This window comes from Pseudomonas sp. Marseille-Q8238, assembly GCF_965111915.1.
The window spans coordinates 1,369,202-1,424,885 of record NZ_CBCOPI010000001.1 but is presented as its reverse complement, the minus strand read 5'-3'; the positions used below and the strand labels follow the sequence as shown (position 1 = coordinate 1,424,885).

Here is a 55,684-nt window from a genome sequence, read left to right as displayed (position 1 = left end):
CGCCGTGATGGCAAGGTGGAAAGCCGCCTGATCGATTTCCAACTGCCGATCGCCGTGATCCCCAACCTGGCCATCCACCTCAATCGCGACGCCAACCAGGGCTGGGCGATCAATCCGCAGAATGAACTGCCGCCGATCCTTGCCCAGGTGTTCGGTGAGGAACGCGCCGACTTTCGCGCCCTGCTCGCCAACCAGTTGGCCCTGGAGCACGAACTCAATGCCGATGCCGTGCTCGATTACGAGCTGAGCTTCTACGACACCCAGGGTGCCGCCGTGATTGGCCTCAATGGCGATTTCATCGCCGGCGCGCGCCTGGACAACCTGCTGTCCTGCTACGCCGGCCTCGAGGCCCTGCTCGGCAGCAACAGCGACGAAACCTGCATCCTGGTGTGCACCGACCACGAGGAAATCGGCTCCTGCTCCGCCTGTGGCGCCGACGGCCCGTTCCTTGAGCAGGTACTGCAACGCCTGCTGCCCGAGGGCGACGCCCTGGTGCGCATCATCCAGAAATCCCTGTTGGTATCGGCTGACAACGCCCACGGCGTACACCCCAACTACGCCGACAAGCACGACGCCAATCACGGCCCCAAGCTCAATGCCGGCCCGGTGATCAAGGTCAACAGCAACCAGCGCTACGCGACCAACAGCGAAACCGCCGGGTTCTTCCGTCACCTGTGCCTGGCCGAAGAAGTGCCGGTGCAGAGCTTCGTGGTGCGCAGCGACATGGGCTGTGGCTCGACCATCGGCCCGATCACCGCCAGCCGACTCGGCGTGCGCACCGTCGATATCGGCCTGCCGACCTTCGCCATGCATTCGATCCGCGAGCTGGCCGGCAGCCATGACCTGGCGCATCTGGTGAAAGTGCTGAGCGCCTTCTACGCCAGCGCCGAACTGGCCTGAGGAACAACCTGATGACAGTGGCGATCTTCGATCTCGACGAAACCCTGCTGGATGGCCAGTGCACCAGCCTGTGGGCAAGCCATATGGCCGATCTCGGCTGGGTAGACCGCGACTCCTTCGTCGACCGGGAGCAGGCCCTCATGGCCGGTTACCGCAATGGCACGCAGAGCCTGCAGGACTACCTCGCCTTCAGCCTGGCGCCGCTGGTGGGGCGTACAGCAGAGGAGATTGCCTTCGTGGTCGAGCCGTTCGTCGAGGATGTCATCGAACCGCTGCTGCACAGCGCCGCCATGCGCTGCCTGGCGACGCATCGCAGTACGGGCGTACGCGTCCTGCTGATCGGCACACTCCCCGCTTTCCTGGTCGAAGGTATTGCCGCCCGCCTGGGCATCGCTGACGCGCTGGGTATCGAGTTGGAAGAGCGCCACGGCTGCTACAGCGGTCAACCGTTGCATGCCGATGCCCATGCCGCGCTGGTAACGGCTGTGAATAGCTGGCTGGAAGAAACGGGGGAAATCCTCGACCACGCCTACGTCTACTGCGCTGCCCAGGACACGCTCTGGCTGCTGGACCAGGCTGCCCATCCCCATGCCGTCAACCCGGCCCCGGAGCTTCAAGAACAGGCCGAGCAACACGGCTGGCCCATTCTTGAGTGGCGCTGATCCTAAAAAACCAGTCATGACCTCCTGACTGTCAGCCGTTACAACAACCCGCGGGCGTAACAGCCGCAGGCTGGCTCCAAGTCAGAACATCGTGAAAAGGTGTCAGACCAGGCTTTCGTCGATCAGCAACACCACCTTGCCGTTCACCTGATTGCTCGCCAGCGCGGCAAACGCCGCCTCGACATCCTTGGCAGCAAAGCTGCGCTCAAGCTGGGGACGCAGCCGTCCCTCGGCGAACAACGGCCAGACCTGGCGCCCAAGATCGCTGAGCAACTCAGCCTTGAATGAGTCATCCCGGGTGCGCAAGGTCGACCCAATCAGCTGGATGCGTTTGCCCAGCAACAGCGCCATGTTCAGTTGCGCCTTGCTACCCCCCATCAGGCCGATGCTTACCCAGCGCCCATCCCGCCCGAGCAGCTCGAGATTGAGATCGGCATAGCTGGCACCCACCGGATCGAGGATGACATCGAAGGGCGCAAAATCACGCAGGCCGGCCAGGTCGACATCACGAATGGCCCCGCCCAACGCCCCGAGCCCCTCGCAATAAGCCAGACGCTCGGCAGACCCCACGCTGACCCAGCACGGGTTGCCAAAAGCCTTGCACAGCTGGATCGCCGCCGACCCCACGCCACTGGCACCGGCGTGCAGCAGCACTTTTTCGCCTGGCTTCAGCGCGGCCAACTGGAACAGGTTGAGCCAGGCCGTCGCATAGACTTCCGGCAACACTGCCGCCTCGGCCAATGACAACCCTTCGGGAACCGGCAGCGCGTGACGGGCATCGACCACGACCTCCTCAGCCATGCCGCCGCCCGCCAGCAGGCAACAGACCCGGTCGCCCACATTCCAGGCGCTACCCGGGCCTACTTCAGTGATGACGCCCGAGCACTCCAGACCAAGGATGTCACTGGCACCCGGTGGCGGCGGATAAAGCCCGGCACGCTGCAACAGATCGGCACGGTTGAGACCTGCGGCCGCCACACGGATGCGAATCTGCCCGACATCGCATGCCGGGCTAGGCCGTTCACACCATTGCACCTGCCCTTCGACGCCTTGCAATGCCTTCATGCTGCCTCCATAGTGAATACGACACCGGCGTGTAGCGCCGGTCTTTTTTATGCGCTCTCGCCAGACTCGACTGGAACCCAGCGCTCTAAATGACGGCCTAATATGCGTTATCAATTGCCCTCGCGTCGACTTATCCCCATGCAGCGTTTCCTCCCGACTACCGCACTCGCCTTCATTCTTGGCCTGCAGGCCCTGCCAGCACTGGCCAAGACCGCCCCGGACAACTGGGAGTATCTGCAGCCCGACCGCGAGCAGGTGATCGCCAGCCTCAACGTGGTGGAGCTGCTCAAGCGCCATCACTACAACAAGCCGCCACTCGATGACGCGCGCTCGCAGAAGATCTACGCGGGCTATCTGAAGATGCTCGATCCGGCGCGCAGCTATTTCACCGCCAGTGACATCGCCGAATTTGATCGCTGGCGCAACCAGTTCGACGACCTGCTCAAGAGCGGCGATCTCGAACCGGGCTTCACCATCTACAAACGCCAGTTGGTACGTGCACAGGAACGCCTGAACTACGCGGTGAAGCTGCTGCAGAACATCGACCAGTTCGACTTCAGTGTCGACGAAACCCTGCTGGTCGACCGCGAGAAGGCCAACTGGGCCAAGGACACGGCCGAGCTCGACGACCTCTGGCGCAAACGCGTCAAAGATGAAGTCTTGCGCCTCAAGCTCACTGGCAAGGACAACAAGGCCATCCAGGAACTGCTGCTCAAGCGCTACAAGAACCAGCTCAGCCGCCTCGAACAGACCAGTGGCGAGGACGTGTTCCAGGCCTACATCAACGCCTTCACCCAAACGTACGACCCGCACACCAACTACCTGTCGCCCGACAACGCGGAAAACTTCGATATCAACATGAGCCTGTCGCTCGAAGGTATCGGTGCCGTGCTCCAGTCGGACAACGAGTACGTCAAGGTCGTGCGTCTGGTGCCGGCCGGCCCGGCCGAGAAGAGCAAGCAGATCGTCCCTGCCGACAAGATCGTCGGGGTCGCCCAGGGCGACAAGGACATGGTCGACGTGATCGGCTGGCGCCTCGAGGAAGTGGTCAAGCTGATTCGCGGCCCGAAAGGGTCGACGGTACGCCTGGAAGTGATCCCGGCCAGCAACGCGCCGGGCGACCAGACCAGCAAGATCGTCAACATCACCCGTGAAGCGGTGAAGCTCGAAGAACAGGCCGCGCAGAAATCGGTGCTCAAACTCGAGCACGAGGGCCAGGAATACAAACTCGGCATCATCAAGGTTCCGGCCTTCTATCTGGACTTCAAGGCCTTCCGTGCCGGCGACCCGGACTACAAGAGCACCACGCGTGACGTGCGCCGCCTGCTCACCGAACTGCAGAAGGAAAAGGTCGACGGCGTCGTCCTCGATCTGCGTGACAACGGCGGTGGCTCGCTGCAGGAAGCTACCGAGCTGACCGGCCTGTTCATCGACAAAGGGCCGACCGTACTGGTGCGCAACAGCGACGGCCGCGTCGACGTACTCGCCGACGAAGAAAAAGGCGCCTTCTATACCGGCCCGCTGGCGGTATTGGTCGATCGCCTCTCCGCCTCGGCATCCGAGATCTTCGCCGGCGCCATGCAGGACTATCACCGCGCCCTGATCCTCGGCGGCCAGACCTTCGGCAAAGGCACTGTGCAGACCATCCAGGAACTCAACCATGGCGAGCTCAAGCTGACCCTGGCCAAGTTCTACCGGGTTTCCGGGCAAAGCACCCAGCACCAGGGCGTTCTACCGGACATCGCCTACCCGAACGTGGTCGACACCAAGGAAATCGGTGAAAGCGCCCTGCCCGAGGCCATGCCCTGGGACAGCATCAAGCCGGCCATTCGCCCCGCTGCCGATCCGTTCAAACCGTTCCTGGCCGAACTCAAGGCACGCCACGAAGCACGTACGGCGGGCAATCCCGACTTCGTCTTCGTTCGTGATCGCCTGGCCCTCGCCCAGGAGCTGATGAAGGAAACCACCATCAGCCTCAACGAGCAGACCCGTCGCGCCCAGCGTGCCGATATCGAAGCGCGCCAGTTGGCCCTGGAAAATGCCAAGCGCAAAGCCAAGGGTGAAGAACTGCTCAAGGAGATCAAGGAAGAAGACGAAAGCGCCCTGCCCGTCGAGCCGGAAAAAACCAAACCGGAAGACGACGCCTACCTGGCGGAAAGCGGACGCATCCTCCTCGACTACCTGGGCCTTCGCGGGCAAGTAGCCAAACACTGATCGGGCGTCATCAAAGAGTCATCGTTCTGTCGTGAAATAAGGGCCGGTAGCGATACCGGCCCTTATTTTTTGCCCAGTCGAGACCCGCCATGACCGTCACCGAGCAGTTGAGCGCCCTGGACCAGATCCTCGCTCACGGCGACTTGCACACCCTGTTCCAACCCATTGTCTCGCTCTCCGAGCGGCGCATACTGGGCTATGAGGCCCTGACCCGCGGCCCGTCCAACAGCCCCTTGCACTCGCCCATTGCCCTGTTCAGCGTAGCGCGCAAAGTCGGACGGCTCAGCGAGCTGGAACTGGCCAGCCGCAAGAGTGCCTTTCGCCGTTTTCGCGACCTGCACCTGACCGGCAAGCTGTTTCTCAACGTCTCGCCGGAGTCGCTGCTGGAAACCAATCACCAGCCCGGCCGTACCCTCAAGCTGCTGCAGGACTTCGGCATCGCCCCCGAGCGCGTGGTAATCGAACTGACCGAGCAAACGCCCATAGACGACTTCACCCTGCTCGACACCGCGCTGCACCACTACCGCGCCATGGGCTTCTCCATTGCCCTGGATGACCTCGGCGCCGGCTACTCCAGCCTGCGCCTGTGGTCCGAACTGCGCCCCGACTACGTAAAGATCGACCGCCACTTCATCGATGGCATCCACCAGGATGCGGTCAAGCGCGAGTTCGTCGGCTCCATTCTGAAGATGGCCAAAGCCTCACGGGCCGAGGTCATCGCCGAAGGTATAGAGTTGGTCGAAGAACTGGCCGTGCTCAGCGAGATGGGTGTGGACCTGCTGCAGGGCTACCTGCTCGCCCGCCCCCAGGAACAACCCTCGCGTGACGGCAACAAGCTACTGCCGCAGCCGGACAGCCTGGTCAGCAACCTCCATGAAGACAGCGGCGACCTCAGCGCGCTGCTCGCCGAACAGCAAGCCATGAGCCAACACACAGCCACGGCAGAAGTGCTGGAAGCCTTCCGCGCCCAGGCCAACCTCAACTCCCTCGCCGTGCTCGACGACCATCAGCAGCCGATCGGCATCGTCCATCGCCATTCGCTGTCCGACGCCCTGCTCAAACCCTTCGGCACTGAGTTGTTCGCGCGCAAGCCGATCACCCGCCTGATGAGCACGGACTTTCTCGCCGTCGACATCAGCCAGTCGCTGCAGCAGGTCAGCCGTCTGCTGACCAGCCGTGCTCGGCAACGGATCGAAGAGGATTTCATCATTACCCAGCACGGCGTCTACCGTGGCCTGGGCCGCGTGATTGACGTACTCAAGCTGATCACCGAGGTGAAGATTCAGCAGGCACGGCATGCCAACCCGCTGACCCTGCTGCCCGGCAACGTGCCCATCCAGCAATGCCTGACACGCCTGCTGCAACAGGGCCGGGATGCCGCCGTATGCTACGTGGATATCGACAGCTTCAAGCCATTCAACGACATCTACGGCTATGCCCGTGGCGATGAGGTGCTGCTGTGCCTGGCCCAGTGCCTGAACGAACGCGTCGATCCCAACCGCGACTTCGTCGGCCATATCGGCGGTGACGATTTCATGCTGGTCTTGAGTTCGCCGGACTGGCGCAAGCGGGTACAGCTTCTGCTGGAAGACTTCCAGAGCCAGTGCCGGCGCTTTTATCTGGAAGAGCATCTGCAGGCAGGCTGCTTCGTCGCGCTCAACCGCAAGGGTCGCCGCGAGGAGTTCCCCCTGCTCTCGCTATCGGTAGGCGTGGTGCAATTGCAGGCCAGCACTGGCCAAGGTCTGGATGCCAGCCAATTGGCCGGCCTGGCCTCGGAGGCCAAACGCCGGGCCAAGGCGATACCCGGCTATAGCATGCATGTACTGGAGAGCTTGTCAGATTAGGCCAAGCTCGCCCGAACGCCGCTCGAATTGCGCAGCCAAGCTGCTATCGGCGGCCAATCCCGGCCCACCATCGCGGTACAGCCTGGCCAGGCGATGGGCCGCCAGCGGATGACCCGCATTGCTGGCGAGCGTCCACCAGCGCACCGCCTCCACGGCATCTGGCGCTTGCTGGGTATCGCCGTTCAGGCACAGCAGCCCCAACTGATACGCCGCCTTGCCATCGCCCCCTGTGGCCGCCAGGCGCAACAGACGCTTGCCCTCTTCCCTGGCACCAAAGCCCTGCCCACGAAACAACAGCAAATGCCCGTAGAAGCTTTGCGCCGGCACATTGCCTTGCGCCGCCAAGCGCGCGAACTGGCCCTGCATCCAGGTCCACGCACGCGGCTGGCGCACCAGCCAGCGCCACTGGAACAACTGACGAGCCACCCAATAACCGATATGTGCACGCAATCGCCACATGACTCAGGGCTCCTCGGGATAGGTGAATTCGAACACCCGTGCCACTTCGGACGCGTGCCAGGAGGCCGCCGCCGTGCCGTCCGACGGCCCGGAGAAACGTCCCAAGCGTGTCACGCACTCGAAAAACCCGGTACGCGGCAGGCGGCTGGCACTCTGACTGATCACCAGCGCGCTGCGCAGCGGGCGGTCGGCACGGGCATCCAGCGCAGCCAGGTGCTCCAGTGCAGCCGTCAGGGTCTGCATGGCCGGCGTTGGCAGTTGCAGACGCTCGACCAGGGCACGGTAGGTCAGCAGGTGCCGTTGCCGGCGCGCATCTTCCAACGCCGTCAGGAGCGCCTGCCAATGCTGCCGCTGAATGCGTACGCTCAAGAATCCTGCTCCCAGTCACCCACGCCCAGCACACGCGCCAGCGCGCGCCGAATCGCACCATCCGGAGCGCGTTCACCGCTTTCGATCAATCCCAGGTAATGCGGACTGATACCTACAGCCCGTGCCAAATCGGCCTGTGACAGCCCCTGGGCCTCACGCACACTCACCAGTTCAGCGAGCTGACGCGCAGGAGCTGGAGGCGCTGCAACGGCCACTTGCTCGGCACGCCCGGCAGCCTGCAACAGTGCCTGATACTCGGCCCATGGCAATACCGCATACTCTGCCGCGCCATCGCGCATGATCACTTGCACACTCATTACCGCTCTCCGTGAACGCCAGGATCGACTCTCTCGACCCCTCTCGCAGCCGCCATCTTAACAACTGATAGTGGCCTAGAGGGTGACCGGTAACGCGACAGGTCTACAACGAGACGTCTTGCGCGTCGCAAATGCCTGAGTCAGGAAGGGTCGACACGCTCGGCAATGGGCAGGCGCTCGATAGCTGCCACCTCGGCAACCGGTCGCCCATCACGCCAGCGTCGATAGGCATCCAGTTCACCCTGCCAGGTCTTCATGACCCAAGCGAGCACCGCCAGATCATCCAGTAGACCGATACCGGGAATCCAGTCGGGCACCAGATCCAGCGGCGCGATGAAATAAAGCAGGCCGGCCACCACACTCAGCAGCGCCTGTGGGTTGATTGCACGGTACTCACCCCGGAACCAGGCCATGCACAGCCCCTGCAACAGACGCAGATTTTCCCCAAGCTGGGAAAACCCCACCCCTCGTGCGCTGCGCTTGCTGGCAACTGCCAGCAGCAAAGCCGGCAGTCGACCACGGGCCAGAATAGGCTGAGCCAAACGGAAGTAACGCTTCAGATGCCGGGGGATATTCATGAACGATTCTCCGCAAACCGCATGCTTGCTGGCCTGGCATAGGTTATCCACCATACCTGTGGATAACCTTGTGCACAGATTATTGATGAGCCGGGCAAACGCCCACGCCATGGGGCCTCGCTACAGATCGGGCACTTTTTGTTCAGGTTAAAAATTCATTCTAAATCAATCAGTTAAATTGACATACAGAGCCACGTAAGGCGTAACCCCGGAAGAGCTTCTGGTAACCCCGGCAATGTGCATAACCGTAACACCACACCGCTCGCCCATCCCTGAATGAGACCCTGCAGTCAAGTGTCCGTTCGCCAGAAACGACAACGCCCCGACAAGGCGGGGCGTTGCTGGGCCAGCGCTACCTGTTACTTGGCAGCAGCGGCCGGATCCTTGATCGCCAACAGTTCGAGCTCGAATACCAGAACCGAATTCGCCGGAATGGTCGGGCTCGGGCTCTGATCGCCATAGGCCAGCTCGCTCGGGATGTACAGTTTGTATTTCTCGCCAACGTGCATCAGTTGCAGGCCTTCGACCCAACCCGGGATCACACCGCTGACAGGCAGATCGATCGGGCTGCCGCGCTCAACCGAGCTGTCGAAGACGGTGCCATCGGTCAGCTTGCCTTCGTAGTGAACGGTCACCACGTCAGTTGCCTTGGGCTGAGCGCCATCGGCCTTCTTCAGTACTTCGTACTGCAGGCCGGAAGCCGTGGTCGTCACGCCTTCTTTCTTGGCATTTTCTTCGAGGAACTTCTTGCCAGCCTTGGCCGACTCTTCGTTCAGAGCTTGCATGCGCTGCTCGGCACGCTGCTGCAGGAAGGTGAAGGCTTCAACCAGCTCTTCATCCTTGAGTTTCTGCTCTTTCTTACCCAGGGCATCTTCAATGCCTTGAGACATCGCTTTCGGGTCAAGGTCTTCAATACCTTGCTGAGACAGGCTCTTGCCCATGTTCAGACCGATACCATAAGACGCTTTCTGCGCCGGGGTCTTCAGTTCGACCGTGGAAGTGGACGAACTGGAAGTTTGCGAATCACACCCGGCCAGTACCAGGCCCACCAGCGCAACCGCCGCCGCTAAACGATGTTGTTTCATGCTTGATCCTTGTTGGGATGCCCTGAGGCTATCGGTGAAAGCGCGAGCTTATCAGGCTGCGGCGATCAATGGCTACGGCATAGGAGCCGGCCAGACACGATAAGTTCAGGAGTGCCCGGAGGTTTTTCAGCTGGCTGGGCAAGCCTGCAAAAGCATCGGGCAAAAGGCGAGATGTGTCGTGAATGGAGATGCTGCCAAGGGCCCGGGAAAAGGCTGATGGCTTTTCTGCGGGCATTAAAAAAGCGGCCATTGGCCGCTTTCTTGTTGCTTCCGGGTGTTCAGTGGGCCCTGGAAGCTAAATATGGCGCAGCGGACGGGACTCGAACCCGCGACCCCCGGCGTGACAGGCCGGTATTCTAACCGACTGAACTACCGCTGCGCGTAACCTCGCGAGATGGTGGGTGATGACGGGATCGAACCGCCGACCCTCTGCTTGTAAGGCAGATGCTCTCCCGGCTGAGCTAATCACCCTTCACTCTCGAAGTGGGGCGCATTCTAGAGTTCGATCCGAACCTTGGCAAGCTCTTTTTCAAAAAAAATTATCAGCAGTTCCAAAGGCTTAGGAGAATGGGGGTAACTCGTCACTTTCCGCCGGTGAAGACTCGACTGCGACTTGGACATTCTGCCCCGGGAGAGAATAATGCGCGCTTTGCGCAATTGGAGTGTCACCCCTCATGTGGTTCCGCAACCTGCTTGTCTATCGCCTGACCCAGGACGTGCCGTTCGATGCCGAAGCCCTGGAGGCTGCATTGGCCACCAAACTGGCCCGTTCGTGCGCCAGCCAGGAACTGACCACCTACGGGTTCATCGCGCCGTTCGGCAAGGGTGAGGATGCCCCGCTGGTACATGTCAGCGGTGATTTCCTGCTGGTCGCCGCGCGCAAGGAAGAACGCATCCTGCCGGGTAGCGTGGTACGCGACGCCCTGAAGGAAAAGGTCGACGAGATCGAAGCCGAGCAAATGCGCAAGGTCTATAAAAAGGAGCGCGACCAGCTCAAGGATGAAATCATCCAGGCCTTCCTGCCACGCGCCTTCGTACGCCGTTCCGCCACCTTCGCCGCCATTGCACCCAAACTGGGCCTGATCCTGGTCGACTCGGCCAGCGCCAAGCGTGCCGAAGACCTGCTCTCGACCCTGCGCGAAGTGCTCGGCTCGCTGCCAGTACGCCCGCTGACGGTGAAGATGGCACCTACCGCCACCATGACCGATTGGGTCAAATCGCAGAAAGCCGCTCCGGACTTCTTCGTCCTCGACGAATGCGAACTGCGTGACACCGCCGAAGATGGCGGCGTGGTCCGCTGCAAGCGCCAGGACCTGACCAGCGAGGAAATTCAGCTGCACCTGTCTACCGGCAAGCTGGTGACCCAACTGGCCCTGGCCTGGCAGGACAAGCTGTCGTTCATGCTCGACGACAAGCTGGTGATCAAGCGCCTGCGCTTCGAAGACCTGCTGCAGGACCAAGCAGCGCAGGACGGTGGCGAAGACGCCCTCGGCCAACTGGACGCCAGCTTCATGCTGATGATGCTGACCTTCAGCGACTTCCTTCCGGCGCTGTTCGAAGCCCTCGGTGGTGAAGAAATCCCGCAGGGTATCTAATGCCGGCATGACGACTGCCTGGGCCGCGCCTCCGCGCGCACGCCCTGCGCAGTCGCGCTCCCAGAGCAAGGACGACCTTGCCACTCCATAGAGTGATCACCGCGGGACGGCCCCATTACCTGTGCACGCCATGGAGGTGGCCTATGTCCTGGATCATCCTGTTTTTCGCCGGCTTGTTCGAAGTCGCCTGGGCCGTTGGCCTGAAGTACACCGACGGTTTTACCCGCCTCGTTCCAACCCTGCTCACGGTAAGCGCCATGATTGTCAGCCTGACCCTGCTCGGTTTGGCGATGAGGGAGCTGCCTCTGGGGACGGCGTATGCCATCTGGACCGGCGTCGGCGCGGTGGGAACGGTCATCGTCGGAATCATCCTGTTCGGCGAATCCATGGCGCCGTTGCGCCTGCTCAGTGTTGCCCTGATCGTGACCGGCCTTCTGGGGCTGAAACTCAGCACCTGAGTGAATGACATGAAAAAGCCCGCCAATCGGCGGGCCTTTTATTCAAGGCTGGATCAGCGCAAAGTGCCGCGCAGCTGACTTACCTGCTCCTGCAACACCTGCCGCCCGGTTTCCGCCGGCAAGGGCTGCCCGGCAATCAAGGTGACTCGCGACCAGAAGCGGCGGAACAGCCCCTTGGACGGATCGCGGCTGAAGAAGCTCCCCCACAGCCCCTGCAAGGCCATGGGAATCACCGGCACCGGCGTAGTTGCCAGAATGCGCTCCACTCCCGCCTTGAACTCGTCGATCTCACCCGTGGTGGTCAGCTTGCCCTCGGGGAAGATACACACCACTTCACCATCGGCCAGGTACTGGGCAATGCGCGCGAAGGCCTGCTCGAACACTTGCGGGTCTTCGTTGCGTCCGGCAATCGGCACGGTACCGGCCGTGCGGAAGATGAAGTTGAGTACCGGCAGGCGGTAGATCTTGTAGTACATGACGAAACGGATCGGCCGCCGTACCGCACCACCGATCAGCAAGGCATCGACAAACGACACGTGGTTGCATACCAGCACCGCCGCCCCCTCGTCCGGGATGACATCCAGCCCTTCATGGCGCACCCGATACAACGAATGGCTGAGCAGCCAGATGAGGAAGCGCATGGTGAATTCGGGCACGATCTTGAAGATGTAGGTGTTCACCGCGATGTTCATCAGCGAGACCACCAGGAACAACTCAGGGATCGACAGACCGGCAACATTCAACAGCAGCATGGCGACCAGCGCCGCCACCACCATGAACAAGGCGTTGAGGATGTTGTTGGCAGCGATGACCCGCGCCCGCTCATGGGCCACCGTGCGCGACTGGATCAACGCGTACAGCGGCACGATGTAGAAGCCGCCAAAGATGCCGATACCGAGGATGTCCGCCAGCAACCACCAGGCCTGGCCCTGCTCCAGCAACGTCAGCCACGTATAAGGTTCGCTCGCCTGCGGGAAGCCGCCCGCGTGCCACCAGAGCAGGATGCCGAATACGGTCATGCCGATCGAGCCGAACGGTACCAGGCCGATTTCCACCTTGCGTCCGGAGAGCCGTTCGCAGAGTACCGAGCCCAGGGCGATACCCACCGAGAACACGGTGAGGATCAGGGTGATAACGCTCTTGTCCCCGTGCAGCAGCTCCTTGGCAAAAGCCGGCATCTGCGCCAGGTAGATCGAGCCCAAGAACCAGAACCAGGAGTTGCCGAGCAGCGAGCGCGATACCGCAGGGCGCTGCCCCAGCCCCAAGCGCACGGTGCTCCAGGTCTGGCGGAAGATATTCCAGTCCAGCGTCAGCTCGGGCATGGCCGCATGCACCCGTGGGATGCTGCGACTGGCCAGGTAGCCCAGGCAGGCGACCACCATGATCGCGGCAGAAATCATGCCGGCGGAATGGCTGGCAGACATGATCACCCCGGCACCGATGGTTCCGGCGAGAATGGCCAGGAACGTGCCCATCTCCACCAGGGCGTTGCCGCCGACCAGTTCTTCTTCACGCAAGGTCGCGGGCAGGATCGAATACTTCACCGGACCGAACAGCGCCGAGTGCGTACCCATGCAGAACAATGCCAGCAACAGCAACGGCAGACTGTTGAGGAAGAAGCCCACAGCCCCGACCAGCATGATCCCGATTTCAGCCAGCTTGATTGCCCGAATTAGTGCGTCCTTGGCGAACTTCTCGCCGAACTGACCACCGAGCGCGGAAAACAGAAAAAACGGCAGGATGAACAGCATGTGGCAGAGATTGACCAGCAGATTGCCCTTATCGGCATCGAACGCCAGGCCGAACAGCACGACAAAGATCAGTCCCTGCTTGAATACATTGTCATTGAAGGCGCCCAGCAATTGCGTCACGAAGAACGGCAGGAAGCGCCGTGTGCGCAGCAGGGCGAATTGCGATTGTTGGGTCATCGTCCATGTACCTGGCGGTCAGCAGAAGTAGCGGGATTATCCCGCAGTCCGGGGCCGAATCGTGGCCCGTAGTAGACGTGGATTGCAAGACACGGGCAGAAGTCACATGCGCCGCGTCACCTAAATAGGTAATTGACCCAAGACCCACCGCAATAAAAAGAACACCAGCAAACCTCCACCGATAGTCGCCAGCAGGTGCCGCGTCAGCGCGGCGATGACAATGGTCGCCAGGCCGGCCATCAAGTACGCGTTATCCAGAGTCAGCTCAAGGTGCTCGCCACCGGGCAGCAGCATGCCGGGCACGACAATGGCCGTCAGCACGGCAGTCGGCACGTAGTGCAAGGCCTGACGAACCAGCGGCGGGAAACTCAGCGAAGGAAAGGCCAGCAGGCTGTAGCGGATCAGAAAGGTCACCAGCGCCATCGCCCCGATCAACAACCAGATGTTCATCGAGCGCTCTCCACTACTGCGTCCCGTTGCTCCAACCAGACACCCACGACGATTCCCGCCATGGCAGCGGCCAACAGGCCAAGCTTGTACGGCAATGCATGGCAAATCAGGGCGACCGCGCCGGCAACCAGCGCCGCCGCCAGTTGTGGTCGTGTGCGCAATGCAGGCACCACAATACCGATGAAGGTTGCCAGCATGGCGAAGTCCAACCCCCAGGCAGCCAGGCTTGGCATCGCCTGGCCAAACAACACGCCCAGCAGCGAGGAGCCGATCCAGCACAGGTACAAGGCCAGTGCGGCACCGGCGTGATACCACTGACCATCGACACCGCAGCCATGTGCCAGATAGCGTCGCTGCACCAGCGCGAAGGTTTCATCGGTCAGCCCGAACGCCAGCACCACCCGCCAGCGCTGGGCCAGATGAGCGATGTGCGGCTGCAGCGAGGCGCTGTACAGCACATGTCGCACGTTGACGATCAAGGTGGTGAACACGATCACCCATACGCCCGCCCCTGCCACCAACAAGCTGATGGCGATGAACTGTGCGGAACCCGCGTACACCAGTATCGACATGCCCAACGCCTGGGCCAGACTCAAGCCGGCCACACTGGCCAATGTGCCGAAAATCACGCCAAACGGCACTATGCCAACGATCATCGGGATGCTGTCACGAGCCCCCTGAACAAATAACTGCAAACGAGACATACCACTCCTCCGGCTGGCCAATCCAGTGACGCAACCTGACGGCGTATTGAACGATCTTGCTCAGTCAGCGAGGAACACGTCCACCCGCTCCTTGCCCTTGCCAATGTTCTTGCGCTTCAGACGCAACCTTCCCACCTCGCCAGTCGCGCGTGGGTGCGTACCGCCGCAGGCCATCTGCGCGAACTCATCCACTCGCCAAAAGCGCCGCTGGGCGGCCTCATCGGAGAAGTCACAGACTATTGGCCGATCCTCAGCCACCAACCTGGCGGTTTCAGCCTCGATCTCGGTAAACAGCGAGCTGATGTTCTCGTCCAGGTGAAAGTCGATACGCGCCTTGTCCGGCGCGATATGCGCGCCAATACGCTCGATGCCCGGCCTTGATCGGTAGATGAGCTGCAGCACCATTTCAGCCGCGAAATGCAGGCGCATCAGGCGATAACGACGCGCCCAATCGATAACTTGCAGCACGGGCTGTCCGACCTGCAAGCCGTGCCCTTCCGCGAGGCGGTAACGAATGTCCAGGCCGTCCTTGCGCGCCTCCAGCACCGGCAGGTCGTTCAGTGAGCCGGCATCGCTTTCCTGCCCGCCAGAGAAGGCAAAGAAGATCGTCGACTCCAGCCCCACCTCGTTGCCCTCAACCCAGGCAATACTGGTGTTTAGCTGTGTCTGATAGGGGTCTTGCCAGAATAGTTTGTGGGTCATGCCGAGCATCCTGAGCTGATGGCTACAGGCTAGCTGACTCAGGCGCGTGGAATATTGAACGATCTTGCGCAGGCGTTGCGGTATTCACCCGGCCCCACCCCGTAGGCCTGTTTGAACTGACGACTCAGGTGGCTCTGGTCGGCGAAGCCCAGCTGCATGGCCACTGCCAGCGCTGTGCAGCCTTCCCTCAACAATGCCCGGGCCTGCTCCAGACGCCGCTGTTTGAGCCAGGCATGCGGAGGCAAGCCGGTGGCACGGCGGAATACCCGGGCGAAGTGGAAAGGCGAAAGATTGACCTGCGCCGCCAACTGCTCCAGCGAAGGCGGATCAGACAACTGGCTGCCGAGCAGCTCCTTGGCCCGCGCCACAGCCTGCGGTTCACGCCCGGCGGCGGGCAGCTCGGGAATACGCGCATAGCGCTGGAACAGTGCGAGAATCGCCTCGCGCCAGGCCGTCTGCTGCTGCAAGGCACTGGCACCGCTCTCCAACAGAAGATGCAAACCGGTGAAAGCCTGATGCAAGGTCGCATCCTGCAGCACACTGAGGCCGAAAGAAGGCAACCCACGCTGACCCAGCTCAAGCTCATCGAGGACGCCGGTAACCTTGGCGATCTCCGGGTAGAACGCTCGATAGCGCCACCCTTCCTCATGCGCCTTGGAGCCGGTGTGCACCTCATCCGGGTTGATCAGCACCATGCTGCCGACCGGTGCCAGATGTTCGCTTCCACGGTGGTGGAAACGCTGGCAACCGTGCTCGATCATGGTGAACACGAACCCTTCGTGCACATGTGGGGCGAAGCGCTGATCAATGTAGCGCGCGTGCAGCAATTCGACTCCGGCCAGGGCATCCGCCTGCCAGAAACGCGTCTGCTCGCGCGCCCGCGTCATCTTCGATCAGGCGCCAAAGCGCGCCTCGAGCTGCTGCCGGACCTGTGGCCACTCGCGGTCGGTGACGCTAAACATCACGGTATCGTCGAGACGACCGTCGGCCAGTCGTCGATGGTTACGCAACACGCCTTCGCGCTGGGCGCCAATCTTGGCGATCGCAGCTTGCGAGCGCAGGTTGCTCGCTGCCGTTTTCAGTTGCACGCGCACCAGTTGCCACTCCTCGAAGGCGTGGCGCAGCAACAGGTACTTGATCGAGGTGTTGAGTCCGGTGCCGTGCTGGGCCGCATCCAGCCAGGTCCAGCCGATCTCGGCAGCAGGCAGCTGCTTGTTGAAGTCAGCAAACCGGGTGGTGCCGATCACCTTACCCGACAGGCGAATGGTAAAAACCACGGCACGCTGCTCGGCCTGGTCAGCCAGCGCAGCGCGGTACCAATCCGGACGCAGTGGACCATCCATGTATTGCAGCTGCTCGCGGTTGGCCTCAGCCAGGGCCAGCAGGTCCGGCAGATCAGCTTCAGCGAGCGGCTCGAGGCGCAAGGCTCCCTGCTGCAGGACGGTAGATTGCGGCTCGAACATCGATAAACTCCGAAAAAAACTGATTATACGGCCAACAATGGGAGTAGTGGCGCAACAGACGCTCAAACGCTTTGCGACCATGGTCGGCCTGACGCGCGACGATACGCGTGCGAGACTACTCCAATGGCTGCCTAACAGGCGGTGATGATTGGTTCTGCCGGGTGTTCGACAACACCTACCCTTGGAGTCTGCATGTTTCTTTCCGGCGGGCTGATCGCCCTGGTCGCCCTGATCTACATGGCCACCCTCTTCGCCATCGCCTTCTATGGCGACCGTCGACGTGCACCGCTGCCGCCACGGGCGCGCGCCTGGATCTACAGCCTGTCGCTGGCCGTTTACTGCACCAGCTGGACCTTCTTCGGCGCCGTGGGCCAGGCGGCCGGCCAGTTGTGGTCATTTCTGCCCATCTACCTCGGACCGATTCTGCTGCTGTTGTTCGCCCCCTGGGTGCTGCAGAAGATGGTGATGATCAGTAAACAGGAGAACATCACCTCCATTGCCGACTTCATTGCCGCCCGTTATGGCAAATCACAGTCACTGGCCGTTGTCGTCGCGCTGATCTGCCTGGTCGGCATACTCCCGTACATCGCGCTGCAACTGAAAGGCATCGTGCTCGGCGTCAACCTGCTGATCGGCGCCACGCCCGGCGTCAGCAGTGGCCAGGACACCGCGTTGATCGTCTCGCTGGCCCTGGCCCTGTTCACCGTGCTGTTCGGCACGCGCAACCTCGATGTCACCGAACACCACCGCGGCATGGTTCTGGCCATCGCCTTCGAGTCGCTGGTCAAGCTGCTGGCCTTCATGGCTGTCGGCATATTCGTCACCTGGGGCCTTTATGACGGCTTCAGCGACTTGCACCGACAGGCCATACAGGCGCCTGAACTGCAGGAGTTCTGGGCGGAAGCAGTGAATTGGCCGGCCATGCTGGTGCAGACCGGCCTGGCCATGGCGGCCATCGTCTGCCTGCCGCGCCAGTTCCACGTCACCGTGGTGGAGAACAACGACCCGAAAGACCTGCGCCTCGCGCGCTGGGTGTTCCCAGCCTATCTATTACTGGCCTCCCTGTTCGTCATCCCCATTGCCTTGGCCGGTCAGCTACTGCTCCCCGCAGGCGTGCAACCGGACTCCTTCGTCATCAACCTGCCACTGGCCGAAGCGCATCCCTCGCTGGCGCTACTGGCCTTCATCGGCGGCGCCTCAGCGGCCACCGGCATGGTGATCGTGGCCTCGGTCGCCCTGTCGACCATGATCTCCAACGACATGCTGCTGCCTGCGCTGCTGCGCCGGCAAAGCGCCGAGCGCCCGTTCGAGGCCTTCCGCCACTGGATGCTCAGCGCCCGCCGGGTCAGCATCGTCGTGATCCTGCTGCTGGCATATGTGTGCTACCGCCTGCTAGGCCCCAACGCCAGCCTGGCCACCATCGGCCAATTGTCGTTCGCCGCCATCGGCCAACTGGTGCCGGCCATGTTCGGCGCCCTGATGTGGAAGCAAGCCAACCGCCGCGGCGTGTTCGCCGGGCTCGCCGCTGGCTGCACACTGTGGTTCTACACCCTGGTATTGCCCCTGGTCGCTGGCGGCCTGCGCTGGTCGCTGGATAGCTTCCCGCTGCTGCCAGAGCTGCTGTATTACCCCGTCGGCATCGAGATCGACCCACTGACCCGCGGCGTGTTGCTGTCGTTGTTCGGCAACTTCCTGCTATTCGCCTGGGTGTCCTGGTTCTCCCGCACCCGAGTCTCCGAACATTGGCAGGCCGGGCGTTTCATCGGCCAGGAAATCGCCGCCCGCGAAGGCAACCGCAACCCGTTGGCCGTCCAAGTCGCCGACCTGATGGAACTGGCGGCACGCTTCGTCGGCGAGGATCGCGCCCGACAAAGCTTCGTGCGCTTCTCCTACCAGCAGGACAAGCCCTTCACCCCCAACCAGAACGCCGACAACGAGTGGATCGCCCACACCGAGCGCCTGCTCGCCGGTGTGCTCGGCGCCTCCAGCACCCGCGCCGTGGTGCGCGCGGCCATCGAAGGCCGCGATATGCAGGTCGAGGATGTGGTGCGCATCGTCGACGAAGCCTCCGAGGTGCTGCAGTTCAACCGCGCCCTGCTGCAGGGCGCCATCGAGAACATCACCCAGGGCATCAGCGTGGTCGACCAGTCGTTGCGCCTGGTTGCCTGGAACCACCGCTACCTGGAGCTGTTCGGCTATCCCGAAGGCTTGATCAGTGTTGGCCGGCCAATCGCCGACATCATCCGCTATAACGCCGAGCGCGGCCTGTGCGGCCCCGGCGATGTCGACGGCCATGTGGCCAAGCGCCTGTACTGGATGCGCCAGGGCAAGCAGCACACCTCCGAGCGCCTGTTTCCCAATGGCCGGGTCATCGAGCTGATCGGCAACCCCATGCCCGGCGGCGGCTTCGTCATGAGCTTCACCGACATCACCGCCTTCCGCGAAGCCGAACAAGCGCTAAAGGATGCCAACGAAGGCCTGGAACAGCGCGTAGACGAACGTACCCGCGAGCTGTCGCAACTGAACCAGGCCCTGGGCGAAGCCAAGGGCACGGCCGAAGCCGCCAACCAATCGAAGACCCGCTTCCTCGCCGCCGTCAGCCATGACCTGATGCAGCCTCTGAATGCCGCCCGCCTGTTCTCCGCCGCCCTCTCCCACCAAGCCGAGGCATTGCCCAACGAGGCGCAGGAGCTGGTTCGCCACCTGGACAGCTCGCTGCGCTCCGCCGAAGACCTTATCACCGATCTGCTGGATATCTCGCGCCTGGAAAATGGCCGCATCACCCCCGACCTAAGTGCCTTCCCGCTGAGCACCCTGTTCGAGGCCCTGGGCGCTGAGTTCAAGGCACTGGCCCAAGAGCAGCGGGTCGACTTCCGTCTCCTTTCGAGCGACCTGCGCATCGAGAGCGACCCCAAACTGCTGCGTCGGGTGCTGCAGAACTTCCTGACCAATGCCTTCCGTTACGCCAAGGGGCACGTACTGCTCGGTGTGCGCCGCGAGGGACGCAACCTGCGCCTGGAAGTCTGGGACCGCGGCCCCGGCATCCCCGAAGACAAGCGCAAGGTGATCTTCGAAGAGTTCAAACGCCTGGACAGCCACCAGACCCGCGCCGAAAAGGGCCTGGGGTTGGGCCTGGCGATTGCCGACGGCTTGTGCCGGGTACTCGGCCATCGCCTGGAGGTCCGTTCGTGGCCCGGCAAGGGCAGCGTGTTCAGCGTCAGCGTACCACTCGCCCGCCACCCAGCCGTCAGCGCCCCGCGCCTGGTCAGCGAAACCAACGGCCATGTTCTCAGTGGCGCCCAGGTGCTGTGCATCGACAACGAGGACAGCATCCTCACCGGCATGCACAGCCTGCTCTCGCGCTGGGGCTGCCAGGTGTGGACCGCGCGCAATCGCCTGGAGTGCGAGCACCTGCTGGACGAAGACGTCCGCCCGCAACTGGCGCTGATCGACTACCACCTGGATGAAGGCGACACCGGCACCGAACTGATGGCCTGGCTGCGCACACGCATGGGCGAGCCCTTGCCCGGCGTGGTGATCAGCGCTGACGGGCGCCCGGAATTGATCGCCGCCGTGCATGCCGCCGGCCTCGACTACCTGGCCAAACCGGTCAAACCGGCTGCCTTGCGTGCCTTGATCAGCCGCCATCTGAGTTTGAGCTGACCACTTCAAGATCAAATTATTCGATTGTTTGTCGGGATTTTTTGCGCTTTTAATTCAATAAACCAAGATAGATCATGCCTGCCATACCCCGGCGTCACCGCGCCCTCAGAGGACCACGAGCATGATCGACATTCGCCCCTTCGACTCCCTCGGCCACGAGGACCATGGCTGGCTGAATGCACGCCACCATTTCTCCTTCGCCAACTATCGCGACCCGCAGCGCGACCACTGGGGTCAACTGCGCGTGTGGAACGACGATGAAATCGCCGCAAACAGCGGCTTTCCGCCCCACCCGCATCGCGACATGGAAATCATCACCTATATCCGTGAAGGTGCGATCAGCCACCGCGACAACCTGGGAAACCAGGGCCGCACCGAGGCGGGTGACGTCCAGGTCATGAGCGCCGGGACTGGCATCGCCCACTCCGAATACAACCAGGAAGACGTGACCTGCCGGCTCTTCCAGATCTGGATCATTCCGGACCAGGATGGTCAGGCACCTTCGTGGGGTACCAAGCCATTCCCCAAAGGCGAACGCGCCGGCCAGTTCGTGGTGCTCGCCAGCGGCCATGAAGCAGATAGCGATGCCCTGCGTATCCGTGCCGATGCCCGTCTGGTAGCGGCGACTCTGCAGGCCGGGCAGACGGCCGAGTATCCATTGGGGCGGCTACGCAAGGCCTATCTGGTCGCGGCCAAGGGAGCGATTGAGGTCAACGGCGTACCGGCTGCCGAACGCGACGGCGTAGCCATTGCCGAGGAAGAGCTCGTGCGCGTGACTGCGCTGCAGGACAGCGAAGTGATCCTGGTCGACGTGGCCTAGGGCGCGTTGGCATGGATGGCTGGAGCGAGGCAATAGCGGACAATCAACGTTTGCGTTTTCATGACGCGCCGATTGGCGGGCTGAAGCAGAGCGCCGCCCGGCCTACCCTACAGAGCCTGAACTCCACGTAGGATGGGCTTCAGCCCACCAGTTGCGATATCCGCAATTGCCTCAGAGAGGGCCGCTCGAAGGGCCAGACTTGAAGTACATTTCCATCTGGTTCATTGAGTCAGATCGAAACATCAACAGCCTCCAAGGAAAGCGCAAGACATTGATCACCACAGGGCCGCTCAGGCCCTGCGCTTCCTACGCCAACTCGCTTACTCATTACCCTCGTCGAGCAAGGGCAAGCCTGCCGCACGCTCCAGGACGTCGGTGGGCAGGCTCTTGCTGGCGCGAGCGCCCAGCAGCTTGAGGTTCTCTACTCGGCCAACCAGGTTGCCGCGTCCGTCCACCAGTTTGTTGCGTGCCGCGGCATACGCCTTGTCCAGCTGCTGCAGGCGGCTGCCCACCTCATCGAGATCTCCGATAAAAGCCACGAACTTGTCGTACAACTGCCCGGCGCGTTCGGCGATCTCGCGGGCGTTCTGGCTTTGCCGCTCCTGGCGCCAAAGGCTGTCGATCACCCGCAGCGTGGCCAGCAACGTGGTCGGGCTTACGATCACCACATGCTGCTCGAAAGCCTCCTGAAACAGATTCTGATCAGCCTGCAAGGCAGCGGCGAAAGCCGCCTCTATCGGCACAAAAAGCAGCACAAAGTCCAGACTGTGCAGCCCATCCAGGCGTTTGTAGTCCTTGCCGGACAAGCCCTTGAGGTGGCTGCGCAGGGACAGTAGATGCTGCTTGAGCGCCTGCTGACGGATCACCTCATCATCAGCCGCGATGTATTGCTGGTAAGCAGTAAGGCTGACCTTGGCGTCGATGATCACTTGCTTGTCGCCTGGCAGCTGGATCAGCACGTCCGGCTGGAAACGCTCGCCGTCGGCACCCTTGAGGCTGATCTGCGTTTCGTACTCCCGCCCCTTCTCCAGGCCGGCATGCTCGAGCACCCGTTCCAGCACCAGTTCGCCCCAGTTACCCTGGGTCTTCTGGCCCTTGAGGGCACGGGTCAGGTTGGTCGCCTCGTCACCCAGGCGCTGGTTGAGCAATTGCAGGCGCTCCAGCTCCTTGGCAAGGGAGAAGCGCTCGCGCGCCTCGCTCTGATAGCTCTCCTCGACACGTTTTTCGAACGACTGGATGCGCTCCTTGAGCGGGTCGAGCAACTGGCCAAGCCGCTGCTGGCTGGTTTCGGCGAAACGCTGTTCGCGCTCATCGAATATCTTGCCGGCCAGTTCAGCGAACTGCGCGCGCAGCTCATCGCGCGCACCTTGCAGGTCGCTCAGGCGCTGCTGATGATTTTCCTGCTGCTCGCGCAATTCGGCCTTCAGGCCGGCACCTTGTGCCTCCAGGCGGCGCAATTCATTTTCCTTCTGCTCACGCTCGCGGCCCCAGACCTGCGCCGCCTCGCGAGATGCTTCGCGCTCAACGGCAAGCAGTTCGCTTTCCCGGCGCAGTGCTGCCAGATCTGCCTGCTGGCGCGCGCTGTCCTGCTGCAATTCGCGCAACTCATCCAGGCTGTTATCAAGCTGTACAGCGAGACCGTCCTGAGCCAGGCGGGAAGTATTCAGCCGCTCCTCAAGCAGTTGCCGCTCCGCACCCTGCACGGCCAATTTGCGTTGCAATTGCCACGCCAGAACAGCCAGGGGCACTGCCGCCACCAGCAAGCCAAGCAACAGGGAGGAAAGGTCGAAGGTAAAAGGCAAGGGCACGGCAGAAACTCGCTATCAGCTACGCAGTAGCCCGGCAGTATACCCAGCCGAGGCGTGATTCGCGGAAGCGAGCGCAGCCATGCAAACCTGGGGCGATCAGACGGGCGGACGCAGCTCTTCGAGTAACCGGGTCGCATCCTGCGAGCCCTGCCCGGCGGCCAGCTCCAACCAGTGAAGCGCCTGAGGCAGCTCACGCTGGCGTGGCTGGCTATACAGGCGCCCCAACTCGAGTTGCGCCCGCAGGTCACCGCAGCGAGCAGCCTGGCGCAGCAGCTCCAGACCGATACGTCGATCACGGGCATTGCCACAATCGCGACAGAGGATCTGCCCCAGTCGGCTTTGTGCCTCCACCACGCCCTGACGGGCTGGCAACTTGAGCATGCGCCCGGCAAAACGCTTGATGCTGGCACTGCGCCCCAGACGCGGGCGATCCAACAACCAGAACGCCATGCGCATCGGCAGGCGGCCGCCATCATTAGCAGGAGTTTGAGCGGCAGCAGACAAAACGCGAGACTTCATGAGAACGGCTGGTAGCGACGAAGGCGCGCCACTCTACTCTCTTTTTTTCGCAGGTAAAGGCTTGCCAAAAGCGGGCGAATCGGCTCTGAAACCTATACTCAGGACAATCCACAAAACCTGTGGATAACTCCGTGGACAACTTGATGAAAACTTCTCTCACCACCCATGGCGTGGGGGCTGGGGTCAAACTGGTGCTTTTTTCACCATCAAAAAAAGTCCTTATTTTTCATTGACTTGCAAAATCATGACGATTTATCAAGTGCTTACGAGACTTTGTGACAGCAACTTGACAAGGTGCATCACTATTGTGCACAAGTCTCCACGCCGTTCGTCGCCTGTGCTGTTTCTGGGCGTACAGGCCGCGCACTGTCTAGCCTTGGGCATCCCGCATCATGCGGGCACCCAATTACTGCTTGATTCAGAAGTCATGCACGCACGTTGCCCCTGCAGGTCAGTCCAGCGTCTGGTCATCGCGCAGCAATATGAATAGACGCCCCTTGTCGCTCTCGCGGTAATCCTCGACGAAATACATCACCACTTCGCCTGCACCCGACATGGTCGCGATGTAGTCGCCGACCGACGCTTGGAAATAAGCCGCAGAACCAGGTTTGGCCTCGCACTCGAGGTAGGCCGTGACGAACAGATCCGGATCGCTGTCACCGAAGAAGTCTTCACGCTCCTGAGCATCCCAATCAGCGGGCGCGACGAAGGGGCCGGCAAGCAATACCTTGGCGTCGCCCAGATCAATCTCCTCTGCATCCAGGTCGCTTTCGTCAGGGCGATACACGGTGCAATCCAGTGCCTGAGGATTATCGAGAACGGCCTGGCGATGTTGCGGATCGATCTGGGACATGGACACTCCAGTGGTAAGGGCAATGTAGCGCGCAATAAAGGGCGCCACCTTCTGCGCATCGGCAGCGCCCGTCAATGGGCACAGAAAAGGCCAGATGCTCTAGGTGTATTCATCAGGTATCACAGGGCGAAGTTCGATGTTCTTGCCTGGTTCGCATCAGCCGCTCCCTCAGGCCGGCAAAGGTAACTCGCCATTGATCAGGAACAGCTCCCGCGAGAAACGATGTGGCACATCGAAGCTCTGGGTCCGCTTGAACGCTACATAATCGCCGGTGGTTTCACACAGCCAGGGCGTCAGGTTACGTGGCCGCCGCTCGCTCAACGCCTGCGGCGTGAACAAAGCGACATTGCAGCCCTGCTGAGGGCAACGTGCCGAGAGATATTCAAACGCTCCGATACCGGCAGCACGCATATCGCTGCCAAGCTGCTGGGTCGCCCGGTAATCACGTCGGTCAGTCAACTGAGCCTGATACGCCACGAAAGGTGATGCCTGTAAGCGAATGCCACGCTCGACCTGATAGCGCGCCTCGAACGAAGAGTGCTCGGAAAGGATGCGTCCGCTCGGCGGTGGCGTGAGCATGCCACTCCACAGGACGAAGCGATAATAGGCCGTCTCAGCCATCGCAGTTTCCAGACGGCATGCCGCGTAAAACAGACTCGGCTCATGACGACGCCCAAAGCGCGAGCCCCAGCGCAGCGGCGGATAGCGAAATGGCGTGTGTAACAGGTAATGCAAGGGCTCATCACTGGGCGGCAACGGCGGCTTGCTGGACTCCAGCAACTGCTCGAGCAGCGCCTGCTCTTCCAAGGTATCGACCAAGTGCAGCGTCGCTACCTGCACCTGGCTCTCCACCAGACGCACCAGGCGCCCTCGCAACGGCGTGATCTGCTGTTCCCCCGAGCAAGCTTGCCAGATACCCATACGTTACTCACTCAGGTCGGCACGTAGCCCATTGTCGAAATCCCAGCCATGTTCGCTACCGCTATACCTTCCCGCGAATGGCATCAAGGTACTCCACTACCCGCACCAACCCCTGAATCTGCCCCATCTGCGCCAACGGCACACCTGCGAGATGATGGTTTTCCGAACGCAGGAAATGGCGCATATCACCGAGATTTCCACCGAACAAGGCATACAGCCCGCGATAGACGCGAATCAGCAACAGGGCGAGCTCTCCCGTCTTGCTCTGCGGACGCAACCCACCGCTCTCTCCCCAGCGACTGATAGCGGACCGGTTAACCCCGACGATACCGGCGAGCTCCTGCTGGGTCAGCCCCAACTGCTCACGCGTATTGAGCAAGGCCTTTAGCAGCACGGCGTCGGCGTCGACATCAGGCTTGGTTAAGGCAGTCATCAGATCACCCTACGTCTGTTTACAACAAATTCAGGATTTAATATCCCAAACAGAACAAATAAAAGAAAGAGAGTTCCTGACGATCAGACCAATGGAGCATCTGCAGGGGTAAGCCATACATGGCTCCATCTCCATACATAGGGGGCTTCACCCATTTCGGCCCACTAGAATCAGCGAGCCGTGAGCAAGGCTGACTGCGACCGCAAAGATTGTTCTGCAAGAACGAAAAAGCCCCTGAAATCACTTGTGATTTCAGGGGCTTAGCGAATATTCGATATGGCGGGAAGATAGGGATTCGAACCCTAGGTGCACTTGCGTACACAACGGATTTCGAATCCGTCCCGTTCGGCCACTCCGGCATCTTCCCACGGCGGGGCGCATGATAGCAGCTCAGCGTCGTCAGGCGAACCCCATTTCTTTATTTTTTCGCGTGCTTTCAGGCGCTTGCGTCATGACCGGGCACCAATCCCAGGTCAATACCATTCCCTTCCCCCAACAAAAAAGAGGAGCAACAGCTCCTCTTTCCTTATTCCTCGATTGCTATTCCGTCAGACGGGTCAGCGCTTCGCGATACTTGTCCGCGGTCTTCTGTGCGACATCGGCAGGTACGGCCGGAGCTGGCGGCTGTTTGTTCCAACCTGTGGACTCCAGCCAATCGCGCACGAACTGCTTGTCGAAACTTGGCGGATTGCTGCCTTCAACGTAACTATCTGCAGGCCAGAAGCGGCTTGAGTCCGGTGTCAGCGCCTCATCCATCAGGGTCAGCGTGCCGTTCTCATCCAGACCGAACTCGAACTTGGTATCAGCAATGATGATGCCGCGAGTCGCAGCATATTCGACGGCAGCGCTGTACAGGGCAATCGCCGTATCACGCACCTTCGCCGCCAGTTCGGCGCCAATGATGGCTTCACACTGAGCGAATGAGATGTTCTCGTCATGGTCGCCGACAGCAGCCTTGGTCGACGGGGTGAAGATCGGCTGAGGCAGTTTGGCAGCCTCTTTCAGCCCTGCCGGCAACTGGATACCGCAGACCGTGCCGCTTTTCTGGTATTCCTTCCAGCCGGAACCGACGATATAGCCCCGCACGATTGCCTCGACGGCTACCGGTTTGAGGCGCTTGGCAACAACTGCCCGTCCTTCTACCAGCGACCACTCAGCGGCCGGCACCACGTCTTCCGGCTTGTCGCCGGTAAAGTGGTTCGGCACCAGACCCGCCAGTTTCTCGAACCAGAAATTGGAGATCGCCGTGAGGATCTTGCCCTTCTCGGGGATCGGCTCATTGAGGATCACGTCAAAGGCCGACAGGCGGTCCGTGGCGACCATCAGCATGCGCTGGTCGTCGATTTCATAGAGGTCACGGACCTTGCCCGAGTAGATCTTTTTCAGGCTCAGCGAGCGGGGGGTAGTCATGTCGGAATTTCCGCCTCGATCAAAACGAAACAGGCGAAACCCACCGGGTTTCGCCTATCGATTAACTGCGCAACCGACCCCTTGAGATCGGCCAGCTCGGTATTAGCCCAGGTTTTCCTGGATCTGCGACAGCACACGACGGGCGACATCTTCTGGCGCCGAGGTGTTGATGTCCTTCTCCACGGAAACCTGTACATCGCCACTGGCGCTGTTGGTCAGGCGCACCTGATAGCGCTCGGCACGGGCATCGATTTCTTCCTGGCTCGGCTTGCTGCTGAACAGGCGACTGAAGAAACCACGCTCGTCATCTTTCTGCCGAGCCCCTTCTGCCAGGTTGACGTAATACACGCCCAGGCTGCGGTTGATATCGTCGACCCGCAGGTCAGCCAATTCCAGCGCGCGACCAACACTCGACCAGGCACGGTCGAAATCGGTGCTCAGGTGCAGAACCGGGTTGCCGTTACCGTCGCGCGACAGGGTGACACGGCTCGGCGCGTCATAATCACGTGCCGCGAGCAGGGATACGGAGCCGTGTTCGGCGCTGCTGCTCAGGTCAGCCAGCATGCCATCGAGCAACGAGGCTTCCAGAGAGGCATTACCGGTACGCGCCGGGAAAGGCACATCGGCAGTATCGCCCGCCTTGCGCTCAGCACTGACCACGAAGACTTCACTGGTATTGCGCACAACACCCGGCTCGATGCGCACATGCACACGCACGTCGTTGGCACTGTCGCTCAGCAAGCTGCCAAGACGACGCGCCATGGAGGGAGCCAGCTCCTTGGCCGCTTGCCATTCCGTGCTGAACTCGCCTGTTTGCGGGCGCTCATCGGTGATGCGGAAACCATTGTTGGCAAAATACTCGCGCGCAACCGGCCAGACTTCTGCTGGCGCACGTTGAGCCACCAACCAGCGCGAATCGCCACTTTTCTGCAGGCTGAATTCACTGGCGCCTGCCTCGACCGACATGGGCTGCGGACGGGGCACCTCGAACTTGCCGGGAACCTCGTTGGTGTCAGCCACGTTGTTCGGGATCGGCAGCAACGGATCGATGCGTTTGCCGTCAATGTCCGGCGGCATCTGCATGGTCGCAGCTTGCCGCGCCGACAGGTAATCGGTACCACGGTCACGGAAATAACCGTTGTCACCCCACAGCCAACCACAACCACTGGTGCTGGTGATAATCACGGCAAGGGCAGACAGTCCGGCCAATCGCTTCATGCGTAATGCTTCCTCGGTTAAACCAGTACGCCGGACTGGCGCAGGGCCTGACGCAGCGGTTCATGACAACGCGGGCTGAGCCAGGTCAGGGGCAGACGGATGCCGTCGAGCATCAGGCCCATTTCGTTCAGCGCCCACTTCACCGGAATCGGGTTGGATTCGATGAATAGATTCTTGTGCAGCGGCATCAGACGCTCATTGATCGCCCGTGCGGTTTCGGCATCGCCGGCCATGGCAGCAGCGCACAGCTCAGCCATCGCACGCGGCGCGACGTTGGCAGTCACCGAGATATTGCCCTTGCCGCCGATCAGCATCAGTTCGACAGCTGTGGCGTCGTCACCGGAGTAGACGAGAAAATCCTTGCTCACGCGGTCGAGCACTTCCTGGCCACGTTGCAGGTCACCGGTGGCTTCCTTGATACCGATGATATTGGCAATCTTGGACAGGCGCTCGACGGTCTCCGGGAGCATGTCGCAAACGGTGCGGCCCGGTACGTTGTAGAGGATCTGCGGGATGGCGACAGCCTCGGCGATATGGCGGAAGTGCTGGTACAGGCCTTCCTGGGTCGGCTTGTTGTAGTACGGCGTCACCAGCAGGCAGGCATCGGCGCCGACGCTCTTGGCGTTCTGTGTCAGTTCGACGGCTTCACGTGTGCTGTTGGCACCCGTGCCAGCAATCACTGGGATGCGGCCATTGACCTGATCAACCACGCGGCGGATGACCTCGACATGCTCGTGGACATCCAGGGTAGCGGACTCACCCGTAGTGCCGACGGCGACGATGGCGTTGGTGCCCTCTTGCAGGTGGAAGTCCACCAGCTTGCTCAAGGCGTCCCAATCCAGACCACCCTGCGCGTCCATGGGCGTGACCAGTGCCACCATACTGCCCGAAATCATGCAACCGCTCCTGCTGGAAAAAGAGAGCCGTAATGGTACTGACGCCACCAGGGTTGCACAAGCGAAGGACTGCACCGCCGACGCGTTAACCTAAATGGCGCGCCGGCCTCGACAGACGCAGGCTCGGCATTCCCCTGCGCGGTGCTTTTCGCTACCCTTCCGTCTTTGTTCGGCACGTTACGTGTCGATCACTCATCGCTTTAGGAATGCTGCATGTCCACCCCTTCGGTTCGCGAACAATTCCTCGTCATCAGTGCACTCGGCGCCAACCCCATGGAGCTGACCAGCATTCTGTGCCGGAGCAGCCAGGAGAGTCGCTGCGCCATCGTCAGCACGCGCCTGACCCGGCATGGCGAGTACAGCGCCCTGATCCTGCAGGTCAGTGGCAGCTGGGATGCCTTGGCGCGCCTGGAAGCGATACTCCCGGCCCTGGCCAAGAAGCACAGCTTCAGCATCAACATGACCCGCAGCGCGGCTCTCGATATCCGTCCGCAGGCACTTCCTTACGTAGCCTACGTGAGCTGCGCCTATCGCCCGGACATCCTCAACGAGCTGTGCCAGTTTTTCAGCGACCACCGTGTGGAGCTGGAGAACATCACTTGCGACACCTATCAGGCTCCGCAGACCGGCGGCACATTGCTCAACGCCACCCTGACCGTGACGCTGCCAGCCGGTACGCAGATCAGTTGGCTGCGCGACCAGTTCCTCGATTTCGCCGACGCCCTGAACCTCGATGCACTGATCGAGCCCTGGCGCCCACAGAACCCATAAAGGAAGACCCATGGCAGTTAGCCTCGACCAACCGGTTGCCGACTTCACCGCCCCAGCCACCAGCGGCCAGCACGTCTCACTGTCTGCCCTGAAAGGGCAACAAGTAGTGATCTACTTCTACCCGAAGGACAGCACCCCGGGCTGTACCACCGAAGGCCAGGACTTCCGCGACCAGCACGACGCCTTTCTCGCCGCCAACACCCAGGTGTTCGGCGTCTCCATGGATAGCCTGAAGAAGCACGAGAACTTCAAGACCAAGCAGGGCTTCCCCTTCGAACTGATCAGCGACGAAGCACACGCCCTGTGCGAGCAGTTCGGTGTGTATCAGTTGAAGAAAAACTACGGCAAGGAATACATGGGCATCGTGCGCAGCACCTTTCTCATCGACAGCAACGGCGTACTGCGCAAAGAATGGCGCGGCGTGAAGGTTGCCGGCCATGTGGATGCCGTACTCGCCGCCGCACAAGCCCTGCACAAAGGCTGAGCAGCGCAATAAAAAAGGGCCGTATGGACGGCCCTTTTCAGTAGTAAGCAATTCTCACCCCTTGCGCAGCCAGTAGCGGAACACGCCCTCCGCCTCCTCTTCCTGTAACAACTCATGACCTGCCAACCGGGCAAAGGCACGAAAGTCACGCTGCGAACCGGCATCGGTTGCCGTCACCTTGAGCACCGCCCCACTGGGCAGGCGGTTCAACTCCAGCTTGGCCTTGAGCAGCGGCAGCGGGCAATTCAAACCACTGGCATCCAGCTCGGCATCACAGACAACAGCATCATTCATCGGTACGCTCCAAACAGGCGGCAAGCATACCCACGCCGCACAACCCTGGCCAGCCGACGGGCCAGACAGCTACAGTACCCCCTTGTCCAACACGAGCCCCGTGCATGAATCTTCTGCGCCCCTCCCTGCTCGCCATCGCCTGCCTGCTCGCCCAGCCGGTTTCCGCCGATGACCTTCCCTCGCTGGGCGATGCCAGCTCCTCGATCGTCTCGCCGGAACAGGAACACCAGCTTGGCCGTGCCTGGCTGAGCATGCTGCGCGGACAGGTCGCACAGCTGTCCGACCCCCTGCTCAAGGACTACGTCGAGAGCAGCGTTTACCGCCTGGCGGAATCCAGCCAGCTGCAGGACCGCCGCCTGGAGTTCGTCCTGCTCAAGAGCCCGCAACTCAACGCCTTCGCCGCCCCAGGTGGGATCGTCGGCGTCAACGGCGGCCTGTTCCTCTACGCCCAGACCGAAGCCGAATACGCCTCGGTGCTGGCCCACGAGCTGGCTCACTTGTCGCAACGCCACTTCGCCCGCGGCATTGAAGCCCAACAACGCATGCAGATGCCCATGATGGCCGCCATGCTCGCCGGCATCATTGCCGCAGCAGCCGGCGCCGGGGATGCCGGTATCGCCGCCATCATGTCGACCCAGGCTGCCGCCATTCAGGAACAACGGCGCTTCTCCCGCCAGAATGAACAGGAAGCCGACCGTATTGGCCTGATCAACCTGGAAAAGGCCGGATATGACCCGCGCGCCATGCCCAGCATGTTCGAGCGCCTGATGCGCCAATACCGCTACGACGCCAAACCGCCAGAATTCCTGCTGACACACCCGGTGTCCGAGTCGCGCATCGCCGACACCCGCAACCGCGCCGAACAGTACAAGGCGGGCGGTGTCGAAGACAGCCTGCGCTACCAACTGCTGCGCGCCCGCGTGCAACTGACCTTTGAGGAAACCCCCGGGATTGCCGCCAAGCGTTTTCGCGCCATGCTCGACGAAAATCCAAAGCTGGACGCCGCACGGTATGGCCTGGCCATTGCCCAGATCAAAGGCGGGCAGCTCGCCGAGGCGCGTAGTGAACTGCAGGAACTGCTCAACAAGTCACCCAATGACCAGACCTACAACCTGGCGATGATCGACCTTGACCTTGCCAACAATCGCTTGAGCGATGCCCGCCAACGCGCCGAGAAGCTGCTCACCCTGTACCCCAACAGCTACCCACTGGAACAGGCGCGAGTCGACGTACTGCTCAAACAGAATCAACCGAAAGACGCCGAGCAGGCACTGGAGAAACTGGTCAAGGCCCGCCCGAACGATCCGGACATCTGGTATCAGGTCGCCGAAGTGCGTGGTCTGGCTGGCAATATTATCGGTCTACACCAGGCGCGGGCCGAGTTCTTCGCGCTGGTCGGCGACTATGATCAGGCGCTGTCACAACTGGACCTGGCCAAGCGCCGAGCCAGCAGCAATTTCCCCCTGGCATCGCGCATCGACGCACGGCAGAAGGTCCTGGCTGAAGAAAAACGCGCCATCGACAAGATGATGCGCTAGCGCCTCGACCTCGTTGCCATACAAAAAAGCCCCGCATTGCGGGGCTTTTTCAACACACTCGCACCTCAGGCATTACCAGCGAGCTTCAACCTGGCAGCTTGCGTGAAGTCCAGCATACGCTTGAGAGGCTTCATCGCCCGCGGGATCAAGGCCGGCTCGACGAGAATTTCGTTACTGCCCTCGCGCAAGCATTGCAGGGTGCGCTGCAGGGTATTCATCGCCATCCACGGGCATAGCGCACAGCTGCGACAAGCCGCGCCGTTGCCCGCAGTCGGCGCCTCGATGAACTCCTTGTCCGGGCAAAGCTGCTGCATCTTGTAGAAAATGCCGCGATCGGTCGCGACGATGAACATCTTGTTCGGCAGCGCCTGCGCTGCCTTGATCAACTGACTGGTAGACCCAACGGCATCCGCCAGATCGATCACCGCCTCCGGCGATTCAGGGTGCACCAGCACTGCGGCCTCTGGATACAGGGCTTTCATGTCCTGCAACTGCTTGGCCTTGAACTCCTCATGGACGATGCACGCACCGTCCCACAGCAACATGTCAGCCCCCGTCTCACGCTGAATGTAACGCCCCAGGTGCTGGTCCGGCGCCCAAAGAATCTTCTCGCCGTTATCCATCAGACTTTCGACGATTTCCAGCGCACAACTGGATGTCACCACCCAGTCGGCTCGTGCCTTCACCGCTGCCGATGTGTTGGCATAAACCACTACGGTGCGCTCCGGGTACTGGTCACAGAACGCCGAAAACTCATCCACCGGGCAACCCAGATCGAGCGAACAGGTCGACTCCAGGGTCGGCATCAGCACACGTTTTTCCGGATTCAGGATCTTCGCGGTCTCGCCCATGAACTTGACGCCAGCCACAACGACCGTCTGCGCCGAATGCTGATTACCAAAGCGAGCCATTTCCAGCGAGTCGGACACACAGCCGCCTGTCTCCTCGGCAAGTGCCTGAATCACAGGGTCGCAGTAATAGTGCGCGACCAGGACGGCATTCTGCTTCTTCAGCTCCGCAGCGATCTCACTGCGATAGAAGGCTTCCTGCTCAGGGGTCAGCGGGACAGGCTGCTTGGCATCGAGATGGGCCTGTACCAACAGGCGTTCGGAAATCTGGGTCATGGCATCAGGCTCTGAATATGCTTTCAGTGAAGGCGATTATACGCGCCAACAGCTGCCTCCGGGCACTCTGAACGCCAGCACGGCCATCGCCTTCGGGCGATGTTCGACCATCTCGCCGGATTCCGCATGAGCGACCATCTGTATTCAGGGTACCGGAGCAGACCGCACCCTTTAAGACGGCCATGCAAAATACCTGCAATAGGCCCTGAAACGAAAAAGCCCGCCTCCTTTCGGATACGGGCTTTTCGCTTGATTTGATGGTGGGTCGTGTAGGATTCGAACCTACGACCAATTGGTTAAAAGCCAACTGCTCTACCAACTGAGCTAACGACCCAACGCGGAGCGCATGATACTGATTTAACTCACAAAATCAACACCCCGCAGATTTTTTATCGATACCGGGTTGGATCGACCACTCCCGCCACCGCAAAACCGGCTGCACGTAAACGACAGCTATCACACCGGCCACACGCCCTTCCCTCGTCATCCGCCTGATAGCAAGACACCGTCACCCCATAATCGACACCGTGCTGCATGCCGACCTCGATGATCTGCGCTTTGCTCAGATTCTGCAGGGGCGCCTGGATACGAAAACCAGTGCCCTCCACCCCTTCTCGTGTCGCAAGATTGGCAACACGCTCGAACGCCTCGATAAAGGCCGGGCGGCAATCTGGATAACCCGAATAATCCACCGCATTCACGCCAATGAAAATATCGTGGGCTCCGAGTACTTCCGCCCAGCCCAGCGCCAAGGCAAGGAATACCGTGTTGCGCGCTGGCACGTAGGTTACTGGAATCCCAGCACCCGGACTTTCCGGCACAGCGATGCTGCTATCGGTCAATGCTGAGCCACCCATGCCATTCAGGTCGAGCCCAACCACCTTGTGCTCGATTACACCGAGCTGACGCGCCACCCGCTCTGCGGCCTTTAGCTCCGCACGATGACGCTGACCATAGTCGAAACTCATGCTGTAGCAGACAAAGCCCGCCGCTTTGGCCTGTGCCAGGATGGTCGCCGAATCCAGGCCACCGGAGAGCAACACCACTGCCTTCTTGTCAGTCATGTTCAATGCCCCGGCTCGTCATTCCACAGAATCTTGTGCAGCTGCAATTGGAAGCGAACCGGCAGATTGTCGGTGATGATCCAATCCGCCAATGCCTGCGCACTGACCTGCTGGTGACTGGGCGAGAACAGCACCTCACCCGCACGCTGGTCGAGCCGGTACTCAATCAGCTTCGAAACGGCCCAGTCGTAATCCTCACGCGAGCAGATGACGAACTTCACCTGGTCGTTGCGGGTCAAGTGCGCCATATTGCTGTAGAGGTTGCGCGACACTTCGGCCGAGCCCGGCGTCTTGAGGTCGACCACACGACTGACGCGCACGTCGGTGCCGGCGATATCCAATGCACCACTGGTTTCCAGAGACACCTCGTAACCAGCATCGCACAGGCGCTCGAGCAAGGGGATACAGTTCGGCTGAGCCAGTGGCTCGCCACCAGTGACACAGACATAACGTGGCTTGTAGCGGGCAATCTGCTCGCAAATAGCGTCCAGGCTGATGAGCTCGCCGCCACTGAAGGCATAAGCGGTATCGCAGTACTGGCAACGCAGTGGGCAGCCGGTCAGGCGAACGAATACCGTGGGCAAACCACTGGTACGCGCTTCGCCCTGCAGCGAGTAGAAAATCTCGGTAATGCGCAGGGTTTGCATAGGGCACCGGGCGTGACGGCTAAACAGGCCATCCGCCTCCGTTGCGAAAAAGGAGCGCGATTCTAACGAAAAACCCGCGGCAGGCGCGGGTTTTCTGAGAAGCGGTCAATCTGTCAGGGCAAGCGCTGCAGGTCGCGCTGGGCCAACTGCGCCGCTGACGAGCCTGGGAACTGCGAGATCAGCTGACGCAGAATCCCCTTAGCCTTGTCGGTGTTACCAAGACGCTGCTCGACATCCGCCAGCTTGAACAGCGAATCAGGCACTTTGGCATGGGTCGGATAGGTCACGCTGACACTGGCAAACGCCTTGCCGGCAGCCTGCAGATCGCCATTGGCAAGATTGACCTCACCCAGCCAGTACTGCGCATTACCTGCATACGGGCTATTAGGGTACCTGCGCAGGAACGCCGTGAAGGCCTGGCTAGCCTTGTCGAAATCCTTCGCCTTGATCAGATCAAAAGCAGCGTCGTAATAGAGCTTTTCCTTCGCGGGATCGGAAGGTTCATTACTGGCTGCCGGCGCTTGTTGAGCAGGGGCAGCAGGAGTGCCGCTGGCGTTGATCGCGCCATCGGCTGGAGAATTCTGGGTAGAAGTAGCGGCACCGCCAGCCAGACGGCTGTCAATATCCTGATAACGCGCCAGGCTTTCTTGCTTGAGGCGCTGAATTTCGTTCTGTTGCTCTTCAACCATGCCGCGCAGCTGAGCGATTTCTGTCTGCATCTGCTGCAACTGCATGAACAACTCGCCCTGTGCCGAGGTCGGAGCCGAAGCTCCGCCCCCAGCATAGGCGCCATTCGTGCCATAACCCGCTGGTGGGTAGCTACTACTGCCGTAACCGGCGCCGCCATCCACCACAGGAACCTCAGCCACTGCCGCTAGCGGCAGAGTGAGAGCCAACGAAATTACTGCACGAAGGCACTTACGCATGACGAATTACTTACGCAGTTCGACGCGACGGTTCTGAGCCCAGGACTGCTCGTCGCTGCCAGTGGCAACCGGACGCTCTTTACCGTAGGAAACCAGTTCCAGCTGAGCCGGGGAAACGCCCTGCAGAACCAGGTAGCGTTGAACGGCTTTCGCACGACGCTCGCCCAGAGCCATGTTGTACTCGCGTGTGCCGCGCTCGTCAGTGTGGCCTTCCAGAACGACGCGAGCGCCATTGCCTTTCAGGTCTTTGGCGTGAACGTCCAGAGCGCGCATGGCTTCTGGCTTCAGGTCGGAGCTGTCGTATTCGAAGTAGAAGGTGGTGATGGCGCGCAGAGCGGCTTCTTCGCTCAGGGAACCGTCAACACCGCTACCGCCGGCGTTGTAACCAGCGTTAGGATCGATAGCGCCTTCGCCAGAGTTGTCGCCGCCTTTGGACGAGCAACCAACAGCAACGGCCAGAGCCAGACTCAGTGCAGCAAACTTGCCAAATTTCAGCATTTCCATGATGTAACTCCTAATGAAACCCCAGGTGTGTTTTAAAGCAAAACGTGTTGGTACCACATCAGTTCAGGTAGGGAGACCAAGAAGGCTCCCGAACATCGCCCTGTGCTGTGGGAATCGGGAGCCTGACGCGTCCATTGGTTGAGACGAGCATCAGCACGCCCCGGCCCTGCTGGCGGGTGGCGTAGATTAGCATGGTGCCATTGGGCGCAACAGTGGGCGAATCATCGAGACTGGTTTCCGAAAGTATCCGCAGGCGACTGGTTACCAGGTCCTGTGCAGCCACTTTGAAGTTGGTGAAGCCATCCTGACGATGGATCATTACCAGCGTCTTCTCATCCGCCGACAATTTGGGGTTGGCGTTGTAGTTACCAGTGAAGGTCACACGCTCAACTGCACCCGACGCAATGTTCAGTTTGTAGATCTGCGGCTTGCCTGCACGGTCGGAGGTGAAGTAGATGGTTTGGCCATCCTTACCCCAGAACGGTTCGGTATCGATCGCATAGTGATTCGTCACACGCTGCAACTGACGAGTACCCAGATCCATTACATAGATTTCCGGATTGCCGTCCTTGGACAGCACGAACGCCAGACGATTACCGTCCGGCGACCAGGCCGGGGCGCCGTTGAGGCCTTCGAAATTGGTGATCTGCTCACGACGCCCCGTATCGATGTGCTGAATGAAGATACGCGGACGACGCTGCTCAAACGATACGTAGGCAATACGACGGCCATCCGGCGCATAGCGCGGAGACAGGATAGGCTCACGAGACTGCAACAGCGTCACACCTCGTGCGCCGTCATAGTCTGAACGCTGCAAGGTATAGCGGGTGTTATCCACCGAAAAACGCTCAGCCGTGACATAGAGCATCTTGGTAGAAAACGAGCCTTTGATGCCGGTGAGCTTCTCGAAAGACTGATCGGCAACGTGGTGAGCCATGTCACGCAACTGATCGAGCCCACCACCCACAGTACCGGTGACAATCTGCTGCTCGGTGGCCACGTTGAACAAGGCGTACTGCACCTGCAGACGTCCGCCAGCCGGTACGATACTGCCCACCAGCACATACTGCGCATTCAATGCCTTCCAATCGCGGTAGATGATCTCGCTGGCCTGGGTAGGCAAGCTGATCATGTTCTGCCGCGAAATCGGTTCATACATCCCACTGTTGCGCAGGTCATTGCCGATGATCTCGGCCATGTCTTCCGGCAGCACACTGCCGCCCTGCCAGCCAAACGGCACCACGGCAATCGGAATAGCGCGATCAGAACCGCTGGTAACCAGGATGTTCTTTTCCTCAGCCATGGCCAGCGTGGCCATGCAGCAGAGAGCAACAAGAAATCCTCGAAGAATAGTGATCACAGGTCCAGATCCTCAGGCGTAAATGTCATCTTGAACGAACGGTAGGGATTGAAATCACGTGGACTAAGCCCTGCCATTTCACTGATACGACCCACATTGCGCACGGCTGTTACAGCCGAGCTGTCAAACGCCCCATCCCCACTGGATTTGGCCACAGCGACATTGGAGATGGTGCCGTCCGGCAACATATTGATCTGCACAACAACATGCATACCATTACGCGCGGAAGGCGGCCGACTCCAGTTTTGCGATACATACTGCCGAATCAGGTCATCAAAGTTTCCCGCGACCTGATCGCCGACCTCGTCAGCCAAGGCCTGTTGGCGCTGGGTCGTGTCAGACAGCAAATCAGCCAGGGCCTGCGCCTTCTTATCCTCGGCAGCCTTGCGTGCAGCCTCTTGAGACTTCTTCTTGGCAGCCTCTGCTGCTGCCGCTTTTTTCTTCGCCTCTTCAGCTGCCTTTTTCTTGGCATCTTCCGCGGCTTTCTTCTTGGCGTCTTCTGCCGCCTTTTTCTTTGCGTCTTCGGCGGCTTTCTTCTTCGCCTCTTCCTCGGCCTTTTTCTTGGCGACGTCGGCGAGGCGTTTTTCTTCGGCTTTCTTTGTCTCCTCGGCCTTCTTGCTTTCCTCAGCCTTCTTCGCCTCGGCAGCCTTAGCGGCCTCAGCTTGTTGTTTGGCTGCCTCGGTCTTCTTTTGTTCCTCTTGTTTCTGTTGCTCGGCCTTCTTGGCCTCCAACTGCTCGGCCTCATACTGACGGGCCGCAGTCTTCTGCGCCTCACCCGCAATTTTCTGAGTGGTCTGAGTAGTGGCCTGACTTTGCGACTTCAACTGATAGAGCGTGGCCTGAACAATTGGCTTGGCCGGCGGAAGCTCAGGAGCAAAGTGGAAGCTGACGAACAGCATGGCGAACATCAGGACGTGCAGACCCACCGCCCAGATGGTCGGCCAGAAATAGCTTTCCGAGGAGGAGCGTGCGCTCTGCTGCATCAAGGCGCCTCGGTTATCAGCCCGACGTTGCCCACGCCAGCCTGCTGCAAACCGCCCATTACCGCCATGACAGAGCCGTAGTCGACCGACTTGTCACCGCGCACGAACACCTGCACCTTTTTACCCTGCGCAGCGTTCTGGCTCATGATGGCACTCACCGTCTGCACCAACTTGGGCAGGTCAGTGGCTGTCTCGCTCTGCTTGCTCTGATCGGTGTCGACCTCTTCGCCCATGTTCCAGTAATAGGACTTGTCCGCCTTGATGGAAACGGTCAGCACACGGGAGTTGTTGTCCTGAGGCAATGCCTCACTCGAGACCTTGGGCAGATCGACCTTGACGCCCTGATTGAGCATCGGCGCGGTCACCATGAAGATCACCAGCAGCACTAACATGACGTCGATGTACGGCACGACGTTCATCTCGGCGACTGGCTTGCGTCTGTTACGAATTCTGGCCATGAGCTGAGCCTCAGTCTTCCGAGGTATGCACTTTGCGGTGCAGGATCGCCTGGAATTCGTCAGCGAAGGTGTAATAACGACCGATCAACATTTCGCCACGAGCGGCGAAGCGGTTATAGGCAATGACCGCCGGAATCGCAGCGAACAGGCCGATAGCAGTGGCGATCAGCGCTTCGGCAATGCCCGGCGCCACGGTCGCCAGCGTAGCCTGCTGCACCTGGGCCAGACCGCGGAAGGAGTTCATGATGCCCCACACGGTGCCGAACAGGCCGATGTAAGGACTGGTCGAACCGACCGTGGCGAGGAATGGCAGGCTCTGCTCGAGCTTCTCTTCTTCACGCGAGATGGCTACGCGCATGGCACGGGCCACACCGTCCATCACTGCATCCGGATCGACACCGGCTTGCTGGCGCAGGCGGGAAAACTCCTTGAAGCCGGCACGAAAGATTTGCTCGACTCCGCAATCCGGGTCTGGATTGCTACCGGCCTGGCGATAGAGCTTGGACAGGTCGATGCCCGACCAGAAACGCTCTTCGAAAACATCCAGGGACTTCTTCGCGGCACGCAGCATGGTGCTGCGCTGAAAGATCATGATCCATGAAGTGACGGATGCAGCCACCAGGATAAGCATGACCAGCTGCACCACGAAACTGGCGTTGCTGATCAGGCTCCACATGGACATATGGTCAACGGCGTTGGCTTCCACGCTTACTCTCCTGCTGGGGATAGACCCGCAACACCGGCAAAGGCTGAACGCAGCACTTCGGGGATGGCACGGGGTTTCAAACTGTCGGCGCGCACACAGGCCACCAGGAACTGCCCTTCACAGAGCAGCGTTTCATCCGCTACCCGCCTCACCTGTTGACGAAAGCGCAGGCTGACACGGTTTAACTCGATCACTTCGGCAGTGATTAAAAGCTCGTCATCCAATTTGGCCGGCGCGTGATAACGCGCCTCGGCTGAATGCACAACGAACAACAGGTCTTGCGTGGCAAGCGAAGACTGGGCAAAGCCCAGATCACGCAAGCGCTCGGTGCGAGCCCGCTCCATGAACTTGAGGTAATTGACGTAATAGACGATGCCGCCAGCGTCGGTATCTTCGTAATAAACCCGACAGCGATGGGTGAACACAGTGGCCTCGTTTTGCGCGCGCATACTCTAGTGCTTACTCCTGGCCTTGCCAATCGGCTCAGACCCCTGTTTTTCAACTATTCATTACCAGACGCGAAAAGATCGGCCGTGGGCGTTTCACCCAGACGTTTCGGCACATTGAGGCCGAAGTGCAGGTAGGCGTGACGCGTCACTACCCGCCCACGTGGCGTACGCATGATATAGCCCTGCTGGATCAGATAAGGCTCCAGCACATCCTCGATGGTATGGCGCTCTTCACTGATAGCCGCGGCCAGACTGTCGATTCCCACCGGGCCACCATCGAACTTGTCGATCATGGTCAGCAACAGACGGCGATCCTGATGATCGAAGCCATGTTCATCGACATCCAGCAGATTGAGTGCCTGATCGGCCACTTGCCGGGAAATCTGCCCGGTCCCCCGCACCTCGGCGAAATCACGCACCCGCCGCAACAGGCGGTTGGCTATACGCGGTGTGCCACGCGCCCGGCGGGCAATTTCGAACGCCCCTTCGGCCTCGGTCGGCAGACCGAGGATTTCCGCAGAACGCCGAACAATCGTGGTCAGGTCCGCCGTGTTGTAGAACTCGAGGCGCTGCACGATGCCAAAACGGTCACGCAGCGGGTTGGTCAACATTCCAGCCCGTGTGGTGGCACCGACCAGGGTGAACGGAGGTAGATCAAGCTTGATTGAGCGGGCAGCAGGCCCTTCGCCGATCATGATATCGAGCTGGAAGTCCTCCATTGCCGGATACAGCACTTCCTCGACAATCGGCGACAGGCGATGAATTTCATCGACGAACAACACATCACCGGGTTCAAGATTGGTCAACAAGGCCGCCAGATCACCGGGGCGCTCCAGCACCGGGCCAGATGTACTTTTGATCGCCACGCCCATTTCCTGGGCGATGATATTGGCCAAGGTGGTCTTGCCCAGACCAGGCGGGCCGAAGATCAGCGTGTGATCCAGCGCCTCCTTGCGATTCCTTGCGGCCTGGATGAACAGCTCCATCTGCTCGCGCACATTCGGCTGCCCGATGTAATCGGCCAGGCGCAGAGGACGAATGGCACGGTCCAACTGCTCATCGCGGTCGCGGCTACTGGCGGTTATCAGGCGGTCGGCTTCAATCACGTATCAGAACCTGTTTCGAATCTTGCCAACTTGGCAAAACCGGGGGTCTGCGCCAGCAGCACAAGACCATTCCGTCATAAATAAATGCCCTTAGGCGTTTCTACGGCTGCGCTATCGGCATGCCTCCGGGTGGAGCAGTGCTTAGACCATTCCTTTCAGCGCGCGACGGATCAGCTCCTCGCTACTCAATCCTTCCTCCCCTACCTGCGCCACTGCGCGACTCGCTTCCTGCGGCTTGAAGCCAAGGGAGATCAAGGCACTGACCGCATCATTCTCCGCGCTTGAGACTGCCACACCGGCGCGTGGTTCAACCACCAGCCCAGAGATGGACGGCATGCTTTCCCAAGCCTTGAAGCGATCTTTCAGCTCAACGAGCAGGCGCTCAGCGGTTTTCTTGCCCACGCCAGGCACCTTGACCAAGGTGGAGGTATCACCGGCCTGCACGCAGCGTACCAGCTCGTCGACCTCCAGACCGGACATCAGCGCCAACGCCAGCTTGGGACCCACGCCATTGAGGCGGATCAGCTCACGAAACAGCTCGCGCTCGCGCTTCTCGGCAAAGCCGTAGAGCAGGTGAGCATCTTCGCGCACCACCAGATGGGTGTGCAGCGTCACGGGCTCACCTAGTGCAGGCAAGCGATAAAGCGTGGTCATGGGCACTTCGATCTCATACCCCACACCATTTACATCAACCAGCAAGTGGGGTGGCTGCTTTTCCGCCAGCGTGCCTTTCAAACGTCCAATCACGAATTCGTTTCCTTAAATCAGTCAAAGACGCAGCCGGCCACCACGGCGCTTTGCCGTAGCCAGACCATGGGGAATCAAGCTCTGCCGATGATGGGCATGACACAAGGCGATGGCCAGGGCATCGGACGCATCGATCTGGGGTTTTTGCACCAGTTTGAGCAGGTGCATGACCATCATCTGCACTTGCTGCTTGTCCGCACCACCGGTTCCAGCGATAGCCTGCTTGACCTGCGTGGCGGTGTACTCAGCAATGTCCAGGCCCTCTTCCACTCCGGCGACGATAGCAGCCCCACGCGCCTGCCCCAGCTTCAAGGCCGAGTCGGCGTTCTTGGCCATGAACACCTGCTCGATCCCCATGGTCACAGGGCCATGGGTGCGAATGACCTCGCGCACACCACGGTAAACCGCCTGCAAGCGCTCGGGTAACGAACCGCTGCCGGTACGGATGCAGCCCGAGGCAACGTACTCGCAACCTCGCCCTATATCGCGCACCACACCATAGCCGGTGATTCGCGAGCCAGGATCGATCCCCAAAATCAGCGTCATGCCATTCATCCATCAGCAGCAACAATCGTCGCGACAACATACTGTCTATTTATCCAGGCGAGAGTATAGAGCGGTCACCCCGATGACGTCACTCGTCCATTACCAACAAAAGTGCAAACACTCCTGACGCCTCCTGAAGCCGCCGGCCAGCTGAACACCCGTAATCGCGAAAACTGTTTTGAGATAGCGGGACACAAAAAAGCCGGAGCCCCCAAGCATTGGTGCCTGAGGACTCCGGCTTCTACAGCCGAGCCAACTCAGTCGAGCTGTTCCATGATCTCGTCAGGGATTTCGGCGTTGTGATAGACGTTCTGCACGTCGTCCAGGTCTTCGAGCATGTCGATCAATTTGAGGACCTTTTTCGCGGTCTCCAGATCAGCGACAGGCGCACTGAGCGACGGGATCATCGCGATCTCGGCATCATCGCCTTTGAAACCGGCTTGGGTCAGCGCTTCATTGACCGACAGAAAATCGCCGAACGAGGTGAACACCTCGACCGAGCCATCATCGGCAGCGACCACATCATCAGCCCCCGCCTCGAGTGCGGCCTCCATCAACGCATCCTCATCCACACCGGGTGCGTAGCTGATCTGCCCCTTGCGGTCGAACATGTACGCCACCGACCCGTCAGTGCCGAGATTTCCGCCGCACTTGGTGAAGGCGTGACGCACCTCAGCTGCGGTCCGGTTGCGATTATCAGTCATGGCCTCAACGATGATGGCCACGCCACTTGGTGCATAGCCTTCATAGCTCAGCTCGACAACGTTATCGGCCTCATTGTTACCGGCACCTCGAGCGATAGCCCGATCGATCACATCGCGCGACATGTTGGCAGTCAGCGCCTTGTCTACCGCCAGGCGCAGACGTGGATTATCCGCCGGTATGCCGCCACCATGCTTGGCGGCTACGGTCAGCTCACGGATCAGCTTGGTGAAGATCTTGCCGCGCTTGGCGTCCTGACGCCCTTTGCGGTGTTTGATGTTGGCCCACTTGGAATGACCAGCCATAACTCACTCCATTTCTTTCTACTGAAGGTTGCTACCGGCGTGAGAGTTCGAGTCTCTGCGTCCGCCCCTTAATGAAAGAAGCCTGGAAATCCAGGCTTCTTGTGTCGGCTTACTCGGCCTTGGGCTGCTCGCGCAGACGAATGTGCAATTCGCGCAGCGCCTTGTTGTCGACAAGCCCCGGCGCCTGCGTCATGACACAGGCCGCACTCTGGGTTTTCGGGAAGGCGATCACCTCCCGGATCGAACTGGCCCCCGTCATCAGCATGACCAAGCGATCCAGACCGAAGGCCAGGCCACCATGGGGCGGCGCACCGAACTTCAGCGCATCGAGGAGGAAGCCGAACTTCTCCTGCTGCTCGTCTTCGCTGATACCCAGCACGCGGAACACGGTCTGCTGCATGGCCTTGTCGTGGATACGGATCGAACCACCACCCAGCTCAGTACCGTTGAGCACCATGTCATAGGCACGCGACAGCGCTGCAGACGGGTTGGCCTCCAGCTCGGCCGGCGTGCATTTCGGCGCGGTGAACGGGTGATGCATGGCAGTCAGGCTGCCGTCGTCATTCTCTTCGAACATCGGGAAGTCGACGACCCACAGCGGCGCCCACTCGGCTGTCAGCAGGTTCAGGTCATGACCCAGCTTGATGCGCAAAGCGCCCAGCGCATCGCAAACCACCTTGGCCTTGTCAGCACCAAAGAACACGATGTCGCCGTCGGCCGCGCCAACGCGATCGAGAATCTCGTTGAGATTCGGCTCGGCAATGTTCTTGACGATCGGAGACTGCAGGCCTTCGACGCCTTTGGCGCGCTCGTTGACCTTGATATAGGCCAGCCCCTTGGCGCCGTAGTTGCCGACGAACTTGGTGTAGTCGTCGATCTGCTTGCGCGGCATGCTCGCCCCACCTGGCACCCGCAGCGCAGCAACGCGGCCTTTCGGATCGTTGGCCGGTCCGGAGAAGACCTTGAAGTCGACATCCTTGAGCTGATCGGCAACATCGACCAGTTCCAGCGGAATGCGCAGGTCGGGTTTGTCGGAGCCGAAGCGGCGCATGGCTTCAGCCAGGGTCATGTGCGGCAGCTCGCCGAACTCGACGTCAAGCACTTCCTTGAACAGGTTGCGCACCATGGTCTCGGTGATGCCCATGATGTCGCTTTCGTCGAGGAAGCTGGTCTCGATGTCGATCTGGGTGAATTCCGGCTGACGGTCGGCACGCAGGTCTTCGTCGCGGAAGCACTTGGCGATCTGGTAGTAGCGGTCGAAGCCAGCAACCATCAGCAATTGCTTGAACAGCTGCGGCGACTGCGGCAGGGCAAAGAAGCTGCCAGCGTGGGTGCGGCTCGGCACCAGATAGTCGCGTGCGCCTTCCGGGGTGGCGCGGGTCAGAATCGGCGTTTCCACGTCGAGGAAGCCGTTGTCGTCGAGGTAGCGACGGATACTGCTGGTGATACGCGAACGCAGCTTGAGCTTCTCGGCCATTTCCGGGCGACGCAGGTCGATAAAGCGGTAGCGCAGGCGGGTTTCCTCGCCTACATCGCTGTATTCATTGAGCGGGAACGGTGGGGTTTCAGCTTCGTTGAGCACTTCCAGCTCGTAGCCCAGTACCTCGATAGCACCGGAGGCCATGTTGGCGTTGCGCGCACCCTCTGGCCTTACACGCACTTTGCCGACGATCTTGACGACGTACTCGCTGCGCACGCGGTCAGCCTTGGCAAAGGTCTCGGCGCGATCCGGATCGAATACCACCTGAGCCAGACCTTCACGGTCGCGGATATCGAGGAAAATCACACCCCCGTGGTCGCGACGACGATGGACCCAACCGCAAAGGGTGACTTCCTGACCGTCCAGGCTCTCGTTCAACTGGCCGCAATAGTGGCTGCGCATCATGATCGTGGTTCGCTTCTCTAATCAGTCTTGAATTCATCAGGCCAGCCGCTCGCTGGCATCGAGGCCGCGTTCACAGCAGCCCTTGTAGAGGCTCATTGCCCAGCGATACCGCCAGACTTCCGTCAATTCGGACAGGGCTCACGCCAAACCACCGCCCCACAGGGCAAGAAGCAGGCACACCGCCTTATCCAGAGCAAGGGGCGGGATTATATATGGTTAAGCGAGACGGTGCAGCCGCTCACCGGATGACCGCCCCAGACGCTTCTATACTTGCGAGCACCTGCCTACAAGGACATCTGGAACCTCTGCGCAAACGATAGACTCGAAGCATCGATTCCATTGACACAAGCCAACCCAGTTGAACACGTGCCCGTGATAGGATTTTTCCCATTGCGGCAAAGCGCAAACCCGATCATCCCTAGAGGAGAAATGCAGCTATGGAAATCAACATCGGCATTGCTGAACAGGACCGCGCAGCCATCGCTGAAGGTCTTTCTCGCCTATTGGCAGATACCTACACCCTTTACCTGAAAACCCACAATTTCCACTGGAACGTCACCGGACCGATGTTCAATACCCTGCACCTGATGTTCGAGGCGCAGTACACCGAGCTGGCCCTGGCTGTCGACCTGATCGCCGAACGCATACGCGCACTGGGCTTCCCTGCACCAGGCACCTACGCGGCCTATGCCCGCCTGTCCTCGATCAAGGAAGAAGAAGGCGTTCCAACCGCCGAAGACATGATCAAGCTGCTGGTACAAGGCCAGGAAGCCGTCGTGCGTACCGCGCGCGGAATCTTCCCACTGCTGGACAAGGTCAGCGACGAACCGACTGCCGACCTTCTGACCCAGCGCATGCAGGTTCATGAGAAAACCGCCTGGATGCTACGCAGCCTGCTCGCAGCCTGATACATCCCGACGTGCAAACAGGCCCGGCTAGTCCGGGCCTTTTGCCAGATATACCCAAACCCCATACCGCCCTTTAACAGCAGCGACATGAATGAGCCAACCGCCTAAAGCGCCATCGATACTCGAACTGTATCCCGAAGAAACGCGCGAGGCTGCCGACCTGCTAAAGCAGGCGGTACCTCATATGGTGCGCCATGACATTCCGCCCAACCCCATGCACTACGCGCTGTGGTACGCCTACAGCAAAGGGGCAGATCCTGATCTGAATCGCCGCCTGGACAAGATCACTCAGGATTTTGACAGTTTCCCTCCAGACGCCGCAGCCAAACTGTTTCGCGAGCACATTATCCGGGGCGAGCTCGATGAAGCACGCGCAGGCCAACAGCAAGTCATCACCCTGGTCGACGATATCGAAAGTGATGTCGAGCACAGCGTGAGCGGCAACCTGAATTATCAGAGCAGCCTCAACCTTGGCCTTGCCGCCCTGCAAGAGCCCGTCATCGAAGACCTGCCCAGCGTGCTCAACGAGCTCCAGCAGAGCACCCAGGAGATGCAGGCCCAACAAGAAAAGTTTCTGTACCGCCTGCGCGCCGCCCAATCAGAGATTCAACACCTGCGTAGCCAACTGGAACGAGCTCACGTTGCCGCCACAGTTGACAGCCTGACCAACGTCTTCAACCGCCATGCATTTACTCGCTTACTGGAGCAGGCCCTCAGCACCGATACGCAAGGTCTGGCACTGATCATTCTCGATATCGACCACTTCAAGCAGTTCAATGATCAATATGGCCATCCCCTGGGAGACCGCGTTCTGCAACATGTCGGGCAGCTACTGCGCGACCGGCTTCCCCCTCGCGGTATTGCCGCACGTTATGGGGGCGAAGAGTTCTGCGTCATCCTGCGCGACTGCCCTGATCTGAATAGCGCCCACGCCTTTGCCGAGCAATTACGCCTCAAGGTTCAGGCCCTGAGAGTCAAAGTCCGCACGACAGACAAATTGCTGGATAGCATCACCGCCTCCTTCGGCCTGGCATTGGCCCACCCGGAAGACACCTTCGAAAGCCTGCTGACCCGGGCCGACGATGCGCTGTATCAAGCCAAGCGTAACGGCCGCAACCAGATCCACCCAACGCCCAAAGAGCCCGTGCTAAGCGCTTGATTTGAGTACCCATCCGCTTTGCTGTTAAATACGGCCCGTGTTCCCGGCAGGTAACTGTCGGGACATAGGCGGCCATGCGACACAAGCAGCTCTTACCGAGCCCCGCACCAGCCGCTCCTCCTTTTATGTCAGCGTTAAAACAGTGAGCTCACTTGACATGTTGAAGATCGTCCATCTGTGCGCGGGCGTTGCCGCCCTGCTGCTGTCCTTTGTTCCTAGCTTGCGCAGCGAAGCCCTGCCCTATCTGCTAAATGCCGATGCGCTTTACCTCGCCCTGTTCGGCGCAAGCAACCTGCTGTTGGCACCCACTCTTTCAACTCGTAACCATTTTCAGGTACTGACTTCTGCCCTGCTCGTACTGACCGTTGTTCTACAAGCACTGGTTCTGCTAGCCCCGCTGCCATTGATTGCCGGCCAACCCGCCATCCTGCTCGGCCTCTCCACGCTGGCCCTCGCGGTAGTTTTCCACCTTGCGGGGCACATGACGCCTCGCCCACGCAACATTGTCGACAGCCAACCAGCGGCACTGAGCGGCAACCGCGAAACCGGCACGGTGAAGTGGTTCAATACATCCAAGGGCTTCGGGTTCATCTCTCGCGACACCGGCGACGATATCTTTGTGCATTTTCGCGCTATCCGAGGGGAAGGCCACCGCGTACTGGTTGAAGGCCAGCGCGTAGAGTTCTCCGTGATGAATCGCGATAAAGGCCTGCAGGCCGAAGACGTGATTGCCGCCGCCCCCAGTCGGCGCTGATCCAGACAAGAAAAAGCCCGCGACTTGCGGGCTTTTTTATACGCGGGCATTTAGTAATGAGGCGGCGGCGCCTCATCTTCCTCTATCCCGAACTGCACCTGCATTTCCTCCTGCCGCCGCACCAGTGCGGCAATCTGCAGTTGCAGGCGATCGATGATGCGCTGCTGCTCTACGACAACGTCATTGAGGGCGGAGATCGTGTCATCCTGAAAGGCCTGCCGAGTCTCCAGCTCCATTACACGCAGGTCGATGCTCATACCCGCACCTCGGAAAAAACGAATTCGCTCCCCATTACCGAGCCAAGACGCTCACGAATGGCCATGATCTGCGCATCGGTATAGGGAACTGCCGGATGACGCCCCCAGACAGGTGCAGGCCAGGCCATGTCTTCGCGATATCGCGCAATGACATGCATATGCAGCTGACCGACTACATTGCCCAGTGTGGCGATATTGATCTTGTCAGCCGAGAAAACATCTCGCAGAACCTCTGCCAAATGCGTGGTTTCTGCCCACAATCCCGCCTGATCAGCATTACTCAGATGAAATACCTCACTGACATCCGCGCGGCGAGGCACCAGGATAAACCAAGGGTAATTGGCGTCATTCATCAGCAATACGCGACACAAAGGAAAATCGCCAATCAGCACCGTATCCTGCTGCAAGCGAGTGTCGAGCGTAAACATCGTGATCTCCTTCATCAATTAAACCTGCTCGCACCCGAGCCCATGTAGAGCAGGATACAACGAAGCGCTGTGCACACCATTTTCCTGATAAGACAGATGCACCACATTCAGACAATCAGCCTCTACACGAGCACCAACTTCGGGCACTTGGGCACCTCACGCCTACCAGCCAAGAATGAGAATGAAATCCACAAGCGTCTAACGGCATTTATTTTTGATAACCGAAATAGCCCTCAGCCAACAAGCTCGTCTTGAGCTGATCAAAACCTACCGGCATCAAGAAATGCGGCATCAATCATCTAGGGAAAAGCATTATTTAGCTCAGCAAAACCGCTTAATAAACGCCCGAAAAACATGCTGCCGCACTCTGTGAAAGCACCTCCATAGGTTTTGTGCACAGTTATTGCTTTGTCTCTACAGTAACGCTAGGGACGACCCTGGAATGGCCAAATGCCAGCTTAAATGAGATTGCTGGCAGCCCCAGCCGACAGCCATCTAGAGGCATTTTTGCAAGACTTTTGAACACGAGAAACAACCAGGGATGAACGCGATGAGCGAAGGAACGAGCCCGAAGGAAAGCCATACAAAGCTATAAAAATGCGACATGCGATATACTTTTTCGCGACGCACGAGCAAATAAAGTGCAGCTGTCTGACAGCAAGTGTCGCCAACTATGTCGGCGTGCTATAAGTTACCGCCGACACAAAAAGAAAGAGCTGCTCGCAAGCAAGTTAACGATGAGCAGCGTAACTCTTCCAAACCAAGGAGCATTCCCAATGCAAGTAATGAAGTGGAGCGCACTGGCTCTGGCCGTGACCGCATGCACCACCCAGCTGGCTTTCGCCAGCGCTCAGTCCGACTCGAAAGGCTTCGTCGAAGACAGCAGCCTGAATGTGCTTCTGCGCAATACTTATTGGAACCGCGACTACAACAAAGGCGTGGACGACGTAAAAACCTGGGGCCAAGGTTTCATCGGCACCTTCGAATCCGGCTTCACCCAAGGCACTGTAGGCTTCGGCGTTGACGCCTTCGGCCTGCTGGGCGTGAAATTGGATGGCGGCCAGGACGATATGTTCCGCCTCAAGTCCAACGGACACCGTCAAGACGACCTGTCTCAAGCTGGCGCTGCCGTAAAAGCCCGCTTCTCCAACACCGTGATCAAGTACGGTAACCAGTTCCCGGAACTGCCGGTTCTGGCCTATGACGATTCCCGTCTGCTGCCACAATCCTTCACTGGCACCCTGGTAACCAGCAGCGAAATCGAAGGCCTGGAGCTGAACGCCGGTCGCTTCACTCAAGACAGCCCGATGGCTTCGCCTGCCCGTGACGGCGGCAACCTGAAAAGCATCAACGTCCTGGGCGGTAGCTATCAGTTCAACGAGAACTTGAGCGTTGCCCTGTACGCTTCCGACATCGACGATGTTGCGAAAAAACAGTACGCCAACGTGAACTACACCATTCCGCTGGCCGCTGAACAGTCGCTGAACTTCGACTTCAACATCTATCGCACCAAGTACGAAAACGACACTACCGCTTCCGACAGTTTCTTCGGCAACGGTATTGAAGGCGACAAGAACACCGTCTTCAGCCTGGCCGGCAAGTACACCGCTGGCTCGCACGCTTTCATTCTGGCCTACCAGCAGAACAGCGGCGACGTAGGCTATGCCTATGACATCGGCGACGGCGGCAGCGCGATCTACCTGGCCAACTCCTACTACTCCGACTTCAACAATGCCAAAGAAAAATCTGTACAAGCTAGCTATGAGCTGGACTTTGCAGAGTACGGCGTACCGGGTCTGAGCTGGAAAACCGCCTACGTTTACGGCTATGACATCAAAGTCCTCAACGAAAGCGATGCCAAAGAGCGCGAGTTCTTCAACCAGGTCAAATACGTGTTCCAGAACGGCCCGGCCAAAGACCTCTCCCTCAAGGCACGTAACTCGATCTATCGTACCGACAACAACTTCGGTACCGACCTGAACGAATGGCGCCTGTTCATCGAGTACCCGCTGAGCATCCTGTAATTCAGGTTGTGATCGGTTAGTCGATACAAAAAAGCCCGGCATCTGCCGGGCTTTTTTCATTAGCCGATGAAGACAATTCCATCACAGAGGCAATGCGTACGTTCCGGTCACATGCGCGACCAGATCATCCTCTGCCCCCTGTGAATACACCTGCACCTCACACACCGCCTGACGCCTCGACAACCGCAGAATTCGTGCTGCAGCCAGCAAGTCCACTGGTGCGGGTTTGGCCAGGAAATTGATATTCAGGTTAGCGGTGACCGCCATCTCCACACGACCCAGACGCCCGAGCACTACGGCATACATGGCCGCATCCGCCAGAGCCATTATGGTTGGCCCCGACAAGGTACCTCCCGGTCTGACCAATCGAGCATTGAATGGAACCCTGACCAGCGCCTGATTGCCATCCAGGTGGTCGATTCGCAATTCAATATCCTCGGCCATTGGCACGCCGGCCCGAATAAGAGCCTGAACCTGCCCAGCGGTCAACTCAGTCACGTGTCACTCCCGGTCTGATCCTGTACGCCACCGTACTGGCACCGTACAATGCCGAGTCATTATTTGCCCTCGCAACCGACAAAACGGCCAAACATGCGTACCAGTCAGTATCTGCTCTCCACCCTCAAAGAAACGCCTTCCGATGCTGTCGTAATCAGCCATCAGTTGATGCTGCGTGCAGGCATGATCCGCAAGCTGGCGTCTGGCCTGTACACCTGGCTGCCCATGGGCCTGCGCGTGCTACGCAAGGCTGAAGCCATCGTGCGTGAAGAAATGAATGCCGCTGGCGCACTCGAAGTACTGATGCCCGCCATCCAGCCGGCCGAGCTTTGGCAGGAATCTGGCCGCTGGGAACAGTACGGTCCGGAGCTGCTGCGTGTTCATGATCGCCACAACCGTGAGTTCTGCGTTGGCCCAACCCACGAAGAAGTGATCACCGATCTGGCACGCAACGAGCTGAACAGCTACAAGCAACTGCCGATCAACCTGTATCAAATCCAGACCAAGTTCCGTGACGAGATCCGTCCGCGCTTTGGCCTGATGCGTGGCCGTGAATTCATCATGAAGGACTCCTATTCCTTCCACACGAGCCAGGAATCGCTGCAGGAAACCTACGACCGCATGCACCAGGCGTACTGCAACGTCTTTGCTCGTCTGGGCCTGAAGTTCCGTCCAGTACAAGCCGATACCGGCTCGATCGGTGGTACCGGGTCGCACGAATTCCATGTGCTGGCCGAGTCCGGCGAAGACGATATCGCCTTCAGCGATACCTCCGACTACGCCGCCAACATCGAAAAAGCCGAAGCGGTTCCCCGCGAAACCAGTCGTGGCGAGGCTAGCGAAGCCCTGCGCCTGATCGATACCCCGGACGCCAAAACCATCGATGAGCTGGTCAGCCAGTTCAATCTGGCCATCAGCAAGACCATCAAGACTCTGGTCGTGCATGGCGCAGAAGAAGGCAAGCTGATCGCCCTGATCGTACGTGGCGATCACGAGCTCAATGAGATCAAGGCAGCCAATCTGGAACAGGTTGCCAGCCCTCTGGTTTTCGCTTCGGATGCGGAAATACGCGCTGCCATCGGTGCAGGCCCAGGCTCACTGGGGCCAATGAACCTGCCGATTGCCTGCGTGATCGACCGTTCCGTTGCCCTGCTCAGCGACTTCTCTGCCGGCGCCAATATCGACGGCAAACACTATCTGGGCCTGAACTGGGAACGCGACCTGCCCCTGCCCGCCATTGCCGACCTGCGCAATGTGGTAGCCGGCGACCCGAGCCCGGATGGGCAAGGCCTGCTGGAAATCAAACGCGGCATCGAAGTTGGGCATATCTTCCAGCTCGGCACCAAATACAGTGAAGCTCTGGGCTGCAAAGTGCTGGGTGAGAGCGGCAAACCGATCACCCTGATCATGGGTTGCTACGGCATTGGCGTATCACGCGTGGTCGCCGCTGCCATCGAGCAGAATTGGGACGAGCGCGGCATTCTCTGGAGTGATGCACTCGCGCCTTTCCAGATCGCTCTGGTACCGATGAAGTACGAAAACGAAGTCGTGCGCGAAGCAACGGACAAGCTGTATGCCGAGCTGACAGCTGCTGGCTATGAAGTCCTGCTGGACGACCGCGACAAGAAAACCAGCCCAGGCGTGAAATTCGCCGACATGGAGCTGATCGGCATTCCACATCGGATTGTCGTCAGTGACCGCGGCCTGGCAGAGGGCAACCTCGAGTACAAGAATCGTCGTGATACCGAAGCGCAAGCCGTACCGGTCGATGGCATTCTTTCTTTCATCAACGCCCGCACCGGCCGCTGATAGCGTTTTATCCAAGAGCGATCATGTTCAAGCGAAGCACCATCCGCCTCAGCGCCGTTCTGTTCGGCGCCCTTTTTCTCGGCGGCTGCGCCAACCACCTGCCGCAACGCAGCGAGCAAGAAGAGCGTGTCGAGCGCAAACTGCTCGACCATAGCCTGCAGATCGATGTGGGCGAACCCCGCATTCTCGAATTGCCGCAACGTCGCGTGCGAGTGAACGAGCAAAAGACCTTCGAAGTCACCGAATTCGAAGTCACGCGCCGTTATGATCGCTACACCCCTTACCAGCCATGGCGCGAGATCTATGAAATACCGCTCGGAGCTGTCGCAGTGGTTGCCGGCGTTGGTGCCAATATCGTCAATGTCTTCGCCCTTGGGCGCCTCCCCGACTCGGTAACCCGAGGCTGGATCAGCTACGGTATCGCCGGGCTCAATCCCTTCATGAACGTTGAATCCAACGGTCGCTCCGAGCAGAACCTGGCCAGCCTTGACGAGAAGCAGCGTGACAAGCGCATGGAATACTCCAGCCTGCCATGGGCCGAGCGCCCAGTACTGGTAAAGGCCGGAAACACGACTCACGAACTGACGACCGACCGCAATGGCGTACTGCGCCTCAACTTGCTCGACGAGCCCTTTGCCGAGCAGGACGTCAGCCTTGTCGGCAACCTGCTGCTAAGCGTCGAAGATCCAATCGACAAGGCTCGTGCCGACGAAACCCTCCTGGTCAGCCGCACCTTGCGCGGCAAACTGCGGGAAGCCCATACCCTGATCTATGACGATCTGGAAGACGACGAAGTGAACGAGTGGGTGCATCGGGTCAAGCGCCTGTCCGATTTGGGGCTGGAAGAAGAAGCCAGCGAATTGGAACAGAGCCTCATAGAGCTGACCCGCAATGATCCGGAGCTGCAGCAGGAGTTCGTGCACAAGCTGCTGAAAGATGCCGGCCGGCTGGCCGCAGACCCTGGTAACGACTGATCCTTCACCGCGCACAACAGCTCTTAACAAGCCTGACGATAACAGTTAAACCGTCAGGCTCAGCCGCTCCAAGAAGCTGTTTCGTCTGTCGCGAGCTGAACCACAACAAGGCGGAAAACGCAGCTTGGCCGCCGCGCAGCAGTCCAAGACAGGCTCTAACGCCGGATAACGAAGCCGGTGATACCCTGCAATGACTGCTCCTGCAGCTCGACCGCTTCGACCTCCGCCAAAGGCGAACCACTGCTGAGCCAAGCCTCAAGCTCACGCACAACGCTCTCCTCGCCCTCCACCAATACCTCGACTCGGCCATCGGGCAGATTGCGCACCCAGCCGTCGAGGTCCAGGCGCTCCGCCTCTTCACTGGTGTATTGGCGAAAGCTCACGCCCTGAACCTTTCCTGAAACATAACCATGCAGGCAAATACGCGCCATGCTTCACTCCTGACTCTGTAATGCGGATAGCTTGGACAGTAATCCTTCAGCGGTCTGCTCACCGACAAGCCGCTCACGCAAGGCGCCTTTGGGGTCGACGATATAAGTCACAGGCAGCACGTCATTGCGAGGCAGCCCATAGCGCTGCGCAGGGTCACTGGCCAGTACGGTGAATCGAATATCGAATGAGTCGGCAGCCTCACGCAGAGGCTCGCCCTGAAGTGCATCGAAATTGACCCCAATCACCTGGGCCTGTCGATTTTTGAGCTGCTCATTCAATAAGTTGAGTTCTGGAATTTCCGTGCGGCAGGGCTTGCACCATTGAGCCCAGTAATTAATCACCAACCACTGCCCTTGCAGTTGTTCCGCCGTGACCTTTCGTCCATGCTGGTCCGAACCCAGATCTTCGGCGCACCCAGCCAGCATGAATCCGGCCAGCACTACCACCATAAACTGGAGTCGTATTCCCATGCATTCGATCCTCGTACATGCGGGGTTGATATGACGCT

59 protein-coding genes, 4 tRNA genes and 1 pseudogene (2 of these 64 cut by a window edge) are annotated in these 55,684 nt (G+C 59.9%); 19 read left to right on the top strand and 45 right to left on the bottom strand.

The window, feature by feature from the left end; translation table 11 throughout:
* Positions 1–900: the 3' portion of a M18 family aminopeptidase gene (locus tag ACWPW0_RS06550; protein WP_447590248.1), read on the top strand. It extends 390 nt beyond the left edge of the window; the window shows 900 of its 1,290 coding nt (coding positions 391–1,290); its start codon lies off the left edge, out of view; the stop codon is at positions 898–900.
* A gap of 11 nt (positions 901–911) precedes the next feature.
* Positions 912–1,562: an HAD family hydrolase gene (locus ACWPW0_RS06545; RefSeq protein WP_454254789.1), complete on the top strand. Its 651-nt coding sequence runs from the start codon at positions 912–914 to the stop codon at positions 1,560–1,562.
* Between the two features lie 102 nt (positions 1,563–1,664).
* Here ACWPW0_RS06545 and ACWPW0_RS06540 read toward each other — a convergent pair whose 3' ends face one another.
* A complete protein-coding gene (locus ACWPW0_RS06540; protein ID WP_454254788.1) occupies positions 1,665–2,627 on the bottom strand; it encodes an NAD(P)H-quinone oxidoreductase in 963 nt (320 codons plus the stop codon).
* Positions 2,628–2,765: 138 nt separating this feature from the next.
* Between ACWPW0_RS06540 and ACWPW0_RS06535 the strand changes: the two genes are divergently transcribed.
* Both ACWPW0_RS06535 and ACWPW0_RS06530 read left to right on the top strand, forming a co-directional pair.
* The gene (locus ACWPW0_RS06535) at positions 2,766–4,841 is read left to right on the top strand and encodes a carboxy terminal-processing peptidase (protein WP_454254787.1); all 2,076 of its coding nucleotides are present in this window, start codon (positions 2,766–2,768) and stop codon (positions 4,839–4,841) included.
* Between the two features lie 89 nt (positions 4,842–4,930).
* Positions 4,931–6,685: a bifunctional diguanylate cyclase/phosphodiesterase gene (locus tag ACWPW0_RS06530; RefSeq protein WP_447590241.1), complete on the top strand. Its 1,755-nt coding sequence runs from the start codon at positions 4,931–4,933 to the stop codon at positions 6,683–6,685.
* On the opposite strand, the gene ACWPW0_RS06525 is transcribed toward ACWPW0_RS06530, so the two are convergent.
* The 7 genes from ACWPW0_RS06525 to ACWPW0_RS06495 all read right to left on the bottom strand — a co-directional run bounded on the left by ACWPW0_RS06525 (position 6,677) and on the right by ACWPW0_RS06495 (position 9,964).
* The gene (locus ACWPW0_RS06525; RefSeq protein WP_454254786.1) at positions 6,677–7,144 is read right to left on the bottom strand and encodes a tetratricopeptide repeat protein; all 468 of its coding nucleotides are present in this window, start codon (positions 7,142–7,144) and stop codon (positions 6,677–6,679) included. The genes ACWPW0_RS06530 and ACWPW0_RS06525 overlap by 9 nt on opposite strands.
* 3 nt (positions 7,145–7,147) lie before the next feature.
* On the bottom strand, positions 7,148–7,513 hold the full coding sequence (locus ACWPW0_RS06520; RefSeq protein ID WP_447590237.1) for a hypothetical protein: 366 nt from the start codon (positions 7,511–7,513) through the stop codon (positions 7,148–7,150).
* Positions 7,510–7,830, bottom strand: coding sequence for a helix-turn-helix transcriptional regulator (locus tag ACWPW0_RS06515; protein ID WP_447590236.1), 321 nt, complete (start codon positions 7,828–7,830; stop codon positions 7,510–7,512). Before ACWPW0_RS06515 ends, ACWPW0_RS06520 begins: the two co-directional genes overlap by 4 nt.
* Before the next feature lie 140 nt (positions 7,831–7,970).
* Positions 7,971–8,408: a YkvA family protein gene (locus tag ACWPW0_RS06510; RefSeq protein WP_447590234.1), complete on the bottom strand. Its 438-nt coding sequence runs from the start codon at positions 8,406–8,408 to the stop codon at positions 7,971–7,973.
* A gap of 359 nt (positions 8,409–8,767) precedes the next feature.
* Positions 8,768–9,493, bottom strand: a complete 726-nt coding sequence (locus ACWPW0_RS06505) for an FKBP-type peptidyl-prolyl cis-trans isomerase (RefSeq protein WP_447590232.1) — start codon at positions 9,491–9,493, stop codon at positions 8,768–8,770.
* 302 nt (positions 9,494–9,795) lie between these two features.
* Positions 9,796–9,872: transfer RNA gene (locus ACWPW0_RS06500), tRNA-Asp, on the bottom strand.
* A 16-nt stretch (positions 9,873–9,888) separates the two neighbouring features.
* Positions 9,889–9,964 (bottom strand) — tRNA-Val (locus tag ACWPW0_RS06495).
* Between the two features lie 203 nt (positions 9,965–10,167).
* On the opposite strand from ACWPW0_RS06495, the gene rdgC reads away from it, so the two are divergent.
* The gene (gene rdgC / locus ACWPW0_RS06490) at positions 10,168–11,088 is read left to right on the top strand and encodes a recombination-associated protein RdgC (RefSeq protein ID WP_447590230.1); all 921 of its coding nucleotides are present in this window, start codon (positions 10,168–10,170) and stop codon (positions 11,086–11,088) included.
* A gap of 143 nt (positions 11,089–11,231) precedes the next feature.
* Positions 11,232–11,546, top strand: a complete 315-nt coding sequence (gene sugE, locus ACWPW0_RS06485) for a quaternary ammonium compound efflux SMR transporter SugE (protein WP_447590229.1) — start codon at positions 11,232–11,234, stop codon at positions 11,544–11,546.
* 53 nt (positions 11,547–11,599) lie between these two features.
* On the opposite strand, the gene ACWPW0_RS06480 is transcribed toward sugE, so the two are convergent.
* The 6 genes from ACWPW0_RS06480 to ACWPW0_RS06455 form a co-directional block, all read right to left on the bottom strand.
* Complete coding sequence (locus ACWPW0_RS06480) at positions 11,600–13,474, bottom strand: MFS transporter (protein WP_454254785.1); 1,875 nt, start codon at positions 13,472–13,474, stop codon at positions 11,600–11,602.
* Between the two features lie 120 nt (positions 13,475–13,594).
* Positions 13,595–13,924, bottom strand: coding sequence for an AzlD domain-containing protein (locus ACWPW0_RS06475; protein ID WP_454254784.1), 330 nt, complete (start codon positions 13,922–13,924; stop codon positions 13,595–13,597).
* Positions 13,921–14,628, bottom strand: coding sequence for an AzlC family ABC transporter permease (locus ACWPW0_RS06470; protein WP_454254783.1), 708 nt, complete (start codon positions 14,626–14,628; stop codon positions 13,921–13,923). Before ACWPW0_RS06470 ends, ACWPW0_RS06475 begins: the two co-directional genes overlap by 4 nt.
* A gap of 60 nt (positions 14,629–14,688) precedes the next feature.
* On the bottom strand, positions 14,689–15,330 hold the full coding sequence (locus ACWPW0_RS06465) for an alanyl-tRNA editing protein (protein WP_454254782.1): 642 nt from the start codon (positions 15,328–15,330) through the stop codon (positions 14,689–14,691).
* 38 nt (positions 15,331–15,368) lie between these two features.
* Entirely contained in the window at positions 15,369–16,217 is an 849-nt protein-coding gene (locus ACWPW0_RS06460; RefSeq protein WP_454254781.1) for an AraC family transcriptional regulator, read from the bottom strand.
* A 6-nt stretch (positions 16,218–16,223) separates the two neighbouring features.
* Positions 16,224–16,793 carry a GNAT family N-acetyltransferase gene (locus tag ACWPW0_RS06455; RefSeq protein ID WP_447590217.1) on the bottom strand — a complete coding sequence of 190 codons (570 nt, stop codon included), beginning with the start codon at positions 16,791–16,793 and terminating at the stop codon, positions 16,224–16,226.
* Between the two features lie 192 nt (positions 16,794–16,985).
* Here ACWPW0_RS06455 and ACWPW0_RS06450 point away from each other — a divergent pair, with 192 nt between their 5' ends.
* The gene (locus ACWPW0_RS06450) at positions 16,986–20,456 is read left to right on the top strand and encodes a hybrid sensor histidine kinase/response regulator (protein WP_447590215.1); all 3,471 of its coding nucleotides are present in this window, start codon (positions 16,986–16,988) and stop codon (positions 20,454–20,456) included.
* 121 nt (positions 20,457–20,577) lie between these two features.
* On the top strand, positions 20,578–21,276 hold the full coding sequence (locus ACWPW0_RS06445; RefSeq protein WP_454254780.1) for a pirin family protein: 699 nt from the start codon (positions 20,578–20,580) through the stop codon (positions 21,274–21,276).
* Positions 21,277–21,596: 320 nt separating this feature from the next.
* Here the strand turns inward: ACWPW0_RS06445 and rmuC are convergent, their stop codons facing one another.
* From rmuC to dapA, 9 genes are all read right to left on the bottom strand, one after another.
* Positions 21,597–22,958, bottom strand: a complete 1,362-nt coding sequence (rmuC, locus tag ACWPW0_RS06440; protein ID WP_454256701.1) for a DNA recombination protein RmuC — start codon at positions 22,956–22,958, stop codon at positions 21,597–21,599.
* 222 nt (positions 22,959–23,180) lie between these two features.
* Positions 23,181–23,603, bottom strand: coding sequence for a tetratricopeptide repeat protein (locus ACWPW0_RS06435; protein WP_447590212.1), 423 nt, complete (start codon positions 23,601–23,603; stop codon positions 23,181–23,183).
* A 451-nt stretch (positions 23,604–24,054) separates the two neighbouring features.
* Positions 24,055–24,456, bottom strand: a complete 402-nt coding sequence (locus tag ACWPW0_RS06430; protein ID WP_454254779.1) for a hypothetical protein — start codon at positions 24,454–24,456, stop codon at positions 24,055–24,057.
* A 168-nt stretch (positions 24,457–24,624) separates the two neighbouring features.
* Entirely contained in the window at positions 24,625–25,377 is a 753-nt protein-coding gene (locus tag ACWPW0_RS06425; protein ID WP_454254778.1) for an RES family NAD+ phosphorylase, read from the bottom strand.
* A gap of 61 nt (positions 25,378–25,438) precedes the next feature.
* The gene (locus ACWPW0_RS06420; RefSeq protein ID WP_454254777.1) at positions 25,439–25,810 is read right to left on the bottom strand and encodes an antitoxin Xre/MbcA/ParS toxin-binding domain-containing protein; all 372 of its coding nucleotides are present in this window, start codon (positions 25,808–25,810) and stop codon (positions 25,439–25,441) included.
* A gap of 277 nt (positions 25,811–26,087) precedes the next feature.
* A tRNA-Ser gene (locus ACWPW0_RS06415) sits at positions 26,088–26,177 on the bottom strand.
* 173 nt (positions 26,178–26,350) lie between these two features.
* Positions 26,351–27,220 carry a phosphoribosylaminoimidazolesuccinocarboxamide synthase gene (locus ACWPW0_RS06410; protein ID WP_454254776.1) on the bottom strand — a complete coding sequence of 290 codons (870 nt, stop codon included), beginning with the start codon at positions 27,218–27,220 and terminating at the stop codon, positions 26,351–26,353.
* 102 nt (positions 27,221–27,322) lie between these two features.
* Positions 27,323–28,438: an outer membrane protein assembly factor BamC gene (gene bamC, locus ACWPW0_RS06405; protein WP_447590071.1), complete on the bottom strand. Its 1,116-nt coding sequence runs from the start codon at positions 28,436–28,438 to the stop codon at positions 27,323–27,325.
* 17 nt (positions 28,439–28,455) lie between these two features.
* Positions 28,456–29,334 carry a 4-hydroxy-tetrahydrodipicolinate synthase gene (gene dapA, locus ACWPW0_RS06400; protein WP_447590069.1) on the bottom strand — a complete coding sequence of 293 codons (879 nt, stop codon included), beginning with the start codon at positions 29,332–29,334 and terminating at the stop codon, positions 28,456–28,458.
* Between the two features lie 213 nt (positions 29,335–29,547).
* Here dapA and ACWPW0_RS06395 point away from each other — a divergent pair, with 213 nt between their 5' ends.
* Positions 29,548–30,105 (top strand): glycine cleavage system protein R, encoded by a 558-nt coding sequence (locus ACWPW0_RS06395; protein ID WP_447590067.1) that lies wholly within the window; start codon positions 29,548–29,550, stop codon positions 30,103–30,105.
* Positions 30,106–30,115: 10 nt separating this feature from the next.
* A complete protein-coding gene (locus ACWPW0_RS06390) occupies positions 30,116–30,589 on the top strand; it encodes a peroxiredoxin (RefSeq protein ID WP_447590065.1) in 474 nt (157 codons plus the stop codon).
* 54 nt (positions 30,590–30,643) lie between these two features.
* Here ACWPW0_RS06390 and ACWPW0_RS06385 read toward each other — a convergent pair whose 3' ends face one another.
* A complete protein-coding gene (locus ACWPW0_RS06385; RefSeq protein ID WP_447590063.1) occupies positions 30,644–30,883 on the bottom strand; it encodes a sulfurtransferase TusA family protein in 240 nt (79 codons plus the stop codon).
* A 104-nt stretch (positions 30,884–30,987) separates the two neighbouring features.
* On the opposite strand from ACWPW0_RS06385, the gene ACWPW0_RS06380 reads away from it, so the two are divergent.
* Entirely contained in the window at positions 30,988–32,421 is a 1,434-nt protein-coding gene (locus ACWPW0_RS06380; RefSeq protein WP_454254775.1) for a M48 family metalloprotease, read from the top strand.
* Positions 32,422–32,486: 65 nt separating this feature from the next.
* Here the strand turns inward: ACWPW0_RS06380 and nadA are convergent, their stop codons facing one another.
* From nadA to aspS, 16 genes are all read right to left on the bottom strand, one after another.
* Positions 32,487–33,545 carry a quinolinate synthase NadA gene (gene nadA / locus ACWPW0_RS06375; protein WP_454254774.1) on the bottom strand — a complete coding sequence of 353 codons (1,059 nt, stop codon included), beginning with the start codon at positions 33,543–33,545 and terminating at the stop codon, positions 32,487–32,489.
* A 258-nt stretch (positions 33,546–33,803) separates the two neighbouring features.
* Positions 33,804–33,879, bottom strand: a tRNA-Lys gene (locus tag ACWPW0_RS06370).
* 55 nt (positions 33,880–33,934) lie between these two features.
* Positions 33,935–34,609 carry a 7-cyano-7-deazaguanine synthase QueC gene (gene queC / locus ACWPW0_RS06365; protein WP_454254773.1) on the bottom strand — a complete coding sequence of 225 codons (675 nt, stop codon included), beginning with the start codon at positions 34,607–34,609 and terminating at the stop codon, positions 33,935–33,937.
* 2 nt (positions 34,610–34,611) lie between these two features.
* A complete protein-coding gene (gene queE, locus ACWPW0_RS06360; RefSeq protein ID WP_447590056.1) occupies positions 34,612–35,256 on the bottom strand; it encodes a 7-carboxy-7-deazaguanine synthase QueE in 645 nt (214 codons plus the stop codon).
* A gap of 113 nt (positions 35,257–35,369) precedes the next feature.
* Positions 35,370–36,182, bottom strand: a complete 813-nt coding sequence (ybgF, locus tag ACWPW0_RS06355) for a tol-pal system protein YbgF (RefSeq protein ID WP_454254772.1) — start codon at positions 36,180–36,182, stop codon at positions 35,370–35,372.
* A 6-nt stretch (positions 36,183–36,188) separates the two neighbouring features.
* Entirely contained in the window at positions 36,189–36,686 is a 498-nt protein-coding gene (pal, locus tag ACWPW0_RS06350; protein ID WP_447590053.1) for a peptidoglycan-associated lipoprotein Pal, read from the bottom strand.
* A gap of 58 nt (positions 36,687–36,744) precedes the next feature.
* Positions 36,745–38,004 (bottom strand): Tol-Pal system beta propeller repeat protein TolB, encoded by a 1,260-nt coding sequence (gene tolB / locus ACWPW0_RS06345; protein WP_454256700.1) that lies wholly within the window; start codon positions 38,002–38,004, stop codon positions 36,745–36,747.
* 38 nt (positions 38,005–38,042) lie between these two features.
* The gene (tolA, locus tag ACWPW0_RS06340) at positions 38,043–39,032 is read right to left on the bottom strand and encodes a cell envelope integrity protein TolA (RefSeq protein WP_454254771.1); all 990 of its coding nucleotides are present in this window, start codon (positions 39,030–39,032) and stop codon (positions 38,043–38,045) included.
* Entirely contained in the window at positions 39,029–39,487 is a 459-nt protein-coding gene (gene tolR, locus ACWPW0_RS06335) for a protein TolR (protein WP_447590048.1), read from the bottom strand. The genes tolA and tolR overlap by 4 nt, the downstream gene beginning before the upstream one ends.
* Before the next feature lie 10 nt (positions 39,488–39,497).
* Positions 39,498–40,193: a protein TolQ gene (gene tolQ, locus ACWPW0_RS06330; protein WP_447590046.1), complete on the bottom strand. Its 696-nt coding sequence runs from the start codon at positions 40,191–40,193 to the stop codon at positions 39,498–39,500.
* A 2-nt stretch (positions 40,194–40,195) separates the two neighbouring features.
* Positions 40,196–40,642 carry a tol-pal system-associated acyl-CoA thioesterase gene (gene ybgC, locus ACWPW0_RS06325; RefSeq protein WP_447590044.1) on the bottom strand — a complete coding sequence of 149 codons (447 nt, stop codon included), beginning with the start codon at positions 40,640–40,642 and terminating at the stop codon, positions 40,196–40,198.
* Positions 40,643–40,695: 53 nt separating this feature from the next.
* Positions 40,696–41,748: a Holliday junction branch migration DNA helicase RuvB gene (ruvB, locus tag ACWPW0_RS06320; protein WP_454254770.1), complete on the bottom strand. Its 1,053-nt coding sequence runs from the start codon at positions 41,746–41,748 to the stop codon at positions 40,696–40,698.
* Positions 41,749–41,889: 141 nt separating this feature from the next.
* Positions 41,890–42,495: a Holliday junction branch migration protein RuvA gene (ruvA, locus tag ACWPW0_RS06315; protein WP_454254769.1), complete on the bottom strand. Its 606-nt coding sequence runs from the start codon at positions 42,493–42,495 to the stop codon at positions 41,890–41,892.
* 21 nt (positions 42,496–42,516) lie between these two features.
* Positions 42,517–43,041, bottom strand: coding sequence for a crossover junction endodeoxyribonuclease RuvC (gene ruvC, locus ACWPW0_RS06310; RefSeq protein WP_454254768.1), 525 nt, complete (start codon positions 43,039–43,041; stop codon positions 42,517–42,519).
* A 257-nt stretch (positions 43,042–43,298) separates the two neighbouring features.
* On the bottom strand, positions 43,299–44,048 hold the full coding sequence (locus ACWPW0_RS06305; protein WP_447590037.1) for a YebC/PmpR family DNA-binding transcriptional regulator: 750 nt from the start codon (positions 44,046–44,048) through the stop codon (positions 43,299–43,301).
* A 109-nt stretch (positions 44,049–44,157) separates the two neighbouring features.
* Positions 44,158–45,933, bottom strand: a complete 1,776-nt coding sequence (aspS, locus tag ACWPW0_RS06300) for an aspartate--tRNA ligase (protein WP_454254767.1) — start codon at positions 45,931–45,933, stop codon at positions 44,158–44,160.
* 437 nt (positions 45,934–46,370) lie between these two features.
* On the opposite strand from aspS, the gene ACWPW0_RS06295 reads away from it, so the two are divergent.
* From ACWPW0_RS06295 to ACWPW0_RS06280, 4 genes and pseudogenes are all read left to right on the top strand, one after another.
* On the top strand, positions 46,371–46,841 hold the full coding sequence (locus tag ACWPW0_RS06295; protein WP_447590033.1) for a Dps family protein: 471 nt from the start codon (positions 46,371–46,373) through the stop codon (positions 46,839–46,841).
* A gap of 91 nt (positions 46,842–46,932) precedes the next feature.
* Positions 46,933–48,000 (top strand): GGDEF domain-containing protein, encoded by a 1,068-nt coding sequence (locus tag ACWPW0_RS06290; RefSeq protein WP_454254766.1) that lies wholly within the window; start codon positions 46,933–46,935, stop codon positions 47,998–48,000.
* Between the two features lie 157 nt (positions 48,001–48,157).
* Positions 48,158–48,463 (top strand): annotated as a pseudogene (locus tag ACWPW0_RS06285) (cold shock domain-containing protein membrane protein); the annotation flags it as partial.
* Positions 48,464–48,526: 63 nt separating this feature from the next.
* Positions 48,527–48,754, top strand: coding sequence for a cold-shock protein (locus tag ACWPW0_RS06280; protein WP_454256699.1), 228 nt, complete (start codon positions 48,527–48,529; stop codon positions 48,752–48,754).
* A gap of 50 nt (positions 48,755–48,804) precedes the next feature.
* Here the strand turns inward: ACWPW0_RS06280 and ACWPW0_RS06275 are convergent, their stop codons facing one another.
* Both ACWPW0_RS06275 and ACWPW0_RS06270 read right to left on the bottom strand, forming a co-directional pair.
* Positions 48,805–49,011, bottom strand: coding sequence for a SlyX family protein (locus tag ACWPW0_RS06275; RefSeq protein ID WP_447590027.1), 207 nt, complete (start codon positions 49,009–49,011; stop codon positions 48,805–48,807).
* A complete protein-coding gene (locus tag ACWPW0_RS06270) occupies positions 49,008–49,439 on the bottom strand; it encodes an HIT family protein (RefSeq protein ID WP_454256698.1) in 432 nt (143 codons plus the stop codon). The genes ACWPW0_RS06275 and ACWPW0_RS06270 overlap by 4 nt, the downstream gene beginning before the upstream one ends.
* Before the next feature lie 776 nt (positions 49,440–50,215).
* Between ACWPW0_RS06270 and ACWPW0_RS06265 the strand changes: the two genes are divergently transcribed.
* The gene (locus ACWPW0_RS06265; protein ID WP_454254765.1) at positions 50,216–51,463 is read left to right on the top strand and encodes an OprD family porin; all 1,248 of its coding nucleotides are present in this window, start codon (positions 50,216–50,218) and stop codon (positions 51,461–51,463) included.
* Between the two features lie 81 nt (positions 51,464–51,544).
* On the opposite strand, the gene ACWPW0_RS06260 is transcribed toward ACWPW0_RS06265, so the two are convergent.
* The gene (locus tag ACWPW0_RS06260; RefSeq protein WP_447595560.1) at positions 51,545–51,952 is read right to left on the bottom strand and encodes a PaaI family thioesterase; all 408 of its coding nucleotides are present in this window, start codon (positions 51,950–51,952) and stop codon (positions 51,545–51,547) included.
* A 102-nt stretch (positions 51,953–52,054) separates the two neighbouring features.
* Here ACWPW0_RS06260 and ACWPW0_RS06255 point away from each other — a divergent pair, with 102 nt between their 5' ends.
* Both ACWPW0_RS06255 and ACWPW0_RS06250 read left to right on the top strand, forming a co-directional pair.
* Positions 52,055–53,770 carry a proline--tRNA ligase gene (locus tag ACWPW0_RS06255; RefSeq protein WP_454254764.1) on the top strand — a complete coding sequence of 572 codons (1,716 nt, stop codon included), beginning with the start codon at positions 52,055–52,057 and terminating at the stop codon, positions 53,768–53,770.
* A gap of 23 nt (positions 53,771–53,793) precedes the next feature.
* Positions 53,794–54,744: a hypothetical protein gene (locus ACWPW0_RS06250; protein ID WP_447590022.1), complete on the top strand. Its 951-nt coding sequence runs from the start codon at positions 53,794–53,796 to the stop codon at positions 54,742–54,744.
* 155 nt (positions 54,745–54,899) lie between these two features.
* Here the strand turns inward: ACWPW0_RS06250 and ACWPW0_RS06245 are convergent, their stop codons facing one another.
* Both ACWPW0_RS06245 and ACWPW0_RS06240 read right to left on the bottom strand, forming a co-directional pair.
* Positions 54,900–55,175, bottom strand: coding sequence for an acylphosphatase (locus tag ACWPW0_RS06245; RefSeq protein WP_454254763.1), 276 nt, complete (start codon positions 55,173–55,175; stop codon positions 54,900–54,902).
* 3 nt (positions 55,176–55,178) lie between these two features.
* A complete protein-coding gene (locus ACWPW0_RS06240) occupies positions 55,179–55,646 on the bottom strand; it encodes a TlpA disulfide reductase family protein (RefSeq protein WP_454254762.1) in 468 nt (155 codons plus the stop codon).
* 30 nt (positions 55,647–55,676) lie between these two features.
* Here ACWPW0_RS06240 and ACWPW0_RS06235 point away from each other — a divergent pair, with 30 nt between their 5' ends.
* Positions 55,677–55,684 carry the start of a PilZ domain-containing protein gene (locus ACWPW0_RS06235; RefSeq protein WP_454254761.1) on the top strand. Its footprint extends 1,402 nt past the window's final position, so 8 of the gene's 1,410 nt are visible here — the first part of the coding sequence; its start codon is at positions 55,677–55,679; its stop codon lies off the right edge, out of view.

Coding starts and splice junctions, on each gene's coding strand:
- ACWPW0_RS06265 (WP_454254765.1), top strand. CDS start 50,216: ATGCAAGTAATGAAGTGGAGCGCACTGGCTCTGGCCGTGACCGCATGC.
- ACWPW0_RS06510 (WP_447590234.1), bottom strand. CDS start 8,408: ATGAATATCCCCCGGCATCTGAAGCGTTACTTCCGTTTGGCTCAGCCT.
- ACWPW0_RS06240 (WP_454254762.1), bottom strand. CDS start 55,646: ATGGGAATACGACTCCAGTTTATGGTGGTAGTGCTGGCCGGATTCATG.
- ACWPW0_RS06385 (WP_447590063.1), bottom strand. CDS start 30,883: ATGAATGATGCTGTTGTCTGTGATGCCGAGCTGGATGCCAGTGGTTTG.
- sugE (WP_447590229.1), top strand. CDS start 11,232: ATGTCCTGGATCATCCTGTTTTTCGCCGGCTTGTTCGAAGTCGCCTGG.
- rdgC (WP_447590230.1), top strand. CDS start 10,168: ATGTGGTTCCGCAACCTGCTTGTCTATCGCCTGACCCAGGACGTGCCG.
- queE (WP_447590056.1), bottom strand. CDS start 35,256: ATGCAAACCCTGCGCATTACCGAGATTTTCTACTCGCTGCAGGGCGAA.
- ACWPW0_RS06515 (WP_447590236.1), bottom strand. CDS start 7,830: ATGAGTGTGCAAGTGATCATGCGCGATGGCGCGGCAGAGTATGCGGTA.
- ybgF (WP_454254772.1), bottom strand. CDS start 36,182: ATGCGTAAGTGCCTTCGTGCAGTAATTTCGTTGGCTCTCACTCTGCCG.
- ACWPW0_RS06395 (WP_447590067.1), top strand. CDS start 29,548: ATGTCCACCCCTTCGGTTCGCGAACAATTCCTCGTCATCAGTGCACTC.
- ACWPW0_RS06540 (WP_454254788.1), bottom strand. CDS start 2,627: ATGAAGGCATTGCAAGGCGTCGAAGGGCAGGTGCAATGGTGTGAACGG.
- ACWPW0_RS06480 (WP_454254785.1), bottom strand. CDS start 13,474: ATGACCCAACAATCGCAATTCGCCCTGCTGCGCACACGGCGCTTCCTG.
- tolB (WP_454256700.1), bottom strand. CDS start 38,004: ATGGCCACGCTGGCCATGGCTGAGGAAAAGAACATCCTGGTTACCAGC.
- tolR (WP_447590048.1), bottom strand. CDS start 39,487: ATGGCCAGAATTCGTAACAGACGCAAGCCAGTCGCCGAGATGAACGTC.
- ACWPW0_RS06535 (WP_454254787.1), top strand. CDS start 2,766: ATGCAGCGTTTCCTCCCGACTACCGCACTCGCCTTCATTCTTGGCCTG.
- ACWPW0_RS06390 (WP_447590065.1), top strand. CDS start 30,116: ATGGCAGTTAGCCTCGACCAACCGGTTGCCGACTTCACCGCCCCAGCC.
- ACWPW0_RS06475 (WP_454254784.1), bottom strand. CDS start 13,924: ATGAACATCTGGTTGTTGATCGGGGCGATGGCGCTGGTGACCTTTCTG.
- ACWPW0_RS06460 (WP_454254781.1), bottom strand. CDS start 16,217: ATGACGCGGGCGCGCGAGCAGACGCGTTTCTGGCAGGCGGATGCCCTG.
- ACWPW0_RS06425 (WP_454254778.1), bottom strand. CDS start 25,377: ATGGGTATCTGGCAAGCTTGCTCGGGGGAACAGCAGATCACGCCGTTG.
- ACWPW0_RS06505 (WP_447590232.1), bottom strand. CDS start 9,493: ATGAAACAACATCGTTTAGCGGCGGCGGTTGCGCTGGTGGGCCTGGTA.
- dapA (WP_447590069.1), bottom strand. CDS start 29,334: ATGATTTCGGGCAGTATGGTGGCACTGGTCACGCCCATGGACGCGCAG.
- ACWPW0_RS06410 (WP_454254776.1), bottom strand. CDS start 27,220: ATGACTACCCCCCGCTCGCTGAGCCTGAAAAAGATCTACTCGGGCAAG.
- ACWPW0_RS06430 (WP_454254779.1), bottom strand. CDS start 24,456: ATGTCCCAGATCGATCCGCAACATCGCCAGGCCGTTCTCGATAATCCT.
- ACWPW0_RS06250 (WP_447590022.1), top strand. CDS start 53,794: ATGTTCAAGCGAAGCACCATCCGCCTCAGCGCCGTTCTGTTCGGCGCC.
- queC (WP_454254773.1), bottom strand. CDS start 34,609: ATGACTGACAAGAAGGCAGTGGTGTTGCTCTCCGGTGGCCTGGATTCG.
- aspS (WP_454254767.1), bottom strand. CDS start 45,933: ATGATGCGCAGCCACTATTGCGGCCAGTTGAACGAGAGCCTGGACGGT.
- ACWPW0_RS06245 (WP_454254763.1), bottom strand. CDS start 55,175: ATGGCGCGTATTTGCCTGCATGGTTATGTTTCAGGAAAGGTTCAGGGC.
- ACWPW0_RS06525 (WP_454254786.1), bottom strand. CDS start 7,144: ATGTGGCGATTGCGTGCACATATCGGTTATTGGGTGGCTCGTCAGTTG.
- ACWPW0_RS06295 (WP_447590033.1), top strand. CDS start 46,371: ATGGAAATCAACATCGGCATTGCTGAACAGGACCGCGCAGCCATCGCT.
- nadA (WP_454254774.1), bottom strand. CDS start 33,545: ATGACCCAGATTTCCGAACGCCTGTTGGTACAGGCCCATCTCGATGCC.
- ACWPW0_RS06450 (WP_447590215.1), top strand. CDS start 16,986: ATGTTTCTTTCCGGCGGGCTGATCGCCCTGGTCGCCCTGATCTACATG.
- ACWPW0_RS06470 (WP_454254783.1), bottom strand. CDS start 14,628: ATGTCTCGTTTGCAGTTATTTGTTCAGGGGGCTCGTGACAGCATCCCG.
- pal (WP_447590053.1), bottom strand. CDS start 36,686: ATGGAAATGCTGAAATTTGGCAAGTTTGCTGCACTGAGTCTGGCTCTG.
- ACWPW0_RS06255 (WP_454254764.1), top strand. CDS start 52,055: ATGCGTACCAGTCAGTATCTGCTCTCCACCCTCAAAGAAACGCCTTCC.
- ACWPW0_RS06545 (WP_454254789.1), top strand. CDS start 912: ATGACAGTGGCGATCTTCGATCTCGACGAAACCCTGCTGGATGGCCAG.
- ACWPW0_RS06445 (WP_454254780.1), top strand. CDS start 20,578: ATGATCGACATTCGCCCCTTCGACTCCCTCGGCCACGAGGACCATGGC.
- ACWPW0_RS06530 (WP_447590241.1), top strand. CDS start 4,931: ATGACCGTCACCGAGCAGTTGAGCGCCCTGGACCAGATCCTCGCTCAC.
- ruvC (WP_454254768.1), bottom strand. CDS start 43,041: ATGACGCTGATTTTGGGGATCGATCCTGGCTCGCGAATCACCGGCTAT.
- ACWPW0_RS06380 (WP_454254775.1), top strand. CDS start 30,988: ATGAATCTTCTGCGCCCCTCCCTGCTCGCCATCGCCTGCCTGCTCGCC.
- ACWPW0_RS06420 (WP_454254777.1), bottom strand. CDS start 25,810: ATGACTGCCTTAACCAAGCCTGATGTCGACGCCGACGCCGTGCTGCTA.
- ACWPW0_RS06455 (WP_447590217.1), bottom strand. CDS start 16,793: ATGTTCGAGCCGCAATCTACCGTCCTGCAGCAGGGAGCCTTGCGCCTC.
- ACWPW0_RS06465 (WP_454254782.1), bottom strand. CDS start 15,330: ATGACCCACAAACTATTCTGGCAAGACCCCTATCAGACACAGCTAAAC.
- ACWPW0_RS06270 (WP_454256698.1), bottom strand. CDS start 49,439: ATGTTTACGCTCGACACTCGCTTGCAGCAGGATACGGTGCTGATTGGC.
- ACWPW0_RS06305 (WP_447590037.1), bottom strand. CDS start 44,048: ATGGCTGGTCATTCCAAGTGGGCCAACATCAAACACCGCAAAGGGCGT.
- ACWPW0_RS06275 (WP_447590027.1), bottom strand. CDS start 49,011: ATGAGCATCGACCTGCGTGTAATGGAGCTGGAGACTCGGCAGGCCTTT.
- ACWPW0_RS06435 (WP_447590212.1), bottom strand. CDS start 23,603: ATGAAGTCTCGCGTTTTGTCTGCTGCCGCTCAAACTCCTGCTAATGAT.
- ACWPW0_RS06290 (WP_454254766.1), top strand. CDS start 46,933: ATGAGCCAACCGCCTAAAGCGCCATCGATACTCGAACTGTATCCCGAA.
- bamC (WP_447590071.1), bottom strand. CDS start 28,438: ATGAAGCGATTGGCCGGACTGTCTGCCCTTGCCGTGATTATCACCAGC.
- ybgC (WP_447590044.1), bottom strand. CDS start 40,642: ATGCGCGCGCAAAACGAGGCCACTGTGTTCACCCATCGCTGTCGGGTT.